The sequence below is a fragment of the Pseudoscardovia radai genome (assembly GCF_002259605.1).
In the GTDB taxonomy this organism is placed as follows: domain Bacteria; phylum Actinomycetota; class Actinomycetes; order Actinomycetales; family Bifidobacteriaceae; genus Pseudoscardovia; species Pseudoscardovia radai.
Map to the genome: position 1 here is coordinate 173,015 of NZ_MWWR01000002.1, position 56,296 is coordinate 229,310.

57 protein-coding genes and 1 pseudogene (1 of these 58 only partly in view) are annotated in these 56,296 nt (G+C 61.5%); 14 read left to right on the forward strand and 44 right to left on the reverse strand.

All coding sequences use genetic code 11. The features are described from left to right. Positions 1-27: 27 nt before the first annotated feature. Entirely contained in the window at positions 28-276 is a 249-nt protein-coding gene (locus PSRA_RS09290) for a hypothetical protein (RefSeq protein ID WP_094659955.1), read from the reverse strand. 318 nt (positions 277-594) lie between these two features. Here PSRA_RS09290 and PSRA_RS09750 point away from each other — a divergent pair. The 4 genes and pseudogenes from PSRA_RS09750 to PSRA_RS00810 form a co-directional block, all read left to right on the forward strand. Further along, positions 595-1,605, forward strand: a pseudogene (locus PSRA_RS09750) (hypothetical protein); the annotation flags it as partial. 246 nt (positions 1,606-1,851) lie between these two features. Continuing rightward, positions 1,852-2,247 (forward strand): transglutaminase-like domain-containing protein, encoded by a 396-nt coding sequence (locus tag PSRA_RS09755; protein ID WP_275542328.1) that lies wholly within the window; start codon positions 1,852-1,854, stop codon positions 2,245-2,247. Between the two features lie 55 nt (positions 2,248-2,302). Further along, a complete protein-coding gene (locus PSRA_RS00805) occupies positions 2,303-3,244 on the forward strand; it encodes a hypothetical protein (RefSeq protein WP_094659957.1) in 942 nt (313 codons plus the stop codon). Positions 3,245-3,248: 4 nt separating this feature from the next. Beyond that, positions 3,249-4,292, forward strand: a complete 1,044-nt coding sequence (locus PSRA_RS00810) for an acyltransferase (RefSeq protein ID WP_094659958.1) — start codon at positions 3,249-3,251, stop codon at positions 4,290-4,292. 143 nt (positions 4,293-4,435) lie between these two features. Here PSRA_RS00810 and PSRA_RS00815 read toward each other — a convergent pair whose 3' ends face one another. From PSRA_RS00815 to PSRA_RS00850, 8 genes are all read right to left on the reverse strand, one after another. Then, on the reverse strand, positions 4,436-6,214 hold the full coding sequence (locus tag PSRA_RS00815; RefSeq protein WP_094660032.1) for an oleate hydratase: 1,779 nt from the start codon (positions 6,212-6,214) through the stop codon (positions 4,436-4,438). A gap of 132 nt (positions 6,215-6,346) precedes the next feature. Beyond that, positions 6,347-6,937 (reverse strand): TetR/AcrR family transcriptional regulator, encoded by a 591-nt coding sequence (locus PSRA_RS00820; protein ID WP_094659959.1) that lies wholly within the window; start codon positions 6,935-6,937, stop codon positions 6,347-6,349. 72 nt (positions 6,938-7,009) lie between these two features. Next, positions 7,010-7,939, reverse strand: coding sequence for a glycosyltransferase family 2 protein (locus PSRA_RS00825; RefSeq protein ID WP_094659960.1), 930 nt, complete (start codon positions 7,937-7,939; stop codon positions 7,010-7,012). A 45-nt stretch (positions 7,940-7,984) separates the two neighbouring features. Next, the gene (locus PSRA_RS00830) at positions 7,985-9,259 is read right to left on the reverse strand and encodes a glycosyltransferase family protein (protein ID WP_094659961.1); all 1,275 of its coding nucleotides are present in this window, start codon (positions 9,257-9,259) and stop codon (positions 7,985-7,987) included. A 148-nt stretch (positions 9,260-9,407) separates the two neighbouring features. Then, positions 9,408-9,767: a DUF1304 domain-containing protein gene (locus tag PSRA_RS00835; protein ID WP_094659962.1), complete on the reverse strand. Its 360-nt coding sequence runs from the start codon at positions 9,765-9,767 to the stop codon at positions 9,408-9,410. Between the two features lie 55 nt (positions 9,768-9,822). Further along, positions 9,823-10,977: an ADP-ribosylglycohydrolase family protein gene (locus tag PSRA_RS00840; RefSeq protein ID WP_094659963.1), complete on the reverse strand. Its 1,155-nt coding sequence runs from the start codon at positions 10,975-10,977 to the stop codon at positions 9,823-9,825. A gap of 186 nt (positions 10,978-11,163) precedes the next feature. Beyond that, entirely contained in the window at positions 11,164-12,180 is a 1,017-nt protein-coding gene (locus PSRA_RS00845; protein WP_094659964.1) for an NADP-dependent oxidoreductase, read from the reverse strand. A 47-nt stretch (positions 12,181-12,227) separates the two neighbouring features. Beyond that, positions 12,228-12,662, reverse strand: coding sequence for an Rrf2 family transcriptional regulator (locus tag PSRA_RS00850; RefSeq protein ID WP_094659965.1), 435 nt, complete (start codon positions 12,660-12,662; stop codon positions 12,228-12,230). A 309-nt stretch (positions 12,663-12,971) separates the two neighbouring features. Here PSRA_RS00850 and PSRA_RS00855 point away from each other — a divergent pair, with 309 nt between their 5' ends. Further along, positions 12,972-13,154: a hypothetical protein gene (locus PSRA_RS00855; RefSeq protein WP_094659966.1), complete on the forward strand. Its 183-nt coding sequence runs from the start codon at positions 12,972-12,974 to the stop codon at positions 13,152-13,154. A 155-nt stretch (positions 13,155-13,309) separates the two neighbouring features. On the opposite strand, the gene PSRA_RS00860 is transcribed toward PSRA_RS00855, so the two are convergent. The 9 genes from PSRA_RS00860 to PSRA_RS00900 form a co-directional block, all read right to left on the reverse strand. Next, positions 13,310-13,963 (reverse strand): DUF4256 domain-containing protein, encoded by a 654-nt coding sequence (locus PSRA_RS00860; RefSeq protein ID WP_211280465.1) that lies wholly within the window; start codon positions 13,961-13,963, stop codon positions 13,310-13,312. 142 nt (positions 13,964-14,105) lie between these two features. Then, a complete protein-coding gene (locus tag PSRA_RS00865) occupies positions 14,106-14,600 on the reverse strand; it encodes a GNAT family N-acetyltransferase (protein ID WP_211280466.1) in 495 nt (164 codons plus the stop codon). A 71-nt stretch (positions 14,601-14,671) separates the two neighbouring features. Continuing rightward, positions 14,672-15,412 carry an MmcQ/YjbR family DNA-binding protein gene (locus tag PSRA_RS00870; RefSeq protein ID WP_094659968.1) on the reverse strand — a complete coding sequence of 247 codons (741 nt, stop codon included), beginning with the start codon at positions 15,410-15,412 and terminating at the stop codon, positions 14,672-14,674. 43 nt (positions 15,413-15,455) lie between these two features. Further along, positions 15,456-16,445 (reverse strand): SIR2 family NAD-dependent protein deacylase, encoded by a 990-nt coding sequence (locus PSRA_RS00875; RefSeq protein WP_094659969.1) that lies wholly within the window; start codon positions 16,443-16,445, stop codon positions 15,456-15,458. Next, positions 16,429-17,232 carry a protein-ADP-ribose hydrolase gene (locus PSRA_RS00880; protein WP_094659970.1) on the reverse strand — a complete coding sequence of 268 codons (804 nt, stop codon included), beginning with the start codon at positions 17,230-17,232 and terminating at the stop codon, positions 16,429-16,431. The genes PSRA_RS00875 and PSRA_RS00880 overlap by 17 nt, the downstream gene beginning before the upstream one ends. 239 nt (positions 17,233-17,471) lie before the next feature. Then, the gene (locus PSRA_RS00885; RefSeq protein ID WP_094659971.1) at positions 17,472-18,305 is read right to left on the reverse strand and encodes an alpha/beta fold hydrolase; all 834 of its coding nucleotides are present in this window, start codon (positions 18,303-18,305) and stop codon (positions 17,472-17,474) included. 221 nt (positions 18,306-18,526) lie between these two features. Beyond that, positions 18,527-18,964, reverse strand: coding sequence for an Rrf2 family transcriptional regulator (locus tag PSRA_RS00890; RefSeq protein WP_094659972.1), 438 nt, complete (start codon positions 18,962-18,964; stop codon positions 18,527-18,529). Between the two features lie 66 nt (positions 18,965-19,030). Then, a complete protein-coding gene (locus PSRA_RS00895) occupies positions 19,031-19,660 on the reverse strand; it encodes an NAD(P)-dependent oxidoreductase (protein WP_094659973.1) in 630 nt (209 codons plus the stop codon). Between the two features lie 449 nt (positions 19,661-20,109). Continuing rightward, on the reverse strand, positions 20,110-20,652 hold the full coding sequence (locus PSRA_RS00900) for a TetR/AcrR family transcriptional regulator (RefSeq protein WP_094659974.1): 543 nt from the start codon (positions 20,650-20,652) through the stop codon (positions 20,110-20,112). A gap of 163 nt (positions 20,653-20,815) precedes the next feature. Here PSRA_RS00900 and PSRA_RS09085 point away from each other — a divergent pair, with 163 nt between their 5' ends. The 4 genes from PSRA_RS09085 (at position 20,816) to PSRA_RS00915 (ending at position 22,772) form a co-directional block, all read left to right on the forward strand. Next, on the forward strand, positions 20,816-20,992 hold the full coding sequence (locus tag PSRA_RS09085; RefSeq protein WP_158216277.1) for a TMEM175 family protein: 177 nt from the start codon (positions 20,816-20,818) through the stop codon (positions 20,990-20,992). Between the two features lie 11 nt (positions 20,993-21,003). After that, the gene (locus PSRA_RS00905) at positions 21,004-21,666 is read left to right on the forward strand and encodes a hypothetical protein (protein ID WP_094659975.1); all 663 of its coding nucleotides are present in this window, start codon (positions 21,004-21,006) and stop codon (positions 21,664-21,666) included. A gap of 2 nt (positions 21,667-21,668) precedes the next feature. Then, entirely contained in the window at positions 21,669-22,415 is a 747-nt protein-coding gene (locus PSRA_RS00910; protein ID WP_094659976.1) for a DUF4097 family beta strand repeat-containing protein, read from the forward strand. Between the two features lie 81 nt (positions 22,416-22,496). Beyond that, complete coding sequence (locus tag PSRA_RS00915) at positions 22,497-22,772, forward strand: integrase (RefSeq protein ID WP_211280467.1); 276 nt, start codon at positions 22,497-22,499, stop codon at positions 22,770-22,772. Between the two features lie 27 nt (positions 22,773-22,799). On the opposite strand, the gene PSRA_RS00920 is transcribed toward PSRA_RS00915, so the two are convergent. The 4 genes from PSRA_RS00920 to PSRA_RS00940 form a co-directional block, all read right to left on the reverse strand. Beyond that, on the reverse strand, positions 22,800-23,279 hold the full coding sequence (locus tag PSRA_RS00920; RefSeq protein ID WP_245834811.1) for a thioredoxin family protein: 480 nt from the start codon (positions 23,277-23,279) through the stop codon (positions 22,800-22,802). Positions 23,280-23,287: 8 nt separating this feature from the next. Then, positions 23,288-24,286, reverse strand: a complete 999-nt coding sequence (locus PSRA_RS00925; RefSeq protein ID WP_094659977.1) for a permease — start codon at positions 24,284-24,286, stop codon at positions 23,288-23,290. A 260-nt stretch (positions 24,287-24,546) separates the two neighbouring features. Beyond that, a complete protein-coding gene (locus tag PSRA_RS00935) occupies positions 24,547-24,867 on the reverse strand; it encodes an ArsR/SmtB family transcription factor (RefSeq protein WP_094659979.1) in 321 nt (106 codons plus the stop codon). 313 nt (positions 24,868-25,180) lie between these two features. Next, positions 25,181-25,459: an ADP-ribosylglycohydrolase family protein gene (locus PSRA_RS00940; protein ID WP_143516285.1), complete on the reverse strand. Its 279-nt coding sequence runs from the start codon at positions 25,457-25,459 to the stop codon at positions 25,181-25,183. 448 nt (positions 25,460-25,907) lie between these two features. Here PSRA_RS00940 and PSRA_RS09465 point away from each other — a divergent pair, with 448 nt between their 5' ends. Further along, complete coding sequence (locus PSRA_RS09465; protein ID WP_211280468.1) at positions 25,908-26,153, forward strand: hypothetical protein; 246 nt, start codon at positions 25,908-25,910, stop codon at positions 26,151-26,153. Between the two features lie 570 nt (positions 26,154-26,723). Here the strand turns inward: PSRA_RS09465 and PSRA_RS00950 are convergent. The 10 genes from PSRA_RS00950 to PSRA_RS00995 form a co-directional block, all read right to left on the reverse strand. Continuing rightward, positions 26,724-27,818, reverse strand: a complete 1,095-nt coding sequence (locus PSRA_RS00950; RefSeq protein ID WP_143516286.1) for a YcxB family protein — start codon at positions 27,816-27,818, stop codon at positions 26,724-26,726. Positions 27,819-28,206: 388 nt separating this feature from the next. Continuing rightward, positions 28,207-29,535, reverse strand: coding sequence for a class I SAM-dependent RNA methyltransferase (locus PSRA_RS00955; protein WP_094659982.1), 1,329 nt, complete (start codon positions 29,533-29,535; stop codon positions 28,207-28,209). Positions 29,536-29,635: 100 nt separating this feature from the next. Further along, complete coding sequence (locus PSRA_RS00960; RefSeq protein WP_094659983.1) at positions 29,636-30,433, reverse strand: DUF3159 domain-containing protein; 798 nt, start codon at positions 30,431-30,433, stop codon at positions 29,636-29,638. A gap of 4 nt (positions 30,434-30,437) precedes the next feature. Beyond that, positions 30,438-31,346 (reverse strand): DUF3710 domain-containing protein, encoded by a 909-nt coding sequence (locus PSRA_RS00965; RefSeq protein ID WP_158216278.1) that lies wholly within the window; start codon positions 31,344-31,346, stop codon positions 30,438-30,440. A gap of 160 nt (positions 31,347-31,506) precedes the next feature. Then, positions 31,507-32,364, reverse strand: coding sequence for an exodeoxyribonuclease III (locus PSRA_RS00970; protein ID WP_094659985.1), 858 nt, complete (start codon positions 32,362-32,364; stop codon positions 31,507-31,509). 166 nt (positions 32,365-32,530) lie between these two features. Then, positions 32,531-34,567, reverse strand: a complete 2,037-nt coding sequence (locus PSRA_RS00975) for a dipeptide ABC transporter ATP-binding protein (protein ID WP_094659986.1) — start codon at positions 34,565-34,567, stop codon at positions 32,531-32,533. A 19-nt stretch (positions 34,568-34,586) separates the two neighbouring features. Continuing rightward, a complete protein-coding gene (locus PSRA_RS00980; protein ID WP_094659987.1) occupies positions 34,587-35,567 on the reverse strand; it encodes an ABC transporter permease in 981 nt (326 codons plus the stop codon). Positions 35,568-35,583: 16 nt separating this feature from the next. Beyond that, complete coding sequence (locus tag PSRA_RS00985; protein WP_094659988.1) at positions 35,584-36,510, reverse strand: ABC transporter permease; 927 nt, start codon at positions 36,508-36,510, stop codon at positions 35,584-35,586. Positions 36,511-36,518: 8 nt separating this feature from the next. Then, entirely contained in the window at positions 36,519-38,171 is a 1,653-nt protein-coding gene (locus PSRA_RS00990) for a peptide ABC transporter substrate-binding protein (RefSeq protein ID WP_094659989.1), read from the reverse strand. A gap of 433 nt (positions 38,172-38,604) precedes the next feature. After that, positions 38,605-39,741, reverse strand: a complete 1,137-nt coding sequence (locus PSRA_RS00995) for a tyrosine recombinase XerC (protein WP_094659990.1) — start codon at positions 39,739-39,741, stop codon at positions 38,605-38,607. Between the two features lie 201 nt (positions 39,742-39,942). Between PSRA_RS00995 and PSRA_RS01000 the strand changes: the two genes are divergently transcribed. Further along, on the forward strand, positions 39,943-40,245 hold the full coding sequence (locus PSRA_RS01000; RefSeq protein WP_094660035.1) for a DUF6725 family protein: 303 nt from the start codon (positions 39,943-39,945) through the stop codon (positions 40,243-40,245). 26 nt (positions 40,246-40,271) lie between these two features. Here the strand turns inward: PSRA_RS01000 and PSRA_RS01005 are convergent, their stop codons facing one another. The 5 genes from PSRA_RS01005 to typA form a co-directional block, all read right to left on the reverse strand. Further along, positions 40,272-41,333 (reverse strand): prephenate dehydrogenase, encoded by a 1,062-nt coding sequence (locus PSRA_RS01005; protein WP_094659991.1) that lies wholly within the window; start codon positions 41,331-41,333, stop codon positions 40,272-40,274. Next, on the reverse strand, positions 41,330-42,415 hold the full coding sequence (locus tag PSRA_RS01010) for a prephenate dehydratase (protein WP_094659992.1): 1,086 nt from the start codon (positions 42,413-42,415) through the stop codon (positions 41,330-41,332). The genes PSRA_RS01005 and PSRA_RS01010 overlap by 4 nt, the downstream gene beginning before the upstream one ends. Then, positions 42,412-43,068 carry a hypothetical protein gene (locus PSRA_RS01015; protein ID WP_094659993.1) on the reverse strand — a complete coding sequence of 219 codons (657 nt, stop codon included), beginning with the start codon at positions 43,066-43,068 and terminating at the stop codon, positions 42,412-42,414. The genes PSRA_RS01010 and PSRA_RS01015 overlap by 4 nt, the downstream gene beginning before the upstream one ends. 295 nt (positions 43,069-43,363) lie before the next feature. Continuing rightward, the gene (locus PSRA_RS01020; protein ID WP_158216279.1) at positions 43,364-44,866 is read right to left on the reverse strand and encodes a zinc ribbon domain-containing protein; all 1,503 of its coding nucleotides are present in this window, start codon (positions 44,864-44,866) and stop codon (positions 43,364-43,366) included. A 286-nt stretch (positions 44,867-45,152) separates the two neighbouring features. Beyond that, positions 45,153-47,084, reverse strand: coding sequence for a translational GTPase TypA (gene typA / locus PSRA_RS01025; RefSeq protein ID WP_094659995.1), 1,932 nt, complete (start codon positions 47,082-47,084; stop codon positions 45,153-45,155). A gap of 264 nt (positions 47,085-47,348) precedes the next feature. Between typA and PSRA_RS01030 the strand changes: the two genes are divergently transcribed. The 3 genes from PSRA_RS01030 to scpB all read left to right on the forward strand — a co-directional run bounded on the left by PSRA_RS01030 (position 47,349) and on the right by scpB (position 49,894). After that, positions 47,349-48,188, forward strand: coding sequence for a ParA family protein (locus tag PSRA_RS01030; protein WP_094659996.1), 840 nt, complete (start codon positions 47,349-47,351; stop codon positions 48,186-48,188). A gap of 14 nt (positions 48,189-48,202) precedes the next feature. Further along, positions 48,203-49,153 (forward strand): segregation and condensation protein A, encoded by a 951-nt coding sequence (locus tag PSRA_RS01035; RefSeq protein ID WP_094659997.1) that lies wholly within the window; start codon positions 48,203-48,205, stop codon positions 49,151-49,153. Between the two features lie 207 nt (positions 49,154-49,360). Beyond that, positions 49,361-49,894 (forward strand): SMC-Scp complex subunit ScpB, encoded by a 534-nt coding sequence (scpB, locus tag PSRA_RS01040; RefSeq protein ID WP_245834817.1) that lies wholly within the window; start codon positions 49,361-49,363, stop codon positions 49,892-49,894. A gap of 62 nt (positions 49,895-49,956) precedes the next feature. Here scpB and xerD read toward each other — a convergent pair whose 3' ends face one another. The 7 genes from xerD to thiF all read right to left on the reverse strand — a co-directional run. Next, positions 49,957-50,943: a site-specific tyrosine recombinase XerD gene (xerD, locus tag PSRA_RS01045; RefSeq protein WP_094659998.1), complete on the reverse strand. Its 987-nt coding sequence runs from the start codon at positions 50,941-50,943 to the stop codon at positions 49,957-49,959. A 23-nt stretch (positions 50,944-50,966) separates the two neighbouring features. Further along, complete coding sequence (locus tag PSRA_RS01050; RefSeq protein ID WP_094659999.1) at positions 50,967-52,796, reverse strand: 1-deoxy-D-xylulose-5-phosphate synthase; 1,830 nt, start codon at positions 52,794-52,796, stop codon at positions 50,967-50,969. Between the two features lie 210 nt (positions 52,797-53,006). Continuing rightward, positions 53,007-53,390, reverse strand: a complete 384-nt coding sequence (rplT, locus tag PSRA_RS01055; protein WP_094660000.1) for a 50S ribosomal protein L20 — start codon at positions 53,388-53,390, stop codon at positions 53,007-53,009. 45 nt (positions 53,391-53,435) lie between these two features. Next, positions 53,436-53,630, reverse strand: coding sequence for a 50S ribosomal protein L35 (gene rpmI / locus PSRA_RS01060; RefSeq protein WP_094660001.1), 195 nt, complete (start codon positions 53,628-53,630; stop codon positions 53,436-53,438). A gap of 54 nt (positions 53,631-53,684) precedes the next feature. After that, entirely contained in the window at positions 53,685-54,473 is a 789-nt protein-coding gene (infC, locus tag PSRA_RS01065; protein ID WP_245834818.1) for a translation initiation factor IF-3, read from the reverse strand. A 320-nt stretch (positions 54,474-54,793) separates the two neighbouring features. Further along, the gene (locus tag PSRA_RS01070) at positions 54,794-55,705 is read right to left on the reverse strand and encodes a thiazole synthase (RefSeq protein WP_094660002.1); all 912 of its coding nucleotides are present in this window, start codon (positions 55,703-55,705) and stop codon (positions 54,794-54,796) included. Positions 55,706-55,769: 64 nt separating this feature from the next. Next, positions 55,770-56,296, reverse strand: partial view of a sulfur carrier protein ThiS adenylyltransferase ThiF gene (gene thiF / locus PSRA_RS01075; RefSeq protein ID WP_094660003.1) — the 3' portion only. Its footprint extends 250 nt past the window's final position; the window shows 527 of its 777 coding nt (coding positions 251-777); the start codon falls outside the window, past its right edge; its stop codon occupies positions 55,770-55,772.

Below are 56,296 nucleotides of genomic sequence, written 5' to 3' on the forward strand. Positions count from 1 at the left end.
TCCATGCCCGTGCGGATCGAGTACTCGTCACGATAGCGGGTCGCGGTGGCAGATCGCGTCGGACGGCGTGGCCGTGCCGGCGGAATCGTCGGGAAGCATGCGGATGGCGTCGAACACGATTCCACCGTCGGTGATCGTTCCCGTCTTGCCGAGGTTGATGTAATCGTGGGAGATGGTGGCCTGCGTGTCCTGTGTGTCGCCGACGGCGTGACCACGCGGCGCGCATGATGCGAGGAGCAATGCGATGCAGATCGCCGAGGCGATATATATATGCATACCTTCATGCATGGCATGGCTGCGATCTCCACGGATATGAACCTCTTGTACCAAACTACCCCAAGCGTTGTATTCTGTTCGTCAGACTGACCAATGTCTGCGCTATCATCTTTTTGCCATTACGCCGAAGAAGGAAGAAAGCCATATCAACCATGAGTATCAAACCACCGAAGGCCATCATCGCATCGGCCATTCGCAAAATCATCGCCACGGCGGCCACCGTCACGATGGCGGCCGCGCTGTGCCCCCCCCCCGGCCGCCCATGCCGAGACGGCGGGAACGCCTGATGCCTCGTCCACGGTAGACGTTTACAGGCTTTTCAACCCCAACACCAGCGAGCATCTCTACACCAAGTCGGTGGCGGAACGCGACAGCCTACTGCTGAGCGGCTGGACCTACGAGAGCATCGCATGGTCCGCACCCGCCGCCAGCACCGTGAACGTCTACCGCCTGTGCAATGTGACAAGCAGCCAGCACGCGTATACGACGAGCGACGATGAGGTCGCCTCGCTGACATCGAACGGCTGGCGCAACGAAGGCGTCGCATTCCAGGCCAGCGACGATGCCGACGACGAGATACCCGTGTACCGCCAGTACGATCCGAACAACGGCCAGCATAATTACACAACCGACCTCGACGAGGCGCAGTCCCTGATCCGTTCCGGCTGGAACGACGAGCACATCGCATGGTATGCGGTGGAAGACCCGGACCCGACCATCACGCATCCCGTCACCATTTACGACCGCACCGATTACTCCGCCATCTACGACTTCAACTACTACATCGACAGGTATCCCGACATCAAGCAAGCCTATGGCAACGACGACGCCGGCGCCTTGAAGCACTTCGCCACCACCGGCATCCTGGAAAACCGCCAAGGCAAGCAGAACTACGACACCGCCACGTACAACTCCATGCGCAAGGTCGCCAGCATTCCATACAGCTCCGACCTGTATCGCATGTACAACACCAACACAGGCGAGCATTTCTACACTTCGTCCGTACAGGAACGCGACAGCCTGCTGCTGAGCGGCTGGACCTACGAGAGCATCGCATGGACCTCCCCCACAGGTCCGCTGGCAGGCGACAGCATCTACCGTCTGTACTCGCCGGGCTCAGGCCGTCACTTCTACACCACGGATGGCGACGAGCGCGATTCCCTCGTGAAGCTCGGCTGGCGCTACGAGGGCGTGTCCTTCTCATCGGATCCGCAGCAAGCGAAGCCGGTCTACCGCCAATACAATCAGCGAAACGGCGAACACAATTACACCACCAGCGCCAATGAGGCGCGCACTCTGATCGATTCGGGCTGGAACGACGAGGGCATCGCCTGGTACGGGATGGAAGACCCCGACCCGACCATCACGCATCCCGTCACCATTTACGACCGCACCGATTACTCCGCCATCTACGACTTCAACTACTACATCGGCAGGTATCCCGACATCAAGCAAGCCTATGGCAACGACGATGCCGGCGCCTTGAAGCACTTCGCCACCACCGGCATCCTGGAAAACCGCCAAGGCAAGCAGAACTACGACACCGCCACGTACAACAGGCTGAAGCTCCAGCGCATGTATCCGGATGCGTGGAAAGTGCTGCCTTCCATCGGCACCGACCTCAGGTCGGCATACAACTACTCCATCCGTAAGTGGGTGAAGATGGAAATCGCACCTGAAAAGGGAACCCATTACTACGCCATGATGGGGTACACCGGCCGGAGCGGCAACTGCTACCTCATGGCAGGCACCTTCACGGAACTCGCCAAGGCACTTGGCTACGACGCCAAGCAGGTCACCGGCTATGTGCTGTTGAAGAACGGATACCACAGCCAGCATTCCTGGGTCGAAATCGACGGCAGGGTCTACGACCCCGACTGCGAATCCGAACTCAAGGTGGATTCCTTCGGCAAGCACTATGGGGACCCCGGAACGTTGAAATACCACAAAGAGGGATACATGAAGGCCTGACGCACCGTCGGAAGGCCCCATCCATCCGTCAGCGACCGAACAAAGGAGACACAAAATGACAAACACCGCCCATAGACTCATCGCAGGCATTTTCGGCGTCTGCCTTCTCGCAGCGCCGCTCTCGGCTTGCGGATCAAGCCACCCCGAGACAACGGCGGCGGAGCAATCCGCGACGGCATCCGCATCGGCGTCGCCGTCCGAGAAGGAATACAAGGCCATTGGCACCAAGGCCGACGGCGCGTATGCCGTGAACACCACCAACAAGACCGGCAAGGACATCACGGCATTCGCAATCAAGGATTCGACCGATTCAGATTACGGCGACAACATGCTTGCCGACGGGGACGTCTTCGCCGCCGACGAAGAGCGCACCGTGTATTACGGAGAGGCGGACTCCGGGAAGTCCGCGAGCACGGATTCCACGACTGCCGGCGCCCCTGCGTCGCCCAGCGCGTCTGACGGCGGTCTGGCCGACGCCGACCTCAACGCCGAATACGACGTGAAGGTCACGTTCGAAGGTGGCGGCGAACAGGAAATCCACGCCTTCCCCATCGCCAACGGCAAGGAAGCGTCCATCGAACTGGCCGATGATTCCGAAGGCGGCTTCGCATATATCGAATACACCGATGCGACGTCGGGCAATGCCGTGAACACGCATAACAGCGAAAAGCAGGCGTATGACGCGGCGAAGAAGGCGGCGGACGACTCTGCCGCCAAGAAGGCAGCCGATGATGCGGCGGCGCAGCAGGCCGCCCAGGAAGCCGCCCAGCAGAAGGCGGCTGAGGAGGCGGCGGCCCAACAGCAGGCCCAACAGCAGCAAGAGCAACAGCAGGCCCAACAGCAGGCCCAACAGCAGGCCCAACAGCAAGCGCAGCAACAGGCCCAGCAGCAAGCCCAGCAGCAGAACACGGCTCCGAACACCACCCAGAACCAGCAGCCCGCCGCCGGCGGCGATGCCAACAACGGCTGCCTCGATGGTGGCATCGACCTGAACTGAGACAATGCGCAAACAGATCGCATATCTCTCATTGACACGCGCCCTGGCATGCCTCGGCGTGGTGTTCCTCCACGCCTCGCTGTGCGCAATCGCCGTCTTCTCCCCCGAAGCCGGCCAACACGCCTCGGCGCTCCTGCTCACTGACAGCATGCTGTGGACGGTGCCGTGCTTCGTCATGGTGACCGGTGCGCTGCTGCTCGACCCCGAGCACGAGGTGACGATTCGCAAGATCGCGACCAAGTACCTCAAGCGCGTGGTCCTGGCGCTCATCGTGTTCACATTCGTCTTCGAACTGTTCGACACGCTTGTGGGCGGCGGCGACATGGGCCGGCTCGTCGTGGACTGGCTCGTCGCCCTGTTCACCGGCAAGACCTGGCTGCACATGTGGTACATCTACATGCTCATCGGCATGTACCTCATGCTTCCGGTGTTCCGCGCCGCCGTGAAGGCGATGGATGACACGACGCTCCGCTACGCCATCGCCGTACTCGCCGTGTTCCAGGCGCTCGTGCCGTCCATCGACAACTTCCTCGGCGACAACCAGATCGGCTTCTACATCCCGGTGAACACCGTGTACCCGCTGTACCTGCTGCTGGGCTACGCCGTCCGCACGGGCAAGCTCCGCCTGTCGGCCCCCGGGTCCGTGGCGCTTGCAGTGGTGGCGGAGGCCGCCGTCATGATGTGCTCGCACTTCGGCTACGCTTCGGCGAACACCGCAGTGCTGGCACTGGGCAACAGCTTCGGCTCGATCCTTGTCGTCGCCGTGGGCCTGGGCGTGTTCTCGCTCCTGAGCCACGTGCCGAACCCGGCGGACGACGCGCACCCGGGCCCCGCGATGCGGGCGATGCTCTCCATCGACCGTTGCTCGTTCGGCATCTACCTGATGCACGTGCTGGCACTGTACACAATCTACAAGGTGCTCGCCTTCGACCCGTTCCTGCACGGCGACGTGCTTGCGATCGCCGGCTGCGCACTCGTGGCGTTCATCGTGTCGTATGCCGTGGTCTGGGTGCTGAAGCTCATCCCCGGCGTGCGCGCCATCCTGTAAGGCGACGCTTTGAAGCGACACCACCGCGGCACAGCAAAGACGACAAATGCAAGAAGGGGGCTTCCGCCACAAGGCGGAGGCCCCTTCCCCATTGGCCAGCCCATCGTCGGCGCCGCGCCATCCCCGGCGCCGACGACGCATGATCACAGGGCGCCGCAATCCTTGAGCAGCTTTTCGACCTCGGTGCCCTTGACGCGGCGCAGCAGCTCCCTGAGCGCCAGCCTGTCCTTCAGCGGCAGGTCCATCTCGGCAAAGGTCTTGCCGTCGGCGAGCTTGACGGCCGAGGTGATGAGGTCGCGCAGATCGAACACACTGCCCCACACCTCCGGCACGCCGCGGTCCACGTCGCACAGCGTGTAGACCGCCTCCATGCCCGTGCGGATCGAGTACTCGGTGGTGAACACCGTGTCGCGCGGCGTCTCGGCGTACTGGCCCACGAAGGCGAGGTTCACGGAGCCGTCCGGCACCACCTTCGGGCGGTCGCCGTCGCGGCGCGGCTCGAAGAAGCTCGTCACATACGGCATCATGGCCGCGGTGGTGGTGCACTCGTTATGCGCCAGGAACGGGATGCGGTCCTCGGGCACGCCGATGTGGTAGAGCCACTCCTCGCACAGCTCGGCGCCCGTGCATTCGGCCATCGGCTTCTTGACGAAGTCGCCCGCGTCATGCCAGCAGTTCAGGCCGTACACCCAGATGAGGCAGTGGTCGTCGGGCTGGTCGGGGAACTGGCCCTGGCGGTTGATGGTCCACGACAGCAACCAGCTCGAATCCTTCGCCGTCACGATGCCGCCGGTCACGATATGCCCCGACAGCGGGTCGCGGTGGCAGATCGCCTCGATGGCGTCGAGCACCTCCTTGTTCGCTGTGTCGACGGTCCACGATTCCCAGCTCGTCTCCTCGATGCTCCTGAAGAACTTCTCGGGGTGGCCGAAGTCGGAGGACTGCGCGGCGATGTTCTTCCACAGCTGGATGGACGGGCCCTCGCCGTTCTTGATCGTGACGGTCGGAACGGTGTCCTGTCCGGCGTAGGCCGTGCAATCGCCCTGCGAGCCGTTCGTGACGAACACGAGGTCGTCGGCCGTCAGGTCAATGGCCTTGGACTGGCCGCCCTGCGTGTACTCGATGCGCTTGGCGACCTTCTTCGTGGCCGTCACGTCGCATACCACGTTCGTCACCTGCGTGTCGTACAGGAAGGTGCCGCCGGCGTCCTCGATGTACTTGACCATCGGCTTGATCATGGAATCGTACTGGTTGTAGCGGGTGAAGCGCAGCGCGGACAGGTCGGGCAGGCCGTCGATGTGGTGGATGTAGCGCTGCATGTAGCGCTTCATCTCAAGGGCGCTGTGCCATTTCTCGAACGCGAACATCGTCTGCCAGTAGATCCAGAAATTCGTCTTGTAGAAGTCGTCGTCGAATACGTCGTCGATTGTTTTGTCGGCGAGGTCCTCGTCGGTCGACAGGAACAGGTGGAGCAGCTCCTCGGTCGCCTTCGGGTTCATGGCGTACTTCTTGTCGGTGTGCGCGTCCTGGCCGCGCTTCTCGGTGACGCGGCACAGCGAGAAGTTCGGGTCGTCCTTGTTGAGCTTGTAGTACTCGGAGAAAATCGTCTCGCCGGGGTTCTGAATCGACGGGATCGAGCGGAACAGGTCCCACATCACCTCGAAGTGGTTGTCCATCTCGCGCCCGCCGCGCATGATGTAGCCGCGCGTGGCGTCGTAGATGCCGTCGCACGACCCGCCGGCCACGGGCAGGGATTCGAACACCGTGATGTGGTCTCCGGGCATCTGCGCGTCGCGGATGAGGAAGCATGCCGCGGACAGGCCCGCGAGACCCGACCCCACGATGTAGGCGTGCTTGTTGTCGATGCCCTCCGGCTTGGCCGGTGTCGCGAACGCTTCGTAGTTTCCTGCAGAGTAATACATGATGACTCCCATCTATCTCTTCCGGTCTGGCGTCCCGCCGTTGGGGCGCCGGCCTTCGTTTCGAGACCACGGCCATTATCCGGCGGCCGCCGGGTGCGAATCCAGCGACACCGGGCGCGCGTCTGTCCGAAATCACGACATATGGGGCGGATTGTCCGAATCCGGTCCGCGTCGTTCCAGATGCGTCAGGGCGGAGCGGAAGGAGCCTTCGAGGGTGGCGGCGAGGTCGTCGACGATGGCGTCGATATCCCCGGCCATCCCCGAGTCGAGCCAGTCGAGCATCACGCCGACGAACACGAACTGGTACAGGTGCGCGACGGTGCGGCGCTGCACATCGGTGACCTCGAGCCCGGCGGATTCCTCGCACACCACGCCGTACAGCAACTCCTCGGCCCAGGCGGACAGCACTCCGCGCAGCTTCTCGCGGTCGATGCTGTCATAGACGTTCGTGATGAAGGCGCGGTCGGCGTCCATGCCGCGCATGATGTTGCGCAGCCCCTCGGGCCAGCTGTCATGCGTACGCGCGGAGCCGAGCGCCTCGGAGAACTCGCGCAGGGCGGTGTCCTCCACGAGTTCGTAGATATCCGAATAGTGGTAGTAGAACGTGGACCTGCTGATACCGCAGTCCTCGGTCAGGTCGCCGATCGTGATGCGGTCGATCGGCTTGGCGGCCAGCAGCTTCCTCAACGAATGCTCCAGGGCCCTCTCCGTCAGCTGCGACATGCATCCCCTTCCTCCATATGGTCGTGGAATCCGCGCCCGGGCGTCATGCCTTCCGGTCGTCGATGCGGTCCGTCAGATCCAGGTGAGCAGGCCGAGCGAGCGCACGAGGTCGCTTTTCAGGTATCCGCCGGCCACGAGCCGGGCCATGCGCCGCGGTTTGGGCAGCTCCCGGATGGCGAGGAAGCGGTCGAGCGTCCTCAGGCTGCCCTCGGGCATCATCGTGGCGTAGCGTTCCCTCAGCAGCGAGGCGAGCGCGAAATACGTGTCGGCGGACGAGCGGGCGGCGGGGTCGCGCAACTTGGCGAGACGATAGGACCAGCTGCGCACATCCGTGGCGCCCACGTCGTTGTTCCCGTGCTGACGGTAGTCCATGAGCTTGGCCGGCATATGGACCACATGCCCGATGGCCGCGCATACCAGCGCGATCCACCAATCATGCATCGGGATGCGATCGTCGAAGGGCTGCGAAAGCACGCCTGCGGAACGGTCCACCATCATCGTGCATCCCGTCACGTAGTTCTGCACGAGCAGCCTGTTGAGCGACGTCCTGGGGTCGGCCACCTGCAGGTTTCGCTCGGGCACGTCCATCGGCCTGAGGTCTGCGTCCACCACGCGGTAGTCGGAGAACAGGCACAGCGGGCGGCATCCGTCGAAATGCCGCTCCTCCTGTTGGAAGCGGCGCAGCATGCGCTCCACCTTGGTGGGGTGCCACACGTCGTCCTGGTCGCAGAACATCATGTACGGAAGGCTCGTGTGGCGCATGATCTGCATGAAGTTGCGCGCCGGGCCGCCGCAGATGACGTCGTCCTTGATGATCTCGAGGCGCCCCGGATATTGGCAGGCGTAGCTCTCGAGGATGTCGACCGTGGCATCGGTCGAGCCGTCGTCGCGGGCGACGATGCGGAAGCCCTGGTAGGTCTGGGCGAACAGCGAGTCGAGCTGCTCGGGCAGGTAGCGTTCTCCGTTGTACGTGGCCAGGCAGATGTCGACCTGGGGTTCCATGATGCCTCCTTGGCTTGCTGCGCCTGCTGCGGCGCCGTTCTTGGCTTACGCTTGCGCGCGGGCGGGGATGCCGATATGCCGTTCCATCGCGTCTGCGAGGACGGCGCGGAAGCGCTCCTGCGTGAACAGCTCACGATAGCACGCGTAGGCGGATTCGTGCATGGACGGCGCGCTCACCGGATTCAGGGCCTCGGCGATGGCGAAATCCGCGGCGTCCGGCACATCGTCGCGGTCCACGTTCACGCCGATTCCCTGGCTTTCCACGAGGTTCCACGTGTCGCCGCCGATGGTGTTGAGCAGCGGCAGGCCGCAGTACAGGTAGTCGATGGACTTCATGCTCAGGCCCACCGTGACCGTCGGCTTCATGATGTTGATGCCGTAGGCGCAGTCCCCGAGGATGGCGTTCTTCGTGCGCTCGTCGTAGATCGCGCCGTGGCTGACCACCGGGACGGAGTGCGAACGCACGGCGGCGACGAAATCGTCGAGATGCTCGCCGGCGCCGATGACGTGCAGCTCCAGCGGATGGCGCCGCGCCATGGCCCCCAGAAGGTCGGCGATAAGCGGGATGTCGATGATGTTGTTCACGGCGCCGAGGTAGGCGATGCGCAGGGGCGTGCCGTCGGACATGTCGCGCCATGCGGCGTCCGCGCGCAGGCCGGTCGGAGGCGCCACGTCGGAGGCGACGTCGCCGGGCTCGTTCGCGCCGGGCCCGGCGGAGCCCAGGTCGATGGCGGGCACCGGCTGCGGGTCGATGCCGTCGGTGCTTTTGTACCAGTACAGCGTCGTCGTGCGATCCTCGGGAAGGTCGAGCACCTCGCGGTACCGGTCGCATTCGGTGAAGATCTGGCAGGCGCATCCCAGATGCCTGTCGCGCAGGGAGCGCCACATGCGCACCGGCGGGGTCCATGACAGTCCGCGCACGGGAAGCGATTCTGGCCACAGGTCGATGATGTCGAATACGACAGGCACGTCGTATCTTCTGTGCAGATCGTCGGCGACCGGTGCGAAGGAGTTGGCGGGCAGCAGGAACCACAGCAGGTCGAAGGGCTCGCTCCCCCGCATGCGCGCGTCGATCCACGCGCCCGCGTCCTTGGCGAAACGGCGGATGGACGTCATGCGGCGCACCGACAGGTTGCGGCGGAATGGCCTGAGGTGAAGGAACACGTGGTCGGGCAAGGACCGGCTGACCGTGGCCTTGGCATGGTGGTCGAAGTCGGAGAAGATGCGCGTGACGGTGTCCCCGCGGTCCTCGAAGAATCGGGCGACGGCTTCGGCCCGGCTTTCGAACGTCGAGGAATGGGTGACGATCGCTACTCTCATGCCTGGCCTTCCTGCGGTGTGCGCATCTGCGCGGCGGGCGCGGACGGTCCGCCGCTCGCATCGTCATATTCTACCGCCGCGCCCGCCCGCCGCCGTCATGCGACGACGGCGGACAGCGGAGCCACGAACCGGGGAAGGATCCGAGGCGTCAGGAGACGAGGGCGACGATCAGCGTGACGATCGGCAGGCCGCCCTGCATGAGGATGATCTTCGGGTTGCTCGTGAAGCTGCCGTACGCGGCGACGAGCACGATGTAGCCCATGAGGCACACGAGCGCTGGGGTGCTGTGGAACGCGAACACGGCGATGAGAACGAGCACGGCGATCAGGGCGTTGTACACGCCCTGGTTTTTGAACAGCGTCGACACGGAGGGACGCGCGAGCTCCTCCTGCGTCATGCCGAACACCTTGGCCGTGCGCGCCGACGTGGTGGCGATGGTCTCCAGGTAGAAGATGAACAGGAACTCGAGTGCGACCAGCACGGCGAGAACCTGGGTTGCGATGGACATGACTCTCCTTCTTCGCGGTTATGTTTTCATTGTATCCGTACGCCTGCGCACCGCGTCACATGCGGTATGTAGCGGTGATGTACTTGTCGGCCCAGTCGGAATCGGAATCGCTTCCGCGCCCGGTGCCGCCCTCGTCGAGCGGGCACCCCTGGTACAGGTCGTCCGCGAGGGTCAGCGTCACCTGCTTGAGCTCGAGGTCATCGAGATACTTGCGCGGGATTCCGGAAAGCCCCACGTTCGCTCCCACGATGGCGCCCGCCACCCCTCCGGTCGAATCGCTGTCGCCGTTGTGGTTGACGGCGGCGACCACCGCGGACTCGAAATCGTCAGGATATCGCAGCGCGCAATACACCGCGATGGCCAGGGTCTCCTCCGCCACCCGGCCTTCTCCCAGCTGGTGGATCGCATCAAGGTCGCCGTCGCCCGGCCGGGCCTCGTCGGCAAGGTCGATCGCCCTGCGCATGATCATCAGGAACTCATCCATATGCCGTGCCTGCGGGAACAGCTCCGGCATCCGCGCCATCGCATCGTCGACCGCCTCGGCAATCGTATCGCCCCCGTGCACGATCCTGTCGATGATATGCACGAGCGCCGCCGCCGGGATATAGCCCAGCTCGTGGGTGTGCGTCAGGGCCGCGGCCTTGGCGCCGACGATGTCGAGGCCGTCATCGCAATGCAGGGCGGCCTCCCGGTAGAGCCCGACGGGGGCGACGCGCATGATTCCGCCGCAGCCTTTGCTGGTGTTGATCGAATGGTCAAGCGCCCCTGGTATGCCCTCTCCCAAGGCGAACATGCAGGTAAGACCGGGAGCCCTGCGACTGAACAGCTGCGGGATGTTCACAAGCCAGGAGTAATGGCGTTCGTCCTTCTGCACCTCCTCGAACTCCCGCGTCTGTGTCTTCAGCCAATCCTGGTAATGGTTCCAGATGTACTCCTCGTACGGGGCCGTGGCTCCACGGGTCACCGCCACCGTCGTACCCTGGAGCAGCCCGGTCGCGGTGAATAGCGTCATCTGGGTGTCATCCGAGATCCGCGCCACGCCGTTCGTCAACGCGTAGTCGGTGATGCCTTCGGCTCCGTACTTCGCGAAAATCCTTTCCTCGCTCTTGAACTCCACCGGGTACCCCAACGCGTCCCCCACCGATACTCCGATCAGACAACCGCGGTACTGGTCGAGGTCCTTCGTGACTTCCGATTCGCTACGCTGCATATCCCTCTCCTCTCCTTCGACGATTCCCCTCTATTCTGGCATGCCCGACACTCGGCGTGTTGCGTCTTTACAACCGTGCGTACACGTCGATTGTCAATCTGCGGAATATCCAGTCGGCAGCCACACCAATAGACCTTCACCCCGTTGTCGTAGATAAGGCACGCGAGCGCCGCGCCTATTCCCCGTCTATTCCGCCTGTTCCCCGATGGCGATGATGGTCTTGCCGCGGGATTTGCCGTGCTTGACCTTGGCGAGCGCCTCGTTGATCTGCTCGAGGGCGTAGACCGTGTCGATGGAGGTCTCCAGCGGATGGTCGGCGTCGAACAGCCTGCCAATCTCTTCGAGCTGGCGCCCGTCCTCGTGCACGAACAGGAAGTCGTAGGTCTGGCCTTTTGCCGCCGCCATGCGGTCGTACTTGCGGCCGGCGATGGAAAACAGCAGGCGCTTCCAGGCGGGCATGCCGCTGCGCTTGGCAAACCGTCCGTTGGGCATGCCGCGGAGAGAGACCAGGCTGCCGCCTTCCTTGAGCACCGTGAATTCGTTCGGCAGCTCGCGGTCGCCCAACGTGTCGAGCACATGGTCGACGTCGGACAGCACGTCGACGTAGTTCTCTTTCTTGTAGTCGATGAACCGTTCGGCGCCGAGCTGGCGCACCCGCTCCTCGTTGCTGCCGCTGCCATTGGTGTAGACGTGCAGGCCCAGGCTCTTTGCCACGGGGATCGCCATGGCGCCGAGGCTGCCGGTGCCGCCGGAGATGAACACGGATTCGCCTGCCGTGACGTGCATGACCTCGAAGGCCTGCATGGCGGTGAGCGCCGTGAGCGGGACCGTGGCGGCCTGCTTGTATGAGAGGTATTCGGGGATCACCGCGAGCGCGGATTCCTCCACCGCCGCGTATTGCGCGAAAGCGCCGATCTTCTTGAGGGGCATCCTGCCGTAGACCCGGTCGCCTGCCGTGAAACGGGTGACGTTCCTGCCGGTTTTCTCAACGATTCCGGCGAATTCGTTGCCCATGACCAGCGGCATCTTGTAGGGGGTGATGAGCTTGACTTCGCCGCGGATGATCATGTTGTCGAGCGGGTTGACCGCCGCCGCCATGACCTTGACCAGCACCTCCGTGCCGCCGGGCTCCGGGACGGGGATGTCGCGGATCTCAAGGTCGGTGCCGTCCTTGGCGTAATGCGTGAGCATGGCTGCTTTCATAGGATCTCCATTCGTGCGTCGGCGGTGCGCCGTTGTCTGTCGGGCCGTCAGCTAGCGGTGCGCGCGATGTAGGCGCGCATGCCGTTGATGCAGTCGGCGAGGGTCATGCCTTGGAGGCGGTGGTTCACGTCATCGTCCATCTGCTGGAACATGCCTCCCAGCACCGGGCGGATGTTGTGCCCGACGATGCATGCGTCGTTGGGATTGTGATGCAGGTCGAACAGATGCACGCGATCCCTGTCCATCACCGCCCGGTAGATGTCGAGCAGCGTGATGTCGGCGGGCTGCCTGAGCAGCCGGAACCCGCTGATGCCACGCCTGCCTTCGATGATGCCCGCCTTGCTCAGGCGTGCGGTCAGTTTGCGGATGTAGCTGGGGTTGGTGCCCACGCTCACGGCGATTTGCTCGGAATTGACCGGGGTCGCGGATTGCGAGATGAGAATCAGCGCATGGATCGCTGACGAGAATCTGGTATCCACCATGGCACTCCTTCCCTGCAATGTTTGGCGATGCCTACAGTTTTTGGCCATGCGATGCCTGTGCTCGCGATGCTTATGCCCGCGATGCCGGCAAACGCACTACCTGTAATTGTATCTGATACTGATACTTTAATGGACGGCGCGACATCTGTCAACGCCGCCCATCGATGGACATGCATCGCCTCGGGCTTCCTTCGCCACGCAGAGCACAGTGGCGTGCCGGGACCTCCCGCTGAGGTCCTGGAGCGGCACGCCCGGTTTCTGATACAGACTTCGCAACCCTATGCCGTGGAGATGGAACGCCCATTCACCATGACTTCCGGCGAGCCAATCGACATCGAAATCTACATCCAGGGAACCCTCGGCCTGCTCTACGTCAACAAAGACACCGCTTTCGGCTTCCGAATGTACAACCACAGGAACCGTCGCATCGGAGCGTTCTCCACCGAAGGCGGACTCCGCGTGAACGGCCTGCGGGGGCTCACGGACAACTGACAGGCGCGGTGCGTGGTGTGGCTCGGTGTGGCGTGTTTCGCCGAAGACGGAAGACACACCACCCGAAAACAAGTCCCAGACCTCCGCCATCGGCGAATCTCACCCCTCTTTTCTCGGTCATGCGACACCGATGAAGACGTCCGCGCCGGAATCAGCTATGCAGGGATCTGGAAATAACCTCTCCACCCGCGGGCAGCATAATAAGAATCAGCCCCATTATGGAAAGTGAACACAACACCGTATCGTTTTTCGCAGAAGAGAGCTCCGCCCTTCTGCCTAATCGCCTCTGGGGTGGCAATCCAGGAAGAGGTTTTCAGGTCGAACTCCCCAAGCTCCTGGAGTCTGCGGTAGAGCGCCTCCGTCATCAACTCGACTCCCATCTTGTGCGCTTGGCCAACGGCGCTTCCAGTCGGAGGATTCTTCTTTCTCTTCAGAAGCGCCGAATCGTCATAACACAGGCTCCGGCGACCGGTAGGAGATTCTTTCGAACAGTCGCAGAAGATAAGACCTCCGGTTTTCTCATCAAAACCGATTGCGTCCGGCTCTCCGCCGCTTTCCTCCATGCGCTTGAGGATGGCAAGCGCTTCGGGATTCCCATTCAGGCGCATCTCGACAGCCTCCCACGCTATGCCTTGGTGGCGCATGGGATTGTCCAGAAACCTGTTTTTCAGCACCTCAATCATCAGGTCGTCTCCTTCATTGGTTTGCCTGCCGTCCATACTCTTGTCAATGGTTCGCTTCACTGAATTGTCATCAGGATAAATCGCATCGGGGATTATTCCACGCTCAACAAGTGAACCATTCGACATATCAACCTCACCGCCCTCATAGACCCATGCCCCATGGATTCGGCGCCTAGACTTTGCAACGAAATCCGCCGTCGCACACTTCAACCTCAGCAAACCGGAATTGGCTTATGCAGTCCGCGCAGTCCGTGCAATCCGCACAACCCTATAGCTCTTTCTTCATGTAAATCACATCAGCCATCGGATTGTGATAATACGGCTCGCATTCCTCGAATCCATTCTTTTTGTACAACCCGATCGCCGCTTTCAAAGGGACAATCGTGTCCAGAACCATTTCTTTATAACCAGCCCGCCTTGCATGATCTATGATTTCTGCAACAAGCGACTCCCCCAAATGCATCCCGCGCGCCTCAGGCTTAACGTACAGTCTCTTCATTTCGCAGCGCTCAGAGTTATGCCTGTGGTATGCAACCATGCCAATAGCACGATCCGTCTCATCCACTGCAACAAGCAGTTCCCCTTGCGGGGCAGTGTACTTTTCGGCTGGGTTCTTCAACTCCTCTTCGATGTTTTGAAAGGCCAGATCCCGATTCAACCGCTTCGTGTATTCTACGATCAATTCCCTGACCTGGGGGATATAATCCTTGCCGTCTTTGATAGTCACGTCACTCTTCACAACCATATTCTTACCATCCTTCATTCTTGCCATCCTTCGTCGATAATCGCCCAGCGCTGAACGCAACCAAATCTCGCTGTCTACGCCATCGCCCGCTATTTTCTCAACGCCTCGCTCAGGGAGCTCGGAACGCTCCGCGGCCCCCGAACCGCAGCAATGCCATACTCGCCCTTGAGCCTATCGAACGTGAAGGCACCCGGCTTATACCGTTTCTGCAGCCGTATCCTCATCACAGACGTTATGGTCAGGTTGCCATCGCGATAGTCATAGGGAATGTCCGTTTTCACAACCTTGCATCTGTAGAGAATGGCCGAGATGGGCGACGCCACATACATGTATACGGTGTCGCCCGCCTTGATGCCTTTGCCCTGCTTCCAGTCGATCTCCTTTGCATGGTCAAAGGCGTGCTCAATATCGTAATAGCGAGGGTTTGCCGGGACGATCCATTCCTTGGGCGGCCGCAACCGTTGCTGTTCCTGCTTTAACGCCGTCACGAAATAGCTTTCGTCAATCCACATGCATATGTCCTCCAACGGCACCGTGCCGTCCAGGAGGATGGATATCCAGTTGCCCCGGTTTAGGTGATAGCCGCGAAAATACCCCGTCTGCTGCGACAGCATATCGACAAGCATCGGATCGCCCATCTTCACGTTGATGATGTCGACTCGATCCGTCCCGTCCAGCCCCAGCCTGTCTTTCGGAACATCCATGATGATGGCGAACCACTTGTGGTTGTCCCCATGGCGAAGAACCGGGAAATCCGGTGCGGTCGGCAGCGGATAATCCGGGACAACGCCGTATTTCTTCTTCGCGTATTCGAAAATTTCCTCACGCATGGTCCATCATCCTCATGATCCACCATCCTTTCGAAACCCGGCGCTATTTCAGCTTCGCAAACACATCGCCGATGTCCCCGTTAATGCAGATGCTCCTGCCTGCAATCTCGCCTGGGCAGAACGCCTCGCCGTAATTGACGCAGGCGTACACCGCGTTTTCATTCGCCAGGGTCATCTGCCAAAACGGATACTTCACGATGACCGGAGTGTTCGCCCCCACGCCCAGCTCCAGATACAGCACATGGCGGCCCTCGCAGCGGTGCAGAAAGCCAGCATATGCCGCCGACGCCCTGTGCCAGCCCACATCCTCGACGAAGGAACCATCCACACGAAGATTCATGGTCACATCGGACCCATCAACGGGGCATTTCGGAATGAGAGCCGCAGGAATCCTCATTTTCAGTTCGCCGCTTTCGGTAACCTCAAACGCTCCATTCCCATCCCGAACGAACCCCTGCGCCTCCATCGCCTTCATCACCCATTCTTCGTTATCGTAGGTCTTCTGCGTGGATGGACTGACGCTCTGGAAAAGCCCGAAGTCCCCTTGGGTGTAGAACAGGCGATCTTTATCAAAGCCTGCCCTTTGGAACTGGTGATCCACGTTCGTGGTGATGACAAAATAATCCTTGTCTTGCACAAGCGAGAGCAGCTGCTGATAGACAGGCCTCGGCGCATCCATGTATCTGTTGAAATAGATGTTCCTGGCCCACCACGCCCAGCTGGTCTCCGCATCGGGGAAGGGATAGAAACCGCCGGAATACATATCCTGAATGCCGTACTTGCGTGCGAAGTCAAAGAAATATCGGTCGAACCGCTCCCCGCTATAGGTCATCCCGGCGGAGGTGGAAAGTCCGGCACCCGCTCCGACCACGATGGCATCCGCCGTTTCGATCTCTTTCTTTAGCCGAGAGATTCGCTCCTCTTTCGATCCTGTTCCGAACGACGTATTCCCACTGAAATACTGCACCGCGACACGTCCCTTCTGAATGCTCTCCTGATAGCCGTTCGGCATTTCGTCATACAAGTTCTTCATAGTATTTTCTGTCCTCATCCTTAAACACGTCGATAATCACCCTGTCCATGACTCCCGGATGCTGCGACAGCCAACCGTTCACGGCGTTGACGGCGATGTAAACCGCCCGCTTGTTGGGAAAACGGAATACTCCAGTGGAGATGCAGCAGAACGCCACGCTTTTCAGATTGTTTTCCACGCACATGTCCAAGGTGCGCAGGTAGCAGTTCGCCAGATCCTTCTCAAGTTCCGGCGTCAGCCCGTATTGCACAATCGGGCCGACGACATGGATGACCTTTTTCGCTGGAAGATTGTAGGCATCCGTCAGCATGGGGACAGCCGTCGGCTGCTCATAATCCTGGCCGTATCTGCTGCGCAGCTGATTCATCTGCCGGTTGCACTCCGCCCGAAGCTGAATGCCGGCAAAAGTATGGATGGAGTTGTCAATGCAGATATGCATGGGCACAAAGCAGCCCAGCATCTGAGAATTGGCGGCATTGACGATTGCATCCACGGCAAGCCTTGTGATATCACCCTGCCAGATGGACACTGCGCCTCGGGTCACCGGGATGTCGGAAAGACGCACGATGCCTTTTTCTTCAGCCCTGCCTGCCAGATAGTCATCCTGCACGGCGAGCGCCTCTTCGGGGAATGGCTTTGGCATGCGAATGTTCATCAGCGACCGAAGGACATACCGCTTCCCTTCTGTGTCTCTCGGCGTTTCCAAATCCTTGTATTGAACGGAGTCTTTCTTGAATTCCTCCACGAGATAATCCAGCCGCTGATCCTGCGTCATTTTCTCTGTCATGCCGTTTCCTTCTTTTTTCTTCCCAGCGCATCGACCGGACGAAACCGGACGAATCGTGGTCACGATACCTTACATCCAGCGCACCGCCGTTAGATAGCCCTGGTCATGTTCAGCCCTCGGCGAAGCAGAATCCCACATCAGCAACCCAGCCCTCACTCTTATTGGCCGGATGCCTTTGATTATTCTTAATTCGCTGCACCCTTCGATTTCTTGGGTATATTCCTATATTTCGAAAACGTTTATGCCAAAAATTGTTGTACCGCCTGAGAGAAGGCACCCGCATATTGGAACAGCGATCCGTGGCCTGCATGCGGGTAGATGATCAGCTGGCTGCCTTTGATTTTCTCATGCATCTGATAGGAATTCTCTGTCGGCACCATATCATCGTGGTCTCCGTTGACGATCAAGGTCGGCTGCTTGATGAATGTGAGGTCATCCGTTTGTGCAGTGCCCCATTTTTTGATCGCTTTCAGCTGCCTCAAAAAGGAAGATACCTTCATCGGCTGATCGGCCCACTCACTTGTTCTGCTATTCAGACGGTTGAACACCTTGGTGGCCTCTTGCTCACCGCGTGCATCATTCGTGTAGAAGATATAGCGCTTCATGTCTTTGCGCTGCAACAAAGCATGGAACATATGCGCAAATGTTACCGGTGTGATTCTGTCAATGCCTTTTCCGCCCCTCGGACCGGTGCCGACCAGAATCAGTTTGTGCACCAGCTCAGGATCCGCCCGCACAACCTCCTGTGCGATCATTCCGCCCATGGACAGACCAAGGAGGTTGATTTTCTCATAGCCGAGCGCATGAACGATGGCGACTACGGATTCCGCGGTCTCTTCCAGTGTGGGTTCGATTTTCCCTTCACTGGCACCGACACCCGGAAGATCGAGAAGAATCAGATGCTGATGTTCCGCCAGGAGATCGATCAATTGAGGATCCCAGTTATCCATGTTGGCAGCAAGATGCACCAACATGACAAGAGGAAACTCGGATTTCCCTTTGGACAGCTCGCGGTAAGCGATCTTTTCACCACGCACTGCGATCACTTCGTTTTTGGTTGTAAGATATGTCATCTCATTACTCTCTCACTGCGATAATTGTCTTGCCTTCGCTCACCCGATGATGCCGTTGGGTCGGCGCGTGGAACAGCTTTACGGATAATCGATAGTTCTTGCGAAACGTCGGCCGATGAGAAGGGTCAAGCCTCTCCATGATTTGAGCAGTGGACGATTCCTCGCATAATCCCGCATACGCAAAAACGTCCCTCAACCATGATGGCTTGAAGACTTTTTTACTACTCGTTCTTTAGTTCATTGTGAATATCCGTCATCACATCGGCAAGGGTAATCTTTCTCATTTCATCCTCCATGCGCCGCTGGACTCTTTCCAATTTTGAATCCATCGCCTTATGAATGTTCCTGCCTATCGGACATTCCGGATTCGGATTCTCATGAAAGTGAAACAGCCCCTCATCTTTTACGCTTTCTACAGCCTTGTAAACATCATAGAAAGTGATCTGATCAGGAGTTTTTGTTAAAGATATCCCGCTTTTGCCCTGGCTGACGCTTATAAGCCCCGCCTCTTTGAGGTTTCTCATGACGTTTCTGACGATGACGGGATTTACACCTATGCTGCTCGCCAGAACGGTGCTGGTCGCCTTTTCGTCTTCGCCCAGATAATCCACAAGCGCAAGGAGATGGACTCCTATTGTGAACTTACTTGAGATCTGCATGGCATCTCCTCCTGCCTGTAATATATAGAATTACAGGCAGGAAGTCAATGCAGGGGCCAAGAATCGTCATTCGCCCACAACGCTGATTCTTTCTTTTATGTGCTTGCCGGATTCGATCTCATCGACCATGGCAATCGCATAATCGGCATAGGAGATCACGCTTTCGCCCTTGCTGTTGAGAACCAGTTCCTCGCCGCCCAGAATGTACTTTCCGGTTCTTTCGCCATCAGCCTGAAAATCTCCGGCAGGGCTGACATAGGTCCAGTTCACATCGTCGAACTTACGAAGCTCCTCGAGCGCCTTTCCATGACCATTTACAACGGGCATAGCCGCTTCGGGGAATGGCGTCACATCAACAACCGTCTTGGTATGCTCAGGATCAACGTAAAGGCTTCCCGCTCCACCTACGACCAGCAGGCGTGCATCGCTGCCGGAAAGCACTTTAGCCATATGAACGGTAGCCTCCGGGATGAGGTGAATGGCGTCGGGCGTCCAGTTGCCGAAGGCATCCACAACGGCTTCAAACCCTTTCAGATCTTCGCTGGTGAGATCGAAGAGATCCTTTGTGATGGTCTTGGGCGCTACAGTCTTATTCTCTCCCCTGACGATAGCCGTAACATCCATACCACGATTTACAGCTTCTTCGACAATCAGCCTACCGGCTTTTCCGTTTGCTGCTACAACCGCAATCTTCATAATAGAATCCTCCGTGAATTTGATTCGCTCTGACATGTAATATCATCAATTACATGTTTAGCATAACAGCACCGGTCCAACCTGTCAATAGTTGTGTTACATGTTTTTGCAGTTTTTCGCTGCATGGGAGACTCCGATTAATAGAAGGAGGACGGTACAGCATAACGTCTGTACCGTCCTCTGTTTTGTATACCCCAGCGGTTATAGCCTTTCCACAGCCACAAACCCCGAAAATAGCAAAGCCACAGTCTCGCCTGACAAAAATCCATCCAAATAGTCCTCCCACAGTCACGCCAGAGCAACTTTCACGTTTTTCTATAAGAAAACGCGGCACCCGCCTCTCTTTTCAGAAAGACGGATGCCGCAGAAATGGCTTGAACACTGGCTTTTCGGCCCTCTTTCAGTTTGTTCTTTGTATTTTCTATACTATATTCATAAAACTCCTCATATTATGCCTTATTCGCATATCCCAACCCATTCCTCACGAACTTCTTGATAAATGCCAAATCCGCCTCCTCTGTGGGCGATGGATTCTGCAGCAGACCCAGAAGTCCGCTGACGATGAAGGGAATCAGAATTCGCATCTGCTGATGCTTCCGAACATCTACTTCTTTTTCTTCCAATGCCTGATGGATGCTTTGATTCAGCCGCTTGGCAAAATCGGTGTGGTTGGGATTGATGTGTGAAATGGAGTTAATGCGGCAATCAGCCAGAGCATGATACAGGTCGTCAATGAATCGTTCCGGTTCCTCTAAAAGCCGTGTCGCGCTGCCCATGTTATCCACAATGTAGACGATAGTCTCCCGCTCCAAGGTGTCGATTAGGTCTTGGATGGTGTCATAGTGGGCGTAAAAAGTGGTTTTGTTGATCTCCGCCCGCTTCACCAATTCCTTCACGGTGATTTTTGAGATGGGCTTTTCCTGTGCCAACTCATGAAATGCACCGCGAATCAGCTTTTCCGTCTTTAACACCCGCAGGTCGTTATAATTCATCCGTTGTTTTTCCACGCTAAGTCCCTCCTATCCTACTTATTCGACCAAAAGAGTTGGTTATCCAACCATTTTCCCGAAAACTGCCGATTGTAGTCCTTCATGATGTTACGTATGTTTATATCGTACACAGGTAGGAAAAACAACCCTCAGTTGGATAAAGGAGGTGCATATTTTGAATGCGTGGAAACAACGGCAGCTCAAGAACTTGACCGAGCGTGCTCACCCACGGCTTGATGCCCTGTTTGATGGCGTGGTCGCCATCGCCATGACCATGATGGCATTGGAGATTTCCGTTCCCGATGCCTCTGTATTTGACTGGGCAACGTTCATTTTCTGCTGAAAGAGATTACGGTGTATCTCATCAGTTTTTTGGCTCTGGCAAGTGTTTGGAGCATCCATACCACTCTGTCGATCAACACCGCGTCGGCAAGCATTCCCACCTATATCCTGAACGTGGCATTGATGTTCGTCATTACCGTGTTCCCTGTACTGACAAAGCTCATGGATTCTGCCGGCGGGAGCAAACTGCTGTATGGGGTCTATCTGGGCGGGTACGCACTGATGGAGTGTCTGATTCTGATGGAATTCCTTTTCTCCTATCGAGAGAACCATCTGGATACGGCCGCGCAAATGCGGAAAATCCGGAATATCTTGGAAATTTGGCAGGACGCCAATCCTGACAAAAGCTCAGAGCGGATTGAGTTGGAGAAAAGACTGGAACTTGCCCAGCAGTATTTGTCCGAAAGATCGGTTTCAGAGCAGTTATTTCAGGAATTGCTGTTGAAACTGCCGGAGCCATTCCAGGAACGGTACAGGCGCCATCGCATGGAACAACGAATGCAGGTCTGCAAGACGGTTGCTTTCAGTATTGTGGTCTTCTTGGCCATTGTCGCCTCCGTAACGGTACTCGGCTTAAACCCGTTTTTGTGCTATGCCATTCTTCTGGCAGGCGGCATCTGCTATGCGATCATTAACGTTTTTATTACTTCTTATTTTCGCAGAAAGGATGAATAATTATGGGACTTGAGTATGTAGAATATCCCGTGACGGAGATTGAACGGGTGGAAGTAAACTGTAAGCTGTTTGCCATCCGGGTCATGGGATCCGCCACGGATAACATTGAACTGAGTTGGCGGGACACCACTATGCGCAGTTTGGAGGTGAAGCAGGAGGGCAATACGCTCAAACTGATCGACCATGCAGCGATTGGCATCTATGGAACGTTGGCTCTTATCAATCTGAAAAAGGATGATCAGCTGCTTATTAAACTGCCCGAAAGCTTCACCGGCAAAGCGATTATCCAATCCAGGTCGGAGAGCGTACACCTCAGTGATTTGAAATTCCCGGGTAGCTTGGGAGTGTCCTCCGATGCCGGGGAGATACTGCTGGAGAATGTGGAAACCGCTAAAATCGACATTCGAGGCAATCTATGCAAGGTGAACTGCTACGGTGTGGGCGTGACTGAAACGATGGATATTTCCTCAAAAACCGGTCAAATTCAGTGCTATGTGGACGGAACTGAAGAAGAATATTCTGTATTCTGCAATACGGAGCGCAAGCGCCATGTCACTGCAGTGAATCGCTCAAACCCTCGCCGTCCCGGAGGAATATGGACAAATGCGCCGGAGCGGTTAGGTCACGGTCCCCGCAAGGTATGCATCACGACTGAGACAGGACAGATCGACTTTGCGTTCCAAAACGGAGTGAAAACCAGAAAAACCGCCGGGCGGTATCGGCATGGAAATTCATTCCAGGACTGGTGACACTTGGCAACTCGCTTTCACATCGGTATTTGATAGGGATCTGAATCCGTGAAACTCGGGTAGACAAAAACGCTGAAGCCATTGACACACAATGAAATCTTTACGCTGCGCGAGCAGAAATCACAGGCCGAGGCAGACACCAGAAGCCGCGAGGAGACCCGGAAACGCATCGCCGAGTTGCAGGACTTCATCTCCGGGCAGGAAACCGACATCACAGAATTTGATGAGGCTCTGGTCAAAAAACTCATCGAGAAGATCACCGTCTTCAACGACCACTTCACCGTGGAATTCAAGTCCGGGTTACAATCGATATCGAAGCATAAAAAGGCTCCTCGCCGCCGACGCATTTGCCGGTAGTGAGGAGCCTTTATCTCTTCTGAATGATCAGCCTAACAACTTTTCAACTTCTCCCGGCTTTAGCACTTTACCGACAGATACGATTTTATCATTAACAAGGAGTGCAGGCACACTCATAACACCATAGCTCATTACCTTCTCCATATCGGTGATGTACTCTACCTCAACATTCAATCCAAGATTCTCAACAGCTTTCTTGGCATTCTCATACTGTTCGTGACATGACTTGCAACCCGCACCAAGAACTTTGATGCAGCAAACGCCATCAATCTTTTCTCCGCAGCAGGGAGTAGATTCAGCCTTAACTTCTTCCGTCCCTCCGCAGCTACATGTGGGCTCCGCCTTGACTACTTCTTTTTTCTTACCAAACAGTGTCATGATCATATCCTCCTTCAGATCTCCGCAGCAGGGAGTAGATTCAGCCTTAACTTCTTCCGTCCCTCCGCAGCTACATGTGGGCTCCGCCTTGACTACTTCTTTTTTCTTACCAAACAGTGTCATGATCATATCCTCCTTCAGATGAATAAACTTTGAAATACATTAAAGCCGTATCCGGCAATGATGATACCCACTGTGCAGATGGCTATAAATGTCGCTAAGAGTTTTGGCTTGATAGCCTTTTCCAGCATTATGAGGGACGGAAGGCTGAGCGTGGTAACCGCCATCATAAAGCTGAGAATCGTGCCGAGCAATGCTCCCTTTGCCAAAAGTGCCTCGGCAATCGGAATCGTGCCGAAAATGTCTGCGTATATGGGTATGCCGACAAGCGTGGCGAGTATCACACCGAACGGATTATTGCTGCCGAGAACGGTTTCCACCCAGCCTTCGGGAATCCAGTTATGGATCACCGCGCCGATAGTCACGCCGACAAGGATATAAGGGAACACTTTCTTAAAGGTGGCTGCAACCTGATCTCTGGAATAAATCAGCCGGTCTTTAACAGTGAGATTCGGAGACTCGATATCCACCTTGCTGTTGTTATTGCGGATAAAATCAGCAATCTGGTCTTCCATGTGCAGGTGTTCTATCAAAGTGCCGCCAATGACGGCGATGACAAGCCCCAGCACCACGTACGCCACGGCAATCTTCACGCCAAAGATACTGACGAGAAGCACAAGACTTCCCAAGTCCACCATCGGTGATGAAATCAGGAAGGAAAATGTCACGCCAAGCGGAAGCCCCGCACTCGTAAAGCCAATAAAAATCGGAATGGACGAGCAGGAACAGAATGGCGTTACCGTCCCAAGCAAGGCACCGATAATATTCGCTCCGATCCCGTGGAATCTTCCCAAGATCTTCCGACTGCGCTCCGGAGGGAAGAAACTCTGGATATAGGAAATCAGGAAGATCAACACACAAAGCAATACTGTTATTTTAATTGTGTCATAACTGAAGAACTGAATGCTGCCGCCAATCCGGCTATTCACATCGAGTCCGACCATGAGCAATACTTTCCCAATAAGGGCATTCAACCACTCCATCCCAAGTATTTGATCCTGAATAAAAGTCCACATTACGCAAACCTCGCTTTTGTTTTATTAGCAATTCGCACAAGCATCAGCATTACCGGAACCTCCGTCAGAACGCCTACTGTGGTGGCGAGTGCTGCTGGGCTTGTCGTTCCGAAAAGTGCAATAGCCACAGCCACCGCGAGTTCAAAGAAATTCGATGCACCGATCTTCGCCTCCGTTAGTTTGATACATTGAAATATATCTATGCTTAAGTGCTTTATATAGGCAATCCCAAAGGACTGCCTATGAATGATAGATATCGATTACTTCTTTTCCTTGCATCCGCAGGATACGCTCTCGTCCGTTTTGCAGTCACATCTTGCGTAGGAACCGATCATGTCCCGGAACTCCCTGACCCCGTCTGCGGAGATGGAGTAATGCATCCATTTTCCCTCTTTGTAGTAATCTACAAGTCCGCTGTCCGCAAGGATCTTCATGTGATGCGAAAGAGTCGGCTGTGTGATATTCAGTTCCTCCAGCAGCTCACACCCGCACTTCTCCCCATGCTGGAGAGCAAGCATGATCGCAAGACGGTTCGCATCTGCGAGCGCCTTTATTTTTTTAACGTCTTCTCTGAATCCCATGATTTTCACCTCCAAGAGATGTACATATCATATCACACACATTTATAGTTGTCAATGTGTGAATGAAATATTGCTTAACAATCTTTTCACCTCTGATGGCAGTGTGGGAGCCTTTTTTCCGACATCTATCTCGCAGCCACAACTTCCCAACATCTAACTCGGCAACTCAACATAGGGACATCTATCGTGGCAACTCAACTCTCACACTTTTCGAGCCTTTTTGCCCTTGGATAAGTTACCGAGAAGCGTTTTGTCTGTCCGATGCCAAATTGCCCGATTGCTCGAAAACCGCAGTATTATTGGGCTTTCGCGCCTATTTTCCTTCGACCCTTGACATCAAACATACCGTCTCAACATGCTGTGTCTGCGAGAACAGCTCCGGCATCCGCGCCATCGCATCGTCGACCGCCTCGGCAATCGTATCGCCCTCGTGCACGATCCTGTCGATGATATGCACGAGCGCCGCCGCCGGGATATAGCCCAGCTCGTGGGTGTGAGTCAGGGCCGCGGCCTTGGCGCCGACGATGTCGAGGCCGTCATCGCAATGCAGGGCGGCCTCCCAGTAGAGCCCGACGGGGGTGTGTTTGTTCAATAGGAAGCAGTCCCATGGTGCGAGATTGATCTGACACTTCAATCACCAGAATGGCTCAATTATCAGATCGTTTCCGATGAAACGATGCTTGCTGCAGAGGTCGAGGATGTCCGTGATAAAGTCAATAATCTTCTGCGGCTAATGTCAGAAGGCTATTTATACGGGTGATCTCGATGGAGGATCAATTGGAAAAATTGAAGTCGCCTTTGGGCGAAATAATCGTCACGGTCGATGGGCATCCCATAGATTACATCACAAAAAAAGGATCTGACAATGATGTCCTATGGCCAGATGTTAGAAATCGATATCAAATTGAGGTTAGATATGTTCCTGATGGCAACGAGCATTGTTTATCATGCGTTTTTTGCCGACTTGCACATATGAAAAAAGCCCTGAGAGTGGTGAACGATTAGAGTGTCAGAGTTTTTATAGTCCCCAAAGAGTAAAGATGTCAATCGGTCTCGAATGTGAAGCAGGATACATTGGAGGCGTCAGAGCTTCCGATAAATATGACTACGATGCCGATTATTTGGATAATGGAATGGCTTATGTCATCATGCCTGAAACCAAGACAGAGAAGTATATCTTTGGAATAGCCTGGATTGATGATGTAGGACGGGATGACCCGATAGATGATGAACACAATCGTGATATTCAAACATGGTTTGCCGCCGATCCTACATTGGCATTATGAGTTCGTTTGTACCTTTTGTATTTTCCCTCGGAGAGGTTCAAATCAAGGGTTCACATGGGTTTAAATTTCCACGGGCAAAGTCGCTGAAAAACTGAAAACAGGCATAAAAGAAGAGGGCTTCCGGCGGAGCAAAACCGCTGAAAGCCCTTGTTTATTGGGGATTTCCCTTGTATCAAAGACAGCGTTTACATAGATGACGGCTTGGATTTCACCAACTACGACACACTCTATGAGACTGTGTGGAACAAAATGGACGGCACATGGGAAAGACTCCGTGCAATTGGTTTCTGGCACAGTTTGCAGGCACCTCGACAAATGAGGAAAGGAGCCTTTGCTGCTCGGCATTCGCACACTACCTGCTGAACATGTCAAAGTGAGATTCTTCCTCTGACGGCCTTCCTCCAACATCATCCTCACGGGCGGATTCCTCCAATGCGGAATCCGCCCGCGGGTGATTCCGCATTGGCAAGGTGGCTGATGTATTTCACGAAAATCGGCAGAAACGATGCCGGAAGATTTAACAACAGCAGATTCTTAAGAAAGAGGTCTCGCTAATACGGGCTTGCGAAATCAGGAAGAATCATCCGATTCTAAATCGTTATGCATCGTCTGATTCTCCGCATTCCGCGCCACTTCCCATTCCTCCTCGCTGATGTTCGGATCCGTATCTTCGGAATCCGTCATCGGGCGAAGATAACGCAGATAGAACGGTCCTGCGCTTGTATAAAGTAAATCCTTGGTCCCCGAACCAGAAGGCACTTTAACCGTATAGGTACCGTTTTCATTCCGGAACTGGTCCGGAACATTGAGGAAATAAACGAATGTCGTACCCCCGATGGCCAGCACCAGAACCATCGCGATGATGCATGCTACGCCATTCAGGATAATCCTCTCGGCCAGCTTTCTATTGTTCTTCTTATTCTTTCGAATTATGGAAATCACTCCGCAGACCACAACGACAAGCCATAGGAGAGTGACAAGACAGTACAGAGCATTCACCCAGCTCCTGATAACATAGGCATCATCGAAATCACCCATCCCCGCAATAGCATCGTCCGGCTTGTTATATTCGATATTCGTGAACACCGTTGTCAGTGTCATAGAAACCACGAGCAGCGTGAGGAGCCCCTTGGAAGCAGCATCCTGTCGTCTCGTAACATGCTCCCGCAAGAATGCGTTGAGTTCGCCATTCTCTTTACCGATAATGAATGTCTCGCCAGTGGAAATGGAAAAATAGAAGGCATGCTTCCTCTCAAGCGCATGATTCAGCTCATCGTATCGGATCCTGTAATCGGATTGTGCACTGTGTTCCTCAAAACAGTCTTGATGAAATGTAAAATGCTGGACCTGTCCTATGAAGCCACTTTTCTCACAGGCATTTCCGTTCCGATGTGCTATCCAGAACCATGGTAGGAGAGCAAGTGGCACCGCCAGCGCCATCAGAATATATCCTGCAATACCATTTCCAGCAGCGAGAACGGCATCTGACATCAGCAGAAGAACCGTCATGATTGCGATGCCACTCCTGACGGCGGTCTTCTTTCCCACTTCGCGATTCATGGTTTTTACCGCATCCCTGGTGACGATTGTCTCGGAAGTGAACATCGGAGGCTGTTCGTCAGTTCCGGGAGTTGGTTGATGGCCTACGGAGACGTTCGTATACATTCCTTCAGCTTAGTACCAAAGAGTGCATAGTCTCTCGCCGGCGCATGACCAGGCGATCCTCGCCATTGCGTCGAGATACGCCATGGCGATTCCAGCGCCCACGCACCCGGTTCGCCGTTACCGCTCATGCATCGTGTTCCCGCTTGATTCGCCTGAGCCTGCGCGCTCCGCGCACGACCATGACGATTGACATGACGCAGATAACGGCACACGTGCCGACGCCCACGCACACGCCCATCGTGTGTTTGAAACCCGGGTCGCTGCCGAACGCGGAGATCATGGACGATTGGAGGGAGAACAGCGGCACAGCGGCGAGGGCAACGTTGATTGCGGTGCTTGCCGAATCTTGATCGGTATCTTGGTCGATCAGCGGCCAAGATGGCCCTGGTCAGTCCTTCACGAACAATGCCACCGTCTCAACGTGGTGTGTCATGGGATAGATGTCGTAGGCGCGGATATCGGTCAGGCGATAGCCGGCGGCGGTGAGCGTGGCGGTGTCGCGGGCCAGGCTGGTGGGGTCGCACGCCACGTAGATGATGCCGCGAGGCGCGGCTGCGGCGATGCGACGGCACACGTCGGCGCGGGCGCCGGCACGCGGCGGATCAAGCACCACGAGATCGGGATGCGACAGGCGCGAGGGGACGGTGCGCAATGTGCGCGCGACATCCCCCACCAGCGCGTCCACGGCGCGCACATGGTAGCGATCGAGGTTGCGCTGGGCGTTGCGCACAGCGTTGGGAGCGCCCTCCACGCTGAGCATGCGCACGCGCGGGGCGGCAGTCAGAGCAAGCGGCAAGGTGAACAGTCCCGAGCCCGAGAACAAATCCCAGATGCACGCGGTCGTGGTGCCGCGCAGCACCGTGGCCGCAAGGTCAAGCACATGCTGCACCAGCAGGTTCGGCGCCAGGCGATGCACCTGCCAGAAGCCGCCGCAATCCACGCAATAGCTGAAACGCGTGGCGCTCTCAGCGCCCGGAATCGTCACGTCCACATCCTCCGTGAGCAGGCGGCGGCCATCACGCTGCCTGCCATCGACCATGAGGGCGTAATCCGGCGCATCGGCATCAGTGCGGTGGGCATCGGCCGTGGCGCGAGCGTCGAATGGCGTCGCACCTGCCTCTTCCCTGGGTTCGGGCGCCACCACGCGAATCTGGCTGCCGGGTTCGAACCCGCCGTGCCACAGCTGGGTCTGCTCTGCCACGTCGAGCAGGGTACGAGTAGCGAGCGGCATGTCGTCGATGGGCACGCGCGTATGCGACCCGCGGCGGCGCATGGAGGGATGCCCCTCGTCGTCGGCGATGAGCTCGATGCGGGTGCGCCAGTGCAGGCCGCCCTCCTCCTCGTCGCCGGGAGCGCGCACCACCTGCACGTCGGTGTCGACATGCCCCAGGCGCTTCATCTGGTCGTCTATGACCGCTTTCTTCCAAGCGAGCTGGCCGGGCAACGACACATGGATGAGGTCGGCGCCGCCCACGCCTCCCCCGTCAGCCACGGGGCCGGCGAGCGGCCAGACGGGCGTGACGCGGTCGGGACTGGGGTCGAGCACCTCGGTCACCTCTCCGGTCCAGAAACGGTCCTCGCGGTCATGCGGCTCGTCGAGGGTGACGCGCACGCGCTCCCCCGGCAGGGCGAAGCGCACGAATACGACGCGCCCGTCCACGTGGCCGACGCATCGGCCCTGGTCGGCATACCGTTCGATGGTGATCTCGACGTCCATGGTGCTCCTTGTGGTGGTAGACGATATATGCGGCGCGCTGTGGCGGCGCGGCGTGTCTGACATGTCCGGCGTGTCCGACGGCGCGGGGCTTATACGAGAATCAGCCCCGCCCATCCGGCTTGTCCTGCGTATTCGGCGTGTCGGGCGTGTCGCCCTCCGCTTCGTGCACGGCCTTCTCCGCCAGGCGATGCTCGTGCAGCGGCTCCTGAATGATGAGGTACGAGATCCAGCAGATAAGCGCGAAGCCCGGGACGCCGAGCGCCAGCGCGATGCCGCCGAGCCATGTCACGTTGTTGGTCAGGTACAGCGGAATCTGGAAGGAGTCGCGCACCACGAACAGGGCGATCCACACCCATGACACGACGGTGTAGGCGTGCACGAGGCGGGCGTCGCCGTGCCACGCGCGGTACCACTCGCGGTAGTTCGACGTGGGCAGGGTGCGCATGAATTCGACGACGAGGCCGATGCCGGGCACGCGGAAGGCCTGGGAGACGAGCAGCGCCACGCCGAACACGGCGTTGATGATGCAGCCTGGCAGGTAGTAGTTGCGAGCGTCGTTGCTGGTGAAGGCGGCGACGAGGCAGACGAGGACCATGACGGAGCCCGAAATGGCCCCCATGACGGTCTGCCGCTGGGCGAGGCGCACGATGACCTCCGCCACGCACAGACCCAGCGAAATCTCGACGGTGAGCGCCGTATCGTGCGTGACGAGGTACAGCGCGAGGAACAGGAGGCTGGGAACGACGGATTCGACGACGCCCCTGACTCCCCCGATGGCGTTGACGACGCTGAAATCGTCGGACGCCAGGGAGGCGATGCCCGTGCGCGGCTGCTGCGCCGCGCCCCGGGTCTCAGGCGTGTCGTCCGTCACGGCCTCCTCGGCATCCGTACGTTCCATGGGCCTAGCGCATCTCCGAGAACATGGGGCCGCGGCGCATGGTGGTCTGCACCTTGTGCTGCACGTCGTAGCTCTGCGGGACGTCGGTGTCGTTCTTCGTGACGTCGGGCTTCTTCGAGGCGTTCTTGGCCGCGGCCTCGGCTTCGGCGCGGCGCTGGGCGGCGGTTTTCGGCGGCATGATCGGGATGATGTCGCGCGGGGCGAGCGGTTCGGAGCCGCGGCGCACGATGATGCGGGAGAAGTAATCCTCGATATGCGTGCGCTTGGGGTCGTCGGCATCGGCCGTGGCGGCGTCGCCGGAGAAGACGCCCTGGAGCATCCAGCGCGGTCCGTCCACGCCCACGACGCGCGAGGTCATCGTCTTGCCCTTGACGTCGACGGGGAGCATGACCTCGTCTCCGAAGCGTCCTTCCTCGATCTTCGCGCCGTCCTGCGACTCGAGCAGCTCGTCGGACAGCTCGTCCCACAGGCCGAGGGTCTTCGGCGCGGCAAGCGGGACCACGACGACGCTGGAGTTGTCGATCGTAACCGTGACGGACTGGATGCCCTCGTTCGTGCGGCGGGCGCGGATCGTCATGCCCGGCTCGATGGGAAGGAAGATGGAGCCAAAGGAGATGTAACCGTCGTCGTCATCGGGGTCGACGCCGTCCTCGTCGTAATCCCACGGGCCGGGCTCGAGTTCCTCCTTGTCGTCGTCGGAATCCTCGGAGTCGTCATCATCGGAATCCTCAGCGCCGTTCTCGGCGTCCTGCGCCTCCTGGTCCTCGGCATCCGCCGCATCCTTCGCCTCAGCGGCGTCCTCGGCCTCGTCGGCCGCATCATCCGCGTCCTGCGCCACGGTCTCGTCGGTCTGGTCGGCGACGGCCTCCTCGTCCTTCTTGTGCTTCTTCCTGCCGAAACCGAAAAGTCCCATATCCGTTCCTTTGCCGTGGCGCGCACCTGGCCGCGCCGTCGTTGTCATGCGCCGCCCCCTTCAGGCGCGACGCCCTTGTGTCGTGTTCATTGTGCCACATGTTCCTGTCAAAAGTCGACGGGATGGCCGCGGCGGGGCGAGCTACGGCGCCCCGCACCCCTCAGACGTCGTAGCTGACGGTGAGCGGCGCATGGTCGGACCAGCGGGCGTCGTAGCTGGGCGCCTTGTCGATGACGAAGCCCCTCGCCTGCTGCGCGAGCTCCGGCGTGGCGAACTGATAGTCGATGCGCCAGCCCACATTGTTGTCGAAGGCGCGTCCGCGCTGGCTCCACCACGTGTAGGGGCCCTGGATGTCGCCGGCGAGGTCGCGCACCACGTCGACGAACTCGAATTCGTCGAGCCATGTGTCGACGTATGCGCGCTCCTGCGGCAGGAAGCCGGAGTGGTCGACGTTCTGCTTGGGACGGGCGATGTCCAGCTCCGTATGCGCGATGTTGAAATCGCCGCACAGCACCGCCTGGCGCCCGCCGCCGGCCGCCTCGTCGCGCAGCTGCGCCAGCCGCTTGCGCATCGTGTCGAGGAAGCGGTACTTCTGCGTCATCTTGACCTCGTCCTCCGCCTGGCCGGCGTGCACGTACACGCAGGCCACGGTGATGACGTAGCCCTGGGGCGTGCGCACGTCCGCCTCGATCCAGCGGCCCGAGTCGACGTCCTCCTCGAGACCGGGCAGACCGTAGCGCTTCTCCACGATAGGAAGGGCGCTGAGCAGGCCCACGCCGGCGCGCCCCTTGATGCGGCACACCTCGTTGAGACGGTCGAGGGCGGCGGGGGAATCGATCCTCCCAGCCTGAGCGTAATCGGCGGCGATGCTGTCGAAGATGGGGTCGACCTCGCTCTGAGGCGCGCGCACCTCCTGCATGCACCACACGTCGGGCGCATGCCCGACGGCCCATGTCTCGATGCCCTTGCGCCGTGCGGCGCGTATGCCGTTCACATTCGACGTCGTGATCTCGATCATGCGTCGTTCCTTTCCGTTCGCCTCATCGTCGGCCCCATCGTAGCGCCTGCAACCGAAAGCGGCGCGCCCGCCCGGGCATTCCCGGCCGGACGCGCCGCCCGTCAGTTCCATGCGGTCGGTTCCGCGTTATCGGTTCCGCGTCTCCTGCCCCGCGCTCAGTCACGGCTCAGTCAAGGCCGAGCTTGAGGCTGCCGCCGGGGATGGCGTCGAGCAGGTCGCGCGTGTACTGCGTCTTGGGCGAGTTGAACACCTCGTCCGTCGTGGCATGCTCCACGAGCTTGCCCTGGCGCATAACCACCACGTCGTCGGCGATCTGGCGCACCACGGCGAGGTCATGCGTGATGAACAGGTAGCTCAGGCCCTGCTCCGCCTGCAAGTCGTTGAGCAGATGGAGCACCTGGTCCTGCACGAGCACGTCGAGCGCCGAGACGGCCTCGTCGCACACGATGACGTCGGGGTTGAGCGCCATGGCGCGCGCGATGGCGATGCGCTGGCGCTGGCCGCCCGACAGCTCGTTCGGGTAGCGCGTCATCGTGGACTGGGGCAGGCTCACCATGTCGAGCAGCTCCCTGACGCGCGCCAGACGCGTCTTCTTGTTGCCGATGCCGTGGATCTTCAGCGGCTCCTCGATGGAGCGGTAGATCGAGTACATCGGGTCGAGGGAGCCGTACGGGTTCTGGAACACGGGCTGCACGTGGCGGCGGAAGTCGAGCAGCTGCCTCCTGTCGAAGGAGTGCACGTCCTTGCCCTCGTACAGCACGGTTCCGCTCGTCGGATCGAGCAGATGGAGCACCATGTTCGCCACGGTGGACTTGCCGGAGCCCGACTCGCCCACGATGGCGCAGGTGGTTCCGCGGCGCACGGAGAACGAGACGTCGTCGACGGCGCGGAACATCTCCTTGCGCCGCGGCATCTTGAACTCCTTGACCAGATGCTGCACCTCGATGATCGTTTCGGAGCCGGCGATCTGCTGGGCATCCTTGGCGGCGTGGTCGAGCGAGGCGTCGGCGGCGGCAGCGTCACCGCGCTGGCGCGCGGAGATGATGCGCTGCGATGCCAGCGACGGGGCGGCGGCGACGAGGCGCTTCGTGTACGGATGCTGCGGGTGCTGAAGCACCTCGAGGCTCGGGCCGGACTCGACGACGCGCCCCTTGTACATGACGACGATGTGCTGCGCACGCTCCGCCGCCAGGCCCAGGTCGTGCGTGATGAACAACACGGCGGTTCCCAGCGAGTCGGTGAGGAACTGCAGGTGGTCGAGGATGCGCTTCTGCACCGTCACATCGAGGGCAGAGGTCGGCTCGTCGGCGATAAGCAGCTCGGGGCGCGCGGCCAGGCCGATGGCGATCAGCGCACGCTGACGCATGCCGCCGGAAAACTCATACGGGTACTGGCGCGCCCTCGTGGCGGCGTCGGGAAGGCCCGCTTCGGTCAGGAGGCCGGCGATGCGGTCGTCCATCGTGGCACCGACGACGTAGGTCGTCGCGATGCGCTTGGCCTCGTCCGCCGGCACGCCAGCGGCGATGAGGTCCTCGCGTACCTGCCAGCGGGTGGACGAACCGGCCACCCACTGCTCATTGAAATGCGCCATGGCCTTCTCGACGGCCTCGGCGTCGTCCGTCACGGAGGCGACGGCGGCGCGGGCGTTCTCGATCAGCTGCGGCAGCTGGGCGGAACCGATGAACAGCTCGTCGTCGTCGCCGTGGTAGTGGCCGTCCGTCTCGCTGTCAGCCAGGCGCTGCGCCAGTTCGGAGCGCTTCTCGCGCTTGACGTCCATACCGTTGGCGACGATCGCCTCCTTGACCTGGGTGCCGATGCGCCACACGGGGTTGAGGTTGCTCATCGGGTCCTGCGGCACGAGGCCGATCCTCTTGCCGCGGATGGACTCGAACTGCTTGCTCGTGTAATGCGTGATGTCCTCGCCGTCGAGCTTGATGGAGCCGCCGGTGACGTGCCCCGTGCCCGGCAGGAGGCCCAGCACGGACATGGCGCTCGTGGACTTGCCCGAGCCGGACTCGCCCACGATGGCCACCCACTGGCCCGGGTAGACGGTGAAGTCGGAGTCGCGCACGGCCGTGAACGAGCCGGTGCTCGTGGTGAACTGCACCTGCAGGTCCTTGACCTCGAGCAGCGGGCGGGGTGCGGAATCGGACTGCGTCGCGCCAGATTTGCTCGACGACGCTTCGATGGTGGTATTGCTCATTGTCTTTCCCCTCTGTTGCTCACAGGCTGCGGCTCTTGGGATCCAGCGCGTCCCTCACGGCGTCGCCCATCATGATGAAGGCGAGCACGGTGATGGCGAGCGCCAGCGACGGCCAGAACAGCACGGTCGGCGCGACGCGCAGGAGGTTCTGGGCGGCGGAGATGTCACCGCCCCAGCTGACGACGGTCGTGGGAAGGCCGATGCCGAGGAAGCTCAGCGTGGCCTCCGACACGATGTACGTGCCGAGCGACGTGGTGGCGACGACGATGACGGGCGCCAGGGAGTTCGGGATGACGTGCTTGAACAGGTTGCGCCCACGCGACAGGCCGAGCGCCTCGGAGGCCGTGTTGAACTCGAGGTTCTTGGCCTCCATGACGGAGCTTCGCGTGATGCGCGCCACCGACACCCAGCCGAACAGCGCGAGCACGAACACGACCTTCCAGATCGAGGTGGATGTGCGGAACATCTGGAGCACCACGATGGCGCCAAGAAGCAGCGGGATGGCGTAGAAGATGTCGGTGATGCGGCTGAGCACGGCGTCGACCCATCCGCCGAAGTAGCCGGCGACGGCGCCGATGAGGCCGCCGATGATCACGACGAGGATGGTGGTGAGCACGCCGACGGACAGCGAGGCGCGCGTTCCGTAAATCGTGCGCGTGTACACGTCGCAGCCCTGCAGGTCGTAGCCGAACGGGTGGCTCGGCGAACTGGGGTTCAGCGAGTTCTCGAGGTCGCAGTAGTTCGGATTGCCTTTCGTGAACAGGCTCGGGAAGATCGCCACGAGCAGCACGAGCACGATGAGCACGGCGGAGACGATGAACAGCGGGTTGCGGCGCAGCGTTCGCCAGGCCTCGCTCCACATGCTGCGGGCGGGCTGGGATTCGTCAACGGAGTCGACCTCCTTGAGCGGGGTCTCCTCGATGGGGGCGACGTAGCGTTCCTGCCCGGGCAGGGCGCCCTGGGCGGACGGCGTCGCGATTGCGTGGTTCTGTGCGGTCATGTCCGTTCCTCTCCCCTCACTCATAGCGGATACGCGGGTCGAGGACCGCGTACAGCAGATCGACGATCAGGTTGCACACGACGAAGACGAGCACGAGCAGCGTCACGATGGACACCGTCAGCGTTCCCTCTCCGCGCAGGATGGCCTGCCACAGCGTGTTGCCGATTCCCTGGATGTTGAAGATGCGCTCGGTGATCATGGCGCCGCCCATGAGGCTGCCCAGGTCGGCACCGAGGTAGGTGACGACGGGGATAAGCGAGTTGCGCAGGATGTGGCGCATCGTGACGGCGCGGTTGCTCATGCCCTTGGCGCGCGCGGTGCGCACGTAGTCGGCCGTCTTGTTGGAGGCCACCTCGGTGCGTGTCAGCCTGATGATGTACGCCATCGACACGGAGCCGAGGACGCAGGCCGGCATGAGCAGGTCGAGGAAGCCCGGGTTGCGTCCGGCGGTCACGGGCAGGATCTGCCACTTGACGCCGAACAGGTACTGGCCCACGAAGCCCGTCACGAAGGTCGGCACGGAGATGAGCAGCAGCGAGACGATGAGAATCACCGAATCGTACCAGGTGCCCTTCTTCAGGCCGGAGATGATGCCGAAGATTACGCCGAACAGGCCTTCGAACACGAAGGCCATGAGCGCGAGCTTGATCGTGACCGGGAAGGCGCCGGCGATGACGTCGATGACGGGGCGGCCGGCGAAGGTGTTGCCGAAGTTCAGCGTCAGCGCGTTCTTGAGGAACAGCAGGTACTGGACGATGAACGGCTTGTCGAGGTTGTACTCGCTCCTGATCTGCGCGGCGACGGCGTCATTGACCGGCTTCTCGCCGAACATCGCCTTGACCGGGTCGCCCGGCAGTGCGAAGACCAGGGCGTAGATGAGCAGCGTCGTGCCGAGCACGACGGGGATCATCTGCAGGATTCTTCTCAGAACGTATTTTCCCATCTCGTCTCCTATTTCCTCGACACGTCCTTCGTGACGTCCTGGAGCACCGGGACGTTCTTCCAGTTGGTATCGACGTTCTGCACGCCGATGGCGCTGACGACCACGGCGTTGTCATAGTACAGCGGCGTCGCCGGCAGGTCGCGCAGCAGGATCTCCTCGCCCTGCTGGTAGTACGATATCGCCTCCGCGGTGGACGTGGCCGACGCGGCCTTGTCCATGAGGGCGTCGAAATCGGCGTTCTTGTAGTCGCCGTCGTTCGAGCCGTTGCCGTCGGCGGCGGCCGAATCGTACAGCTGCACGAGGTAGTTGTCTGCCGACGGGTAGTCGGGCTGCCAGCCGGTGCGGAACGCGGTCTTGAGCTGGCGGTCGGTGACCTCCTGGCGGAACTCGGAGAACGTCGAGATCGGGTTGGTCTCGGCGCGCACGCCCAGCGTGTTCGTCACGAAGTGCGAGACCGCCTCGAACAGCGACTTGGCGCTGGAGTTGTCGGAGTTGTAGGAGAACTTCACGACGTCGTTGGCGTCATCCCACGGGAAGATGGCGTTGGCCTCGGCCCACAGCTCCCTGGCCTTGTCGGGGTTGTACGTCAGCACGTCGGAGCCCTCGAGGGAGTCGGAGTAGCCCGGCACCGTCGGCGAGAGGAAGTCGGTGGCCGGCGTGGCCGTGCCGCCCTTGATCTTGTCGCACAGCGTCTCGCGGTTGATGGCCATCGAGATGGCCTGGCGGCGCAGGTGTCCCTCCTCGTCATCGCCGAAATGCGGCGTGTCGCTGGGGATCGTGTAGGTCTGGATGACGGAGCCCGGGTTGTTCACGGACTGCACCGTCGGGTCGTACTGGAAGGTAACGGCGGAGGACGACGGCACGGTGTCGAGCAGATCGAGGTTGCCCGCCTGCACGTCGGCGTAGGCGGTGTCGACGTCGGTGTAGATGACGAAGTCGATGCCGTCGTTATGCGCCGGGAAGTTGCCGCGGTAGTCGTCGTTGCGCGTCACGAGGATGTCCTGGTTATGCGACCACGAGGCGAACTTGTAGGGGCCGTTGCCAATCGGGTGCTCGCCGTAGGCGGCGGGGTCATCGTAGAAGCTTTCGGGCAGCGGGTAGAACGCGTTGCAGCCGAGCATGATCGGGAACGACGCGGACGGGGCCGACAACGTGACCGTGAACTCGTAGTCGGAGATGACGTCGAGGCCCGACAGCTGCGCGTCGGACGGGGCGTCGCCGTTCTGCAGATCGTCGTAGCCCTCGATGGGCGCGAAGAAGCTCGCCTCCATCTGCGCGTTCGTGGCGTTCGCCGTGTAGCTCCACGCCTTCGTGAACGATTCGGCCGTCACCGGCGTGCCGTCGTCGAAGGTCCAGTCATCGTTGAGCACGATGTCGTAGACGGTGTTGTTGTCCTGGGCGGTGATGCTCTTGGCCACCTCGTTGACGGAATTGCCGTCCTTGTCATAGCCGACGAGGCCGGAGAACAGCATGTCGATGACGTGCCCGCCGCCGGTTTCGTTCGTATCGCCCGGAATCAGCGGATTCTGGGGTTCGCTGGCGTAGTAGCTGATGATCATGTCCTGCTGGGACGACTCCGACGAGCTACCGCACGCGCCCAGGGGCATGATGACCGTGGCGGCACACACCACCGCGGCCAGCACCTTCGCTGGCAAGCGCATATGTTCTCCTTCCAACTGACTTGCTGACGGCACGACGGCGTCGCTCCCACTCCGCCGTTCGGATCCGTACCGTGGCCGGAACCTTCCTGAACGGGCGTGCGCAAGGGGAGACAGCCGCGTGGCGATTGTCACGAACAAGATACCGTACAGCCGTCGCTTGACGAAGGCAATCATCGCACGGATTGTGCGCGAAGGGGAAGCCGCATCTGCGCGGGGTGCGCGGTGTGCGGCGGGGGCGGGCGGCGCGCGGGGCGTTCAATGCACACGATCGCTCTCAGTGAACGCGCCAAACCGCCGCGCAATCGTCTGAATCTCAAACAACTGTGTTCATGGCGAAGAATCCTCGCCATGGGGCGCAGCCCAACCTCAAAACCGCCTTCTTTCCCCGAAAACCACCCCTCATGGCGAAGAAACCTCACCACGGACGAACCGGCTACGCTCTCGGGAAGGCCTGACGGTAGGTCTCGACGAGACGCTCCATGGAGACATGCGTGTAGCGCTGGGTGGTGCGCAGCGACGAATGGCCGAGCATCTCCTGGACCTCGCGCAGATCCGCGCCGCCGTCGAGCAGATGCGTCGCCGCGGAATGGCGCAGGGCGTGGGGCGCGATATCGGGCACGCCGGCCTCCTGCGCCAGACGATGCACCACCTCTCGCGCCTGACGCTGGTTGAGCCGCCCTCCCCTGGCGCCGAGGAACACGGCGCGGTTATCGGACGACGCGGAAGCATCCGGCGATGCGCCGGCCGCTCCCCGCGGCTTTCGCACGGCGCCCCGTGCACCGCCCCGTGCCGCGCGCGCGAAGCGCAGAATCTCGGGGCGGCCGCGTTCGAGCCACGCGTCGAGGGCGCGGCGGGCTGGCGCCCCGAAAGGAACGACGCGCGTCTTGTTGCCTTTGCCGGTGACGCGCATGGTGCGCTGGGCGTCGTCGATGTCGTCGATGTCGAGGGCGACGAGTTCGGCGACGCGCATCCCCGTGGCGTACAGCACTTCCACGATGGCGGCGTCGCGCAACTCGAGGGCGGCGCGTTTCCTCGCCGCCTCGTCGGCGATGTCCGCGGCATCCGAAACGGCGGTGGCATCGACGGCGCGTGACAGGTCGCCGGCGGTACGGACAGTGGTGCCGGCCCCGGCATCCGCTTCGGCACGGCGGTCGGCGTCGTCGAGCATGACGCGCGCCTGGTCCTCGGTGAGTACGGTGGGCAACGGGGCGGCGAGTTTCGGCGTGGTCAACGATTCCGCGGGGTCGCCCGACGTGATGCCGCGCAACGAGCAGAAACCGAAGAACGCACGGACGGCCACGATTTTGCGCGCCATGCTGCTTTTCTCATGTGTGCGAGACTCGTGGCCGATCCAATCGCGAAGGTCGTCGAGGGTGACGTCGTCCAGGTGTGCAATGCCGCGGCGCGCGAGGATGTCGAGGCAGGCGCTGATGTCGGAGCGGTAGGAGCGGATGGTGTTGCGCGACAGACCACGATTGACGCGCAGATACTTCAGGAAGGAATCCAGGGCCTCGTCGGCTCCCCGCACCGTCGGCAGGCCGGCCCGTGCCGTCTCGTCCAATTCCGTCATGGCTCCTCTCCTCGTCCGTTCCGATCGGTTCACGACAAGGATATCCCGCCGGTCGCCGCCGTGGAGAAGACACGACGGGACGGGGCGGGTTGGAGATATCGTGGCGGCATGGCTTTTGTCAATGATCGACACGATTCCCCCGCATCCGGCACCACGCCCCACCCAGAGGGCACGCACAACGACACGCCTCAGGTTTCCGGCGTGTCGCAATCATCTCACGCGGAGAACGCCGCCGCCCATCCAAACGGCTCCGTTCGGCTCCCCGTCACCATTCCCGTCGGAGCACGCATCGTGGTGCGGACGGATGACGGGGCGGATGAACGCACGGGGCGGCGTACCTACCGGGATTTCGTCGGGCATGTGCTGTCATGGGACGGGGCGACGCTCGAACTGGAGCGCGACGCGTCGGCGAACGGACGGCGCCCTGCCGAACACGTCACGATTGACGCGTCCTCCATCGTGCGTCTCAAACCCGTCCCCGAGCGCCGTCTCCCCCGTCGCTGACGGAGGCGCCGGCGTCGCGCGCCCCATCACAGGGCGCGGTAGGTCACATCCGACGTATCGGGCACGCGCTGCCAGCTGATATCGAATTCGCGAATCGCGCGCACATGGGTGATGCGCTCGCCCCGTCGCGCCGATTCCACGAGCTGGTGCCGCCACGAACGTGACTGCACCGTCAGCGTGCCGTTTTCCATCGGCTCCCCGTCGCGCTGCGCCTTCTTGTACCGGCGGTACGGGTCGGCCTCGGCGAAGAACGCGGTGAGGTCGATGGCGCGCCCCTCGGGGTCGTCGAGCACATCGGCCACGTCGAGCAGGCGCTGCGCCACCTGCCGCACCAGCGCCGCCACATTCGCCGGATTCTCCTCCACCATGGCCTGCGTGCGCGCCGGATCGGTGAGGGCGACGCGCGTCATGTCGCGCCATGACCCCGCCGACAGAGCGACGCCGACCTTGCAGTCGGGAGAGTCGCACAGCGTGTTCGCGAGCGCCGTCGACACCACATGGGGCATGTGGCTGATGAGGGCGGCCGCCGCATCATGGGTGGCGTTATCGACGCCGATGAACGTGTTGCCGAGCACGTCGGTGATGGTGCGGGCCATGAGCAGGTAGCGCAGGTAGTCGGTCTGGTCGTCGAAGGTCAACGCCCACAGCGCTCCGTCGAGCAGCTGCGCCGAGGAGGCGGAGAATCCGGAGAACTCGGAGCCGGCCATGGGGTGGGCGCCGACGTACTGACGGTCGAGTCCGGCGGCGGCGACGGAATCGTGGACCCTCGTCTTGACGCTGCCGACGTCGCTGAGCGTCGTCTGCGGGGGCAGGACCGGGGCGATGCGCCCCAGGATGTCGTCCATGGCGCGCAGCGGCGTGCATAGGAAGAGGATGTCGACGCCGCTGGCGGCGAGCCCCTCCACCGTTTCCACGCAGTGGATGCCTTCGGCGCGCGCCGCCTCGTACGGCGTGTCGTGATGGTTCCACGCGAGCGTGCGCACGCCCGCCCGGGCGAAACGGCGCGCCACGGAGCCGCCGATGAGCCCCAGGCCCGCGACTCCGACGCTCAGGGTCGACAGATCCTTGTGCAGTCCGTCCACGATCATCTCCACAGCAGTTCCCTTTCCTCCCGCTCTTGTCTGGTTTCCCGGTCTTCCCCGGCTGTCGTTGCGTCGTCGGCGTCGGGCGTTCCGCCCGCCCCGTCATCGCCGGGGCGCACTCCCCCGTCGGGCAGCATCCATGCGCTGATGGGCGGGTCGGGGCGGTCGCGCCGTTCGTAGACGGCGAGCGTCTTGGCCCATGTGTCGCTTGTCGTCATGCCACGCAGCGCCTCGCGGAAGGAGGGCTTCCATGGGGCGGCGTCGATGGTGGCGATGAAGCTGTAGGTGCCGTCGCGTCCCTTGATGGGGCGGGAGATGAAGCTCGTCATGTTCAGCCCCGCATCGCGCAGCACGTCGAGCATGGTGGCGACGGTGCCGGGCCCCGTGTGCAGCGGCACGAGGCCGAGGATGGACTCGTAATGGTCGGCGTCGGCGTCGAGGCGGCGTTCGGCCTCGAGGTAGGCTCGCGCCGTACCGCGGGGCACGATGACGAGGAAGTCGGTGCGGGCGCCCTGGAAGTCCTGCACGTTGCGCTCAAGGGTCTGCAATCCGTACAGGTCGCCGCACAGGCGCGGGCCGAGGGCCACCTGATGGGGCCCGATGTCGCGGCATGCGGCGGCGTTCGAATCGGCGGGATGGGGGCGCAGGCCGCGTGTGCGCAGGAAGCCGGCGCATTGGGCGAGGCCGTGCGGATGGGCGGCGGCCTCGGTGAGCTCGCCATGGTCGTCGCTCACGAAGGCGTCGAAGGCGATGTCGACGCTGACGCGGTCGATGCCGACCACGTCGCGGGCGTCGAGCAGCGCGTCGAGATTGGGCACGACGTACCCCTCGACGTTGTTCTCCCATGCGATGACGCCCCAGCCCTCATGCCGGCTGACGCGCTCGAAAATATCGGCGGCGGTGGGTGCCTCGACGATGGCGAGGTCGGTTCCATCGCACGGGGCGGCGCTGGACGGGGCGGCAGAGGACGGAGCGGGCGATGCGGCGGCCATGGCGCGTCGTATGGCGTTCAGGCGCGGGGCGGCGAGCATCGCCGCCTGATGCGTGAAAGTGCCGCGTGGTCCCAGGTAATACAACGATGTCGTCATCGTGATCCCTCCGTCCCATCGGCGCGGATGGCGGAAGCGTCGGCGGCATCCGTCGTGCCGGCGGTCCCGGCGTCGGCGCCATCCGCCTCGGCTCCGTCACCGTCATCATCCACGACGGAATCCACGGCGGAATCTTCCCTGGGCTCGATGACGAACCACCGGTGCGGGAAGAACATGACCACGAGCTGCACGATGACGGCGCCAAGCAGCCACACATACGAGACGTTCTGGCCTATCCACGTGGGGAACAGCGACGTCCCGACGGGCATGAGGTATGCGCGTCCCGAGTTGGAGCCAGCCAGATGCATGAGCACGCCCATCGACACCATGAAATGCACGACGAGCCCCCAGGTTCCCGACCGTGCGCGGGCGCTCCAGGCGGACAGCCCGATCAGCACAAGCGCCAGGATGAGGCCGATCGGAAAATCGTGGCGCAGCCCAAGCCGATGCAGCAGCGTGCCGACGAAGGCGGTGATGACGGCGCTGAGCACCGTGACCACGAGGGCGAGGACGATGCCGTGTCGGTAACTCCATGGCAGGCGCTGCGGGTCGGTGTCGCCCTGTTCCCCTTCGAAGACGCGGGGCGCGCGCATGACGGCCGGCGAGGCCGATGGAGCGGCGGACGGGGCGGAGGTTCGCTTCTTGTTGCTCATGCCCCCAGTATGCACCCACCCGCGACCGCGACGGGGCCCGCGGTCCACGCGCGCCCCCGTCCGCCCCATCGTCAACCGCCGCAAGCGGAACGACGGCGATCATCGTCCGGGGGAACGCGAAGGCGCCCGCATGGAATCCGCCGAAGCGGGCCATGCGAGCGCCTTTTCGCCATTCCACGCATCAGGAACGTGGCAGCGGAGTGCGTGGCGATGAGCCAAAGGAACCACGATTCCAACACGCCCTGTTATCGGAAGCGAACCGTGGCGCCGAAGGCGAACCGTCACCGGCCGGCCCCTAGTCTTCAAGCTTCACGGTCAGGTCGTCTCCCTTGATGGTGAACGTGGCATACAGCGACGATGTGCCGTCGTTGCTCCCGTCGCTCGAGCTGAAGGACGAATTATAGGAATACGTGTAGGCATAGGCAGCGTCCGCTGAGACGGTTCCGGTGACGGAACCGTCGCTTTCCGTCTCAAGGTAGAAGTCCGACGAGGTAATCTTGGGCTCCTGCGCGACGGTGTACTTCCAATTGGAGTAATTGGAATTGGTATGGTCCGAGCTCCACCAGATATCGCAGGATTCATCCGGCTTCCTATTGCTGGATGCGGTACTGATGCAGGAATCGTAGGCTGTTTTCAGCTGCGCGGTGATATCGGTCGCCAATTGGTCGGTGGCGACCCGGTAAACCGTCACAGAGCGTGGCTCCACATACGGCCCATCGCTTTCACCCTCGCTCCTCGGACCGGGAACGTTGATATACGTTGACGTGACGTAGGGACTGCTGGAGACCATGGAGACCGTGAGATACTTTGCATTGTCGGAGAGCGACAGATGATATTTGCCAGGATATGCGGCGAAACGGTAGACGGAATAAGCACCTTCGAGCGCGCCCGGCTGGCAGGACGCGTCGATGTCCTTGTAGCCAAAGAACGAGTTGTCGGCTCCGACGGTCACCCCATTGACGGTGATGTTGGGCGTGATGCACAACGGGTAGTCGATGGAGATGTCGCTGAGCAACGATTTCTCGAACTTCCATTTATCGACAAGCCCCTTCTTGCCATCCTTCTTGAGCACCACCGTGGCGCTCTGGCTCTGGCCGTTGAAGGTGTAGTCCACCTTGAAGTTGCGGGTGGCGCCGGAGGTCTTGCCGGTCGGGCTCACATCCACGTTCGAGATGCGGTCATTGGCATCCTGCACCACGGAATTGGCGAGAAGCGCCTTCTGCGCGTCGCTCAGCGACGATCCCTCCATGGCAATGGCATCGCCGTAGCGTCCCTCGGACAGAGCCGTCACATAGTCGTTCACGACCTTGGAGGGGTCGCCCATGTTCCCGACCACCTTCGTAACCGCGATGATAGCGACGAGGACGACGACCACAGCAATCGCGATACCACCGACCAGGCCCTTGTTGATCTTCGCCGTCGCGGCGGCGGGAGCCATCGGCGCCGCCGGCGCGATAGGAGCCGTCGGCGCGATAGGAGCCGCCGGCTGGGGAACGCCCTGCGGAATCTGCCCGGTCGGCATGGCCTGCTGCATCGGCTGCGGCGCCGGCATGGGTTGCGCCGGCTGCATAGGAACCTGCCCCGTCGGCATCATCTGGGGCACGGCCTGGGGCGCCGGCTGCGGCACGGCCTGAGGAGCCTGCATGGGCTGCTGCGGCATCGTCTGCGGAACCATACCGGTCGGCATCTGCTGCGGTGCCTGGGCCTGCTGCGGCGCCTGTCCCAGAGGGGTGCCGCAGTTGGCGCAGAACACGACATCGTCGGGATTCTGGTTCCCGCACTGAGCACAAACCTTCATGTGCTGTCCTTCTCTCGTCTCTCGGTTGTTTACCGTCTCTCCGTGCAACGGACATGAGGTCGACATGCAGACCGGAATCGATGGTCCCGGCACGCAATTTCTCCCTGTTTGCGATAGTAACACCCATATCCCCGGCGTGCTCCCGCCGCACCCCATTCGGCCCCGCCGCACGCGCATCGCGCCGGTTCCATACATACACAAGGGGCGCACCCGCATTGCGGATGCGCCCCGTCCTGCGCCCTGCCAGGTTCAACCACCCAGGGCACTCCGGCACGGACTCACAGGCTCAGTTATTGGCCGCGGCCTTGTTGGCGCGGCGCTGCTTCGCGTTCCACTTGTACCACGCCTCGCGGTCGAGGATGATCTTGCGCACGCGGATGGACTCCGGCGTCACCTCGACGCATTCGTCATCGTTCGCGAAGTCGAGGGACTCCTCGAGGCTCATGACGATCGGCGGGGTGAGGGTCTCGAGCACGTCGGCGGTCGAGGATCGCATGTTGGTCATATGCTTCTCGAGCGTGATGTTGACGTCCATGTCGCCGGGCTTGCTGGCCACGCCCACGACCTGGCCCTCGTACACCGGGGACTGCGGCTGCACGAAGAAGTCGCCGCGCGCCTGCAGGCGCTGCATGGCGTACGGGCTCGCCTTGCCCTGGCGATCGCAGACCATGGAGCCGTTCTGGCGCAGCGTGATGTCGCCCGCCCACGGGGCGTAGCCCGCGGAGATGGAGGACGAGATGCCGGTGCCGCGCGTCTTGGTCAGCAGCTGCGCGCGGAAGCCGATGAGGCCGCGGGACGGCACGGTGAACTCCATGCGCACCCAGCCGGAGCCGTGGTTGGTCATGGAGTCCATGCGGCCCTTGCGCGCCGCCATGAGCTGCGTGACGTCGCCCATGTATTCCTCGGGGCAGTCGATGGTGGTGTTCTCCATCGGCTCGTAGATCTTGCCGTCCACCTTCTTTGTAACGACCTGCGGGCGGCCGACGGTGAGCTCGTAGCCTTCGCGGCGCATCTCCTCGGCGAGGACGGCCAGCGCCAGCTCGCCGCGGCCGCGCACCTCCCAGGCGTCCGGACGCTCGGTGGGCAGGACCTCGATCGACACGTTGCCGATGAGCTCGCGGTCGAGACGGTCCTTGAGCATGCGGGCGGTGAGCTTGTGGTCCTTGCCTTCGGTTCCGGCCAGCGGGGAGTCGTTCGTGCCGAAGGTCATGGAGATGGCCGGCGGATCGACGTGGATAAGCGGCAGCGGCTTGGGGTCGTTGGGGTCGACGATGGTCTCGCCGATCATGATGTCGCTGACGCCCGCGATGGCGACGATGTCGCCGGGGCCGGCGGAATCGGCCGGGACGCGGTCGAGGCCTTCGGTGCGCAGGATCTCGGTGAGCTTGAAGTTCTCGATGGAGCCGTCGACGCGGGACAGGCCGTACTGCTTGCCCTTCTCGAGCGTGCCGTTGTAGATGCGCACGAGGCCGAGGCGGCCGAGGTAGTCGGAGGCGTCGATATTCGTGACGTGGGCCTGGAGCGGGGCGCCTTCCTCGTACTCCGGGGCGGGGATGTTCTTGAGGATGCACTCGAAGAGCGGCTCGAGGTCGTGGTTGTCAGGCAGGCCGCCGTCCTCGGGCTGGTTCACGGACGCGTAGCCGGCCTTGGCCGCGCAGTAGATGACGGGCAGGTCGAGCAGGGAGTCGAGATCAAGATCGACGCCTTCCTCGGTGACGTCCTGCGCGAGGCCGAGCAGGAGGTCGGTGGTCTCGGAGACGACTTCGGAGATGCGTGCGTCGGGACGGTCGGTCTTGTTGACGCACAGGATGACGGGGAGCTTGGCCTCGAGCGCCTTGCGCAGCACGAAGCGGGTCTGCGGAAGCGGGCCCTCGGAGGCGTCGACGAGCAGCACGACGCCGTCGACCATGGAGATGCCGCGTTCCACCTCGCCGCCGAAGTCGGCGTGGCCCGGGGTGTCGACCACGTTGATGGTGATGCCGTCGGGCTCGCCGAGCTGTGCGGCCAGCGGGCCGGTGTAGCGCACCGCGGTGTTCTTGGCGAGGATGGTGATGCCCTTCTCGCGCTCGATGTCGCCGGAGTCCATGACGCGGTCCGGGACCTCCTCGCGCTCGTTGAAGACATGGGACTGCTGGAGCATTGCGTTCACGAGCGTGGTCTTGCCGTGGTCAACGTGTGCCACGATTGCCACATTGCGAATGTCCGAGCGAACAGCCATCGGTACCTCTTTCTGATTCCTTATGTCGTGCACGCGCACTACGCCCGGGGCGCATGCGTCGGTGCTGTCCCCCGCTGAGATCCGGGGAGAAAATATAGGTCACTGGAAAACCGAGAAAATTGTAAGTGCCGCACGCGACAGTCCGGGGGTCTTCATACCTCGAAACACAAATTTCGTTGGAAATGCGCGGCGCAATCGTATGGTGTAGTACCTTGTACCACAGGTAGCGTGCAAATGGCCACTTCCCTTGGTAATCTATGGGGTATGCCTACAGATCTGCTTGGACGTGAATACGAAACGTTCCCCGCCCCGAAGAAGCTCGAATCGCATGGTCCCGCCACCGTCATCGCCATGTGCAACCAGAAGGGCGGCGTAGGAAAGACGACGTCCTCCATCAACATCGCCGGCGCCCTCAGCCAATACGGGCGCAGGGTCCTCATCGTCGACTTCGACCCCCAGGGCGCCGCCACCGTCGGCCTCGGCATCAATGCCAACAAGGTGGAGAAAACCGTCTACACCGCGCTGTTCGACACCTCGATGGACGTGCATGACGTCATCATGCACACGCGCTTCGAGAACCTCGACATCATCCCCGCCAACATCGACCTGTCGGCGGCCGAGGTGCAGCTGGTCACCGAAGTGGGCCGCGAGCAGTGCCTCGCGAGCGCCCTGCGCCCGCTGCGCGACGAATACGATTGCATCATCGTGGACTGCCAGCCCTCGCTTGGCCTGCTCACCGTCAATGCACTGACCGCGGCCGACGGCGTCATCATCCCCGTGGCGGCGGAGTACTTCGCCCTGCGCGGCGTGGCGCTGCTCATGCAGTCCATCGACAAGGTCAAAAGCCGCATCAACCCGGACCTCAAGATCTACGGCGTGCTCATCACGATGTACACGCATACGCTGCATTCCGAGGAAGTCATGCAGCGCATCTACGAGGCGTTCAAGGGCGAGGTCTTCCATACGGTGATCTCGCGCTCCATCAAGCTGCCCGACGCCACCGTGGCGGCCGCCCCGATCACGATGTACGCGCCCCAGCACCGCACGGCCTTCGAATACCGCGAGGTGACGCGCGAGATCATCGCCCGCGGCGTCGTCGCGTAACGGCGGCCCCGTCCATGGCGCAGCCCTCCCCGAACGCCGTCCCGTCCGACGGCGTGTCGCCCGATATCCCCGGCGTGTCGTACGCCCCGTCGCCTGCGGACGGGGGCGACGGCCTGGGCGACCTCGTGGCACGCGAGACCCCGGACGAGCGCGCGGCGGAATCATCGTTCGCCGTCAGCCTCGATGCCTACCAGGGGCCTTTCGACGTGCTTCTCAGCCTTATCTCGCAGCGCAAGCTCGAACTCACGGAGATTTCGCTGTCCGCCATCACCGGGGAGTTCATCGACTATGTGCGCGGCCTTGACGCCACGCATACGGCGGAGGAGATCAGCGCCTTCATCGACGTTGCCTCGATTCTCGTGGAGGCCAAGTCGGCGGCGCTGCTGCCCCATGACGAGGAATCCGAGGCCGCCGACGAGCAGACGCTCGCGGCGTTGCGGGAACGCGATCTGCTGTTCGCGCGCCTCCTGCAGTACAAGGCATTCAAACAGGCGGGCAACGATTTTCGCGCACGCATCGCCGCCAACTCCGGCCGCTACCCGCATCCGGCGCAGCTGGACGCAGCAGTGGCGGCGCTTCTTCCCGAGCTCGTGTGGACCGTCTCCCCCGATGACCTGGCGCGCATCGCGGCGCGCGTCATCGCAAACGCCCCGGCGGAGCATGTGAGCGTGCACCAGCTGCATGTGCCGCTCGCGGATCTGCGCGAGCAGGCCGCCATCGTGCGCGCCAAGCTGCGCGAGGCCGGCGACCGCGTGGACGTGACCTTCGCCCGCCTCGTGGCGGACGCCCAGACGCGGGGCGAGGTGGTGGCGCGCTTCATGGCTCTGCTCGCCTTCTTCAAGCAGGGCGTCGTGCAGTTCCGGCAGGACGCCCCGTTCTCCCCGTTGCACGTGCGCTGGGTGAGCGCGAACGAAAGCGAGGACGAGGCGATGGTGACGTCGATCGACAGCAACGATTTCGACTAGACGGCGACCAGACGATGACACGAATGGGACGAACGGCAGATGACGCATAACCAGGGAGCGGATATGGACGACGGCAAGAACGATGACACCAAGAACGACGCGTATGCAACCGACGGGGCGCAGAGAAGCAACGGGGCGCCAACGACGCCCGGCACGCCCCAGGTACCGGAGCAGCTCGAGCTGTCGGCCGAGGATGTCAAGCCCGCGATGGAGGCGATTCTCATGGCCACGGACCAGCCGCTCCATTCCGCGGATTTCGCCCGCGTGCTCGACTGCCCCGTCACCGAGGCGGACCGCCTTCTGACGGAGCTGGCCGACGAATACGACGCGCAGCATCGTGGCTTCGAGCTGCGGCGCACGGCACGGGGCTGGCAGTTCGCCAGCCGCGCGGAGTTCGAAGGCGTCGTGTCACGCTTCGTTACCGACGGGCAGACGGCGCGCCTGTCGCAGGCCGCGCTCGAGGCGCTGGCCATCATCGCGTATAAGCAGCCCGTCACCCGCGCGCAGGTCGCCGCCATCCGCGGCGTGAACTCGGACGGCGTCATCCGCTCCCTGTCAGTGCGCGGCCTTATTCGCGAGGCGGGAACCGACCCGGAGTCGAAGGCCACGCTTCTGGCCACGTCGGGCCTGTTCCTTGACTACATGGGCATCGAGTCCCTGGCGCAGCTACCGCCCCTGGCCCCGTTCCTGCCGGCCCAGTCGGCGGCGAATTCGGACGAGGCCTTCGGCATGGATTCCTGACGCATGGATTCCCGACGGGTCCGCCCGTTACCTGCGAACCTCCCCGCGGCCAGACCGCCCCGTCAGTGCGCCCGCGGGTGGCTCGTCACATAGGTCTCGATCAGCGTCTGCTCGCTGACATGCGTGTAGATCTGCGTCGTCGTCACCGAGGCGTGCCCGAGCAGCTCCTGCACCGTGCGCACATCCGCCCCTCCCTGGAGCAGGTGCGTGGCGCAGGTATGGCGCAGCGTATGCGGGTGGATCTGCTTGGTGATCCCTGCCCGCGCCGCGCAGGTGGTGACCACCTCCCACACGGACTGGCGCGACAGCCTTTTGCCCCTTTTGTTGAGGAACACGGCGTTGAGCTCGGGCTGGCGTCCCCGACAGGCACGCTGCAGCGTCGGGCGTCCGGCGTTGAGGTAGCGCTGGAGCGCGTCGATGGCATAGGAGCCGATCGGTACGAGGCGCTGCTTGCTGCCCTTGCCGGTCAGACGCGCCAGATGCGCCTGGGGGTTGACATCATTGAGGTCGAGCCCCACGGCTTCGCTGACGCGGCATCCCGTGGCGTACATGAATTCGAGCAGGGCGCGGTCGCGCAGGCTCACGGCGAGGGCGGCGTCCGCACCCGATGCGGCGCCCGCCCCGTCCGCTCCCCCGGCGGCGATATCGTCGGGACACGCCGCCTGCATGAGGCGCGTCACCTCGTCGACGGTCAGCACATCGGGAAGCGCGGCAGACGCCTTCGGTGGCCTGATTCCCAGCGAAGCGTCGTCATCGGTCACGCGCTCCGACACGGCGAAGCGATGCAGCTCGTGCACCGCCGCGAGACGCCGCGCGATGGAATGGGGCGCCTCCCCATCCAGTGACGTGACGAAATCCTCCACGTCGGTGCGCGTCACGTCGCCGATGTCGGTGATGCCGCGCCCCGCGAGGAACTCGCGGTACCGCGCCAGGTCGGAGGCGTATGCGGTTTCCGTGGCGCGCGCCAGTCCCTTCTCGGCAGTCACATATCCGAGGAACCGGCGCGTCAGGTCGGCCAGTTCGCCGCGTCGCCGTGCGTTTCCAGGCATTCCATGCCCTCCTTCCGGCCGCGTCAGGCGGCCGTGTCGCGCGGGAAGGCGCCGCCACGCGCGACGGGGCGCTGGGGGAACTCCACGCCGTCCGCCAGCGTGTGCAGGACGTCGTCCCGGATCGCGCCGGGTTCGAGGCGGTTGTCGTGCATGACCTCGGCCGGGTCATAGCGGTCGTAGTACGTTTTCGCGAAACCGTAGCAGAGCACACGCATCGGGGTGGGCGCGTAATGCGCGGCCACCTTCGCTCCGAAGCCTCCCGACAGCATTCCGTCCTCCAGCGTCACCACCACCGTATGGTCGTCGAGAAGCGAGTCGAGCGTCGCGGCGTCGACGCCGGAGATGAACTGCGGGTTGACCACGGTTGCGTCGATGCCCTCCTCATCGTGCAGGAGGCGTGCCGTGTCCTCGCCCAGACGCAGGAAGTCGCCGGCCGCGATGATGGCGACACGCGAGCCACGGTGCAGCGTGTCGAATGTGTCGAGACGGGAGTAGTCGCGGCGCACGGGGTGCGCGTCGTCGGCATGCCGCACCGTGCCGGCCGGCATGCGGATGGCGACGGGGTGCTGCGTCTGCCGCACGGCCCAGTCCATCATTGCGTTCATCTCCTCGACATTCGTCGGCGCCAAGTACACGAGGCCCGGGATGTTGCCGATCATGGCGATGTCGAAAAGCCCCAGGTGGGTCACGTCGTTGACGCCCCAGATGGAGGCATTGCCGATGCAGAAGGTGGCGGGGCTGGAGTTGATGCACACGTCGTCCATCATCTGGTCGTAGGTGCGCTGCAGGAAGCTGGCGTACATGCCGACGATGGGCTTGCCTCCGCCCCGTGCCATGCCGGAGGCCATCGCGACGGCCTGCTCCTCGGCGATGCCGACGTCGATGAGCTGGCGGCCGGCACGGGCGCGGCGTTCGGGGGTGAGGTCGAAGACGGTGGGCGTTCCGGCGATGATGGCGGTGACCTCCGGGTCCGCCGCCATGAGGTCGAGCACATGGTCGCCCGCCTCGGTCAGGTAGGTGCGACGGGGCGGGGCCAGGCTCACGCCCGTGGCCTCGTCGAAGGGGGCGTGCCAGTGCCACGCCTCCTTGTTTCGTTCGGCGGGCGTGTACCCAAGGCCCTTGCGCGTGCGGATATGCACCACGACGGGATGGTCGGTATCGCGCACCTGCTCGAAGATGCGGATCAGCGCATCGATGTCATTGCCCCGGGGCTCATAGCGATAGTCGAGGCCGAGGGCGGTGAAGATATTGTCGGGGCTTGTGCCGCCCGATTCCCTCAGATGCGCGAGGCTGCGGTACAGGCCGCCGTGGTTCTCGGCGATGGACATGCCGTTGTCGTTGACCACGATGATCATGTTGCCGTTCAGCTCGCCGCCTACGAAGTCCAGGCCCTCGAGGGCCTCTCCCCCGCTCAGGGAGCCGTCGCCGATGACGGCGACCACATTGCCGCCGCGCCCCGCCATGTCGCGGGCCTTGGCCAGGCCGCTCGCCAGCGAGACGGATGTGGAGGTGTGCCCCATGCGGAACAGGTCGTAGTCGCTCTCGCTGGGTTCGCTGAAGCCGGAGACATCGTCGAACCGCGACTCATCAAGGAAGGCGTCGCGCCTGCCGGTGAGCATCTTATGCGTGTAGCTCTGGTGGCTGACGTCGAACACGATTTTGTCATCCGGGTCGTGGAAAACATAGTGCAGTGCGATGGTGGCCTCGACGAAGCCGAGGTTCGAGCCCACGTGGCCGCCGCGCAGCGAGAGCTTGTGCAGGAGGGCGGCACGTATCTCCTCGGCAAGGGCGATCCGCTGGCGGCTGTCCAGTGCGAGCAGATCCTGCGGTCCGTCGATTGACTCGAGATACATACGTGTGACCCCTTTCCGTGTCCGTTGGGAAGAATAGCGCATTCGCGGCAGCCGAGGGCTGCGGTGGAGCCATCTTGTCAATATCCGCCCATTTCGGCAAAGAAAAATCCCGCACCGCGAGGTACGGGATTGCCGAAGCCGGGAAGGCGTCGCGCCGCTTCGGGGCGGCGCCCCACCGGTGGATATCGGTCCGATGCCGGGCCCTCAGGCTCAGGCAGCCACCGGAGCGTTGACGTCCTCGGGCAGAGCGGCCTTGGCCTGCGCCACGATGGCGGAGAAGGCGGCCGGATCGTTCACGGCGAGCTCAGCGAGAGCGCGACGGTCGAGCTCGATGCCGGCGAGGCGCACGCCCTGCATGAAGCGGTTGTACGTCATGCCCTCGTTGCGCACGGCGGCGTTGATGCGGGAGATCCACAGCTTGCGGAAGTCGCCCTTGCGTGCCTTGCGGTCGCGGAAGTTGTAGTTAAAGGAGTGGAGCAGCTGCTCCTTGGCGCGACGGTACAGGCGGGAGCGGGTACCGCGGTAGCCCTTCGCGCGCTCGAGCGTTGCGCGACGCTTCTTGTGGGCATTGACTGCGCGCTTGACACGTGCCATGTTATTTCCTCAGCTTTCCTTGTAAATCCTAGTGCTCGCAGCCAATCACAGGCCGAGCATGGTCTTCATGTTCTTGCTCTGCGGCGTGGCCAGGATGCCGTTCTCGGACATGTGGCGGCGCCTGCGAGAGGACTTGTGTTCCAGGTTGTGACGCATGCCGCTGCCATTGTGCACGAGCTTGCCCGAGCCCGTAACACGAACGCGCTTGGAGGCGGCGGAGTTTGTCTTCATCTTCGGCATTGCTGCCCTCCTTGTTGATAATCTTCTGTTGGAAGTCTGGTGTGGCGCTCGGCGTCACTTCGCGGGCTTGGAGGCCTTCTCGCCCTTCGGCTTGGCCGGCTTGGCGACCGACTTCGCAGCGGGCTTGGAATCCTCGGCGGAGGCGGCGGCTTTCTCGACCGTTTCCTTTGCTTCCTGCGCGGCCTTGGCCTGTGCGCCCTGCTTGGCTGCGAGGCGGGCGGCCTGGCGGGCCTGACGCTCGGCGCGGGATTCCGCTCCACGACGGCGCTGCTCGGACTGGGTGTGGACCTTCTTGCCCTTGGGGGCGAGCGTCATGATGATGTTGCGCCCCTCCTGCTTCGGCTGGGATTCGATCGTGCCGTAGTCCTCGACCTCGGCGGCCAGTCGGCGCAGAAGCTCGACGCCTCCGATCGGGCGCGACTGCTCGCGGCCGCGGAGCATGATCGTCACCTTCACCTTGTCGCCGCCGGAGAGGAAGCGGATCACATGACCCTTCTTCACTTCGAAATCGTGGTCATCGATCTTCAGGCGGAAGCGAATCTCCTTGATCTCGGCGGTGCTCTGGTTGCGGCGGGCCTCGCGGGCCTTGATCTTCTCGTTGTACTTGAACTTGCCGTAATCGATGAGCTTGGCCACGGGCGGCTTGGCGTTGGGCGCGACCTCGACGAGATCGAGATTCGCCTCACGCGCAAGGTTCAGGGCCACGCTGGTCGCAATGACGCCCACCTGCTCGCCCTTCGGTCCGATGAGTCGGACCTGGGGAGTGCGTATCTCCTCGTTTATGCGTGGTTCGTCGCTGATGATAACTCCAATCCTCGTGTGTGTGACGGATCGCCCCGGGATTCCATCCAGCCGTATGAGGATTCGAAGACATGGCAGACGGCTGCGCGCCGCGGCGTGGAAAGCCGCGAGCGACCGATGCATCCGGAGGACGCGCCTCCCGCCGATGCCGGCGCCGTTCACGCACCGAGGCGTGAAGCCATGACCCGAAACCCTCAGGGCGACCAGGTGGGATTCCATGGAATCCGCTTTCTTGATTTCTCAAGCCTTGAACATGTTACCACACGATGCCTTCGGCGTGTCGTGGGCATCGTGGACCCACAAATCGTGGACCCATAAGAAAGGAGGCGACGCAAGACGAACGCCCCGTCGCCTCCTGTAGTCTAGCGCAGGTAGCCGGTGGTGGGGCTCGACGGCACGGCATGGCCCTCCACCACGTCGCCCAGGCCACTCAGGTATGCTGCGCGACCCGCCTCGATGGCGTCGCGGAAGGCGCGCGCCATGAGCGGGATGTTGCCGGCGGACGCCACGGCCGTATACGCCATGACGGCGTCCGCGCCGATCTCCATGGCCTCGCATGCCTGCGACGGGCGGCCGATGCCGGCGTCGACGATGACGGGGACAGAGGAGTTGGCGATGATGACCTCGATGAAGTCACGCATGCGCAGGCCCTTGTTCGAGCCGATCATGGCGCCCAGCGGCATGACGCACGCGGCGCCCGCGTTCTCGAGGTCCTTGGCGGCGAGCGGGTCGGGGAACATATACGGCATGACCACGAAGCCCTCCTTCGCCAGGATCTCGGTGGCCTTGATGGTCTCGGCGTTGTCGGGAAGAAGGTACTTCTCCTCGCGCTTGATCTCCACCTTGACGAAGTCGGTCTGGCACACCTCGCGGGCCAGGCGCGCGATGCGCACGGCCTCCTCGGCGGTGCGCGCGCCCGACGTGTTCGGCAGCAGCGTGATGCCCTCGGGAATGTAGTCGAGCACGCTGTTCTCGGTGGTCTGGGCGCGGCGCAACGCCATGGTCACGATCTGGGTGCCGGCGTTCTCGATCGTGGCCTTGATGAGGTTGAGGTCATAGCGACCCGAGCCGAGGATGAAGCGTGACGTGAACTCGTGGCCGCCGAGCACGAGCGGCGTGTCCTCGATATGCGCGTAGGCGCCGCTGCCCACGGGGTTGTGGGCGGTGTAGGCGCCCGACAGGCGCTCCGCCTCCCGTCGGTCCTCGGCGCTGAGCGTCGGGGCGCCCTGGGATGCGGTGCGGGTTGCGTCGGGATTCGTGGATTCCTGGGTCATTCTTCATTCTCCTTAGAGGGTCTGGCTGCCGGCGATCGGATGGCCGGCGATGGGGGCGCGGCGCTTAAGCGTCGAGCTCGCCGAGGATGATGCGCGTGACCATGTTGGCTTCGTGCGAGGCGACGACGCCGACGCGCGGCGCCATGAGGCCGGCGCCGGGCTTCGGTGCGGTTTCGCCGTCGCCGCAGAAGTAGAAGTTGCGCGCCACGCGCCTCGTGGTCACGAGGTTCGAGCTGCGGTAGCCGGCCATGCCGGACGCGCTGACGAGCGGCTTGTCGGGGAAGGTCTCGAGCACGGCGTTGACAAGGAAGGTCTTGTTCTCGGGCACGTCGAAGCATTCGGCCACGATGCCGTCGTTCTCGAGCAGCTCGCGCACGTTGCCGTCGTCGACCTTCACCTGGTCGCAGGTGACGTCGAGATACGGGTTGATGGACGCGAGCACCTGGCGCAGCGCCTCGGTTTTGGGAAGCCCGACATGCCACAGCGAGTACTGCTGCCTGTTGAGGTTCGTCATATCGACCACGTCGAAGTCGATGAGGTGCAGGTGGCCCACGCCGATGCGCGTCAGCGCGACGGCGACGGTGGAGCCCA

What these genes read in the sequence shown, in the direction of transcription:
- PSRA_RS01015 (WP_094659993.1), bottom strand. Translation starts at nt 43,068, where the DNA reads ATGAGCAACAAGAAGCGAACCTCCGCCCCGTCCGCCGCTCCATCGGCC.
- PSRA_RS00860 (WP_211280465.1), bottom strand. Translation starts at nt 13,963, where the DNA reads ATGTCGAATGGTTCACTTGTTGAGCGTGGAATAATCCCCGATGCGATT.
- PSRA_RS00840 (WP_094659963.1), bottom strand. Translation starts at nt 10,977, where the DNA reads ATGCAGCGTAGCGAATCGGAAGTCACGAAGGACCTCGACCAGTACCGC.
- PSRA_RS00820 (WP_094659959.1), bottom strand. Translation starts at nt 6,937, where the DNA reads ATGTCGCAGCTGACGGAGAGGGCCCTGGAGCATTCGTTGAGGAAGCTG.
- PSRA_RS00890 (WP_094659972.1), bottom strand. Translation starts at nt 18,964, where the DNA reads ATGCAGATCTCAAGTAAGTTCACAATAGGAGTCCATCTCCTTGCGCTT.
- PSRA_RS00855 (WP_094659966.1), top strand. Translation starts at nt 12,972, where the DNA reads ATGACTTCCGGCGAGCCAATCGACATCGAAATCTACATCCAGGGAACC.
- PSRA_RS00960 (WP_094659983.1), bottom strand. Translation starts at nt 30,433, where the DNA reads ATGGAACGTACGGATGCCGAGGAGGCCGTGACGGACGACACGCCTGAG.
- PSRA_RS00920 (WP_245834811.1), bottom strand. Translation starts at nt 23,279, where the DNA reads ATGATCATGACACTGTTTGGTAAGAAAAAAGAAGTAGTCAAGGCGGAG.
- PSRA_RS01005 (WP_094659991.1), bottom strand. Translation starts at nt 41,333, where the DNA reads ATGATCGTGGACGGACTGCACAAGGATCTGTCGACCCTGAGCGTCGGA.
- PSRA_RS00975 (WP_094659986.1), bottom strand. Translation starts at nt 34,567, where the DNA reads ATGAGCAATACCACCATCGAAGCGTCGTCGAGCAAATCTGGCGCGACG.
- PSRA_RS00990 (WP_094659989.1), bottom strand. Translation starts at nt 38,171, where the DNA reads ATGCGCTTGCCAGCGAAGGTGCTGGCCGCGGTGGTGTGTGCCGCCACG.
- PSRA_RS00925 (WP_094659977.1), bottom strand. Translation starts at nt 24,286, where the DNA reads ATGTGGACTTTTATTCAGGATCAAATACTTGGGATGGAGTGGTTGAAT.
- PSRA_RS09755 (WP_275542328.1), top strand. Translation starts at nt 1,852, where the DNA reads ATGTATCCGGATGCGTGGAAAGTGCTGCCTTCCATCGGCACCGACCTC.
- PSRA_RS00845 (WP_094659964.1), bottom strand. Translation starts at nt 12,180, where the DNA reads ATGAAAGCAGCCATGCTCACGCATTACGCCAAGGACGGCACCGACCTT.
- PSRA_RS01070 (WP_094660002.1), bottom strand. Translation starts at nt 55,705, where the DNA reads ATGACCCAGGAATCCACGAATCCCGACGCAACCCGCACCGCATCCCAG.
- PSRA_RS00865 (WP_211280466.1), bottom strand. Translation starts at nt 14,600, where the DNA reads ATGAAGGATGGTAAGAATATGGTTGTGAAGAGTGACGTGACTATCAAA.
- PSRA_RS00885 (WP_094659971.1), bottom strand. Translation starts at nt 18,305, where the DNA reads ATGACATATCTTACAACCAAAAACGAAGTGATCGCAGTGCGTGGTGAA.
- scpB (WP_245834817.1), top strand. Translation starts at nt 49,361, where the DNA reads ATGGAGGCGATTCTCATGGCCACGGACCAGCCGCTCCATTCCGCGGAT.
- PSRA_RS01050 (WP_094659999.1), bottom strand. Translation starts at nt 52,796, where the DNA reads ATGTATCTCGAGTCAATCGACGGACCGCAGGATCTGCTCGCACTGGAC.
- PSRA_RS00910 (WP_094659976.1), top strand. Translation starts at nt 21,669, where the DNA reads ATGGGACTTGAGTATGTAGAATATCCCGTGACGGAGATTGAACGGGTG.
- PSRA_RS00980 (WP_094659987.1), bottom strand. Translation starts at nt 35,567, where the DNA reads ATGACCGCACAGAACCACGCAATCGCGACGCCGTCCGCCCAGGGCGCC.
- PSRA_RS00815 (WP_094660032.1), bottom strand. Translation starts at nt 6,214, where the DNA reads ATGTATTACTCTGCAGGAAACTACGAAGCGTTCGCGACACCGGCCAAG.
- PSRA_RS09290 (WP_094659955.1), bottom strand. Translation starts at nt 276, where the DNA reads ATGCATATATATATCGCCTCGGCGATCTGCATCGCATTGCTCCTCGCA.
- PSRA_RS00810 (WP_094659958.1), top strand. Translation starts at nt 3,249, where the DNA reads ATGCGCAAACAGATCGCATATCTCTCATTGACACGCGCCCTGGCATGC.
- xerD (WP_094659998.1), bottom strand. Translation starts at nt 50,943, where the DNA reads ATGCCTGGAAACGCACGGCGACGCGGCGAACTGGCCGACCTGACGCGC.
- PSRA_RS00875 (WP_094659969.1), bottom strand. Translation starts at nt 16,445, where the DNA reads ATGAAGAACTTGTATGACGAAATGCCGAACGGCTATCAGGAGAGCATT.
- PSRA_RS00970 (WP_094659985.1), bottom strand. Translation starts at nt 32,364, where the DNA reads ATGATCGAGATCACGACGTCGAATGTGAACGGCATACGCGCCGCACGG.
- PSRA_RS00895 (WP_094659973.1), bottom strand. Translation starts at nt 19,660, where the DNA reads ATGAAGATTGCGGTTGTAGCAGCAAACGGAAAAGCCGGTAGGCTGATT.
- rplT (WP_094660000.1), bottom strand. Translation starts at nt 53,390, where the DNA reads ATGGCACGTGTCAAGCGCGCAGTCAATGCCCACAAGAAGCGTCGCGCA.
- PSRA_RS00850 (WP_094659965.1), bottom strand. Translation starts at nt 12,662, where the DNA reads ATGGTGGATACCAGATTCTCGTCAGCGATCCATGCGCTGATTCTCATC.
- PSRA_RS00870 (WP_094659968.1), bottom strand. Translation starts at nt 15,412, where the DNA reads ATGCGTGAGGAAATTTTCGAATACGCGAAGAAGAAATACGGCGTTGTC.
- PSRA_RS00935 (WP_094659979.1), bottom strand. Translation starts at nt 24,867, where the DNA reads ATGGGATTCAGAGAAGACGTTAAAAAAATAAAGGCGCTCGCAGATGCG.
- PSRA_RS00950 (WP_143516286.1), bottom strand. Translation starts at nt 27,818, where the DNA reads ATGTATACGAACGTCTCCGTAGGCCATCAACCAACTCCCGGAACTGAC.
- PSRA_RS00995 (WP_094659990.1), bottom strand. Translation starts at nt 39,741, where the DNA reads ATGACGGAATTGGACGAGACGGCACGGGCCGGCCTGCCGACGGTGCGG.
- PSRA_RS00805 (WP_094659957.1), top strand. Translation starts at nt 2,303, where the DNA reads ATGACAAACACCGCCCATAGACTCATCGCAGGCATTTTCGGCGTCTGC.
- PSRA_RS00955 (WP_094659982.1), bottom strand. Translation starts at nt 29,535, where the DNA reads ATGGACGTCGAGATCACCATCGAACGGTATGCCGACCAGGGCCGATGC.
- PSRA_RS00825 (WP_094659960.1), bottom strand. Translation starts at nt 7,939, where the DNA reads ATGGAACCCCAGGTCGACATCTGCCTGGCCACGTACAACGGAGAACGC.
- rpmI (WP_094660001.1), bottom strand. Translation starts at nt 53,630, where the DNA reads ATGCCGAAGATGAAGACAAACTCCGCCGCCTCCAAGCGCGTTCGTGTT.
- PSRA_RS00985 (WP_094659988.1), bottom strand. Translation starts at nt 36,510, where the DNA reads ATGGGAAAATACGTTCTGAGAAGAATCCTGCAGATGATCCCCGTCGTG.
- PSRA_RS00880 (WP_094659970.1), bottom strand. Translation starts at nt 17,232, where the DNA reads ATGACAGAGAAAATGACGCAGGATCAGCGGCTGGATTATCTCGTGGAG.
- PSRA_RS01010 (WP_094659992.1), bottom strand. Translation starts at nt 42,415, where the DNA reads ATGACGACATCGTTGTATTACCTGGGACCACGCGGCACTTTCACGCAT.
- PSRA_RS09465 (WP_211280468.1), top strand. Translation starts at nt 25,908, where the DNA reads ATGTCAATCGGTCTCGAATGTGAAGCAGGATACATTGGAGGCGTCAGA.
- typA (WP_094659995.1), bottom strand. Translation starts at nt 47,084, where the DNA reads ATGGCTGTTCGCTCGGACATTCGCAATGTGGCAATCGTGGCACACGTT.
- PSRA_RS00965 (WP_158216278.1), bottom strand. Translation starts at nt 31,346, where the DNA reads ATGGGACTTTTCGGTTTCGGCAGGAAGAAGCACAAGAAGGACGAGGAG.
- PSRA_RS00835 (WP_094659962.1), bottom strand. Translation starts at nt 9,767, where the DNA reads ATGTCCATCGCAACCCAGGTTCTCGCCGTGCTGGTCGCACTCGAGTTC.
- PSRA_RS01020 (WP_158216279.1), bottom strand. Translation starts at nt 44,866, where the DNA reads ATGAAGGTTTGTGCTCAGTGCGGGAACCAGAATCCCGACGATGTCGTG.
- PSRA_RS00830 (WP_094659961.1), bottom strand. Translation starts at nt 9,259, where the DNA reads ATGAGAGTAGCGATCGTCACCCATTCCTCGACGTTCGAAAGCCGGGCC.
- PSRA_RS01030 (WP_094659996.1), top strand. Translation starts at nt 47,349, where the DNA reads ATGCCTACAGATCTGCTTGGACGTGAATACGAAACGTTCCCCGCCCCG.
- PSRA_RS00900 (WP_094659974.1), bottom strand. Translation starts at nt 20,652, where the DNA reads ATGAATTATAACGACCTGCGGGTGTTAAAGACGGAAAAGCTGATTCGC.
- PSRA_RS01035 (WP_094659997.1), top strand. Translation starts at nt 48,203, where the DNA reads ATGGCGCAGCCCTCCCCGAACGCCGTCCCGTCCGACGGCGTGTCGCCC.